Below are 57,671 nucleotides of genomic sequence, written 5' to 3'. Positions count from 1 at the left end.
ATCAGACGGATACGGAAGTCGCGCACGGGGTCGAGCGAAAACGGGCTATAGCGGTTCAGCAGACGCACCGTATCGCGCAACGCAGCAGCGAGTTCAACGCCTGTTGCTCCCGCGCCGATGATGTTGATCGATACCGGCGTGTCCGCCCCGGCGGTCTGCGCGCGGCGCGCATGGTTCGCCCGCAGACAGGCATCGAGCAGCCTGCGGCGAAACGCTTCCGCATGGGCGACCGATTCGAGCGGCAATGCGTGTTCGGCCGCGCCGGGCACGCCGAAATATTGCGTGACACTGCCCATTGCCAGGACCAGCGTGTCGAATGCAAGCTGCCGTGACGGCAGGATTTCGCGGCCGTCGGCGTCGTGGAGCGCATTCAGGGTGATGTGCCGGTTCGTACGATCGAGCGCGGCGAGTTCGCCCTGTTCGAATTCGAAACCATGCCGTTGCGCTTGCACCGCATATTGCAGTTGATGCGTGGCCGGATCGAGTTGGCCCGATGCGGCTTCATGCAGCAAGGGCTTCCAGAAATGCGTCGGCCAGCGATCCACCAGCACGACCTGCGCGAGACCGGCGCGTCCCAGCGTTTCCGACAGCCGCGTAGCGAGCCCAAGGCCGCCGACTCCGCCGCCGACGATCACGACGCGATGCGCCGCCGCTGGCGCCGCGTCGTGCAGCATGGGCTGCGCGGATTGCGTGGATTGCGCGCCAGGGGTTGTTTGCTGATCGATTGCGGCCATGATCCGTATCCTCCTGAAGTTGTCTGTGCTCAGCCGGTGAAGGGGTTTGCGGGCTATTCCCGGTATTCATCGGCCTCATCTGTCAGGGCCAGTATAGAATCGGCTGAAACCGCAGCACAATTTAATGTTTATACAGAACATATAGGTTTTCACTTATGTTAAAAGCCGCCACGTTCCGTCAATTGAAAGCCTTGCATACGGTCGCGAAGCTCGGCAGCGTGTCGCGCGCGGCCGAAGAACTGAAGCTCACGCAACCGGCGGTGTCACTCCAGGTGCGTCTGCTCGAAGAGGCGGCGGGGGCGCCGCTGTTGCAGCGGGTGGGCCGTGGCGTGCAGTTGACCGCTGCGGGCGAAATCCTCGCGCGTTATGCGCTGGAAATCCTCGATCTATGGAATGGTGCGGCGGATGATCTCGCCGCGTTGCACGGCGAGCAGGGCGGCACGCTGCGCATCGGTGCGATCACGACCGCCGAATATCTGATCCCGCCTTTTCTGGTGCGCTTCACCGAGTTGCGTCCGCAAGTGAAGGTGCAGTTCAAGGTCGGCAATCGCGCCGACATCATCCGCATGCTGGCCACGCACGAGATCGATCTTGCGGTGATGGGCAGCGCGCCGCGCGAATTGCGCACGGTGGCTACCGCCTTCGCGAAGCATCCCATGGCGTTCGTCGCCTCGCCCGCCCATGCGCTGATGAAGAAAAAGCGCCTGTCGCTGGACGATCTGCAAACGGCGAATCTGTTTGTGCGGGAGCGGGGGTCGGGCACGCGTTCAACCGTCGAGAATCTGTTTCGACTCGCCGGGCACAAGCTGCATATCGGCTCCGAACTCTCGAGCAACGAGGCGATCAAGCAACTGGTCGAGGCGGGTTTGGGCGTCGCGTTTCTGTCGCTGCATGCGTGCTCGCTGGAATTTCAGGCCGGCTTGCTGGCGTTGCTGCCCTTGCCCGCCAATCCGATCGAGCGCGACTGGTACGTGATGCATGTGTCCGACAAACGCCTGCCACATGTCGCCGGGCTGTTCCGCGATTTTCTGATCGAACACGGCATGTCCGGCGCGGTGCCGGTGCCGGTGCCGACTGTGGCCGCGGCGAAGCGGCGCCGCCAGGCGCGTGAGGCAGGTCCGGTCTAAGGCGCGGATTCTCGCTATTCGCTTCGACGTTTGTGCTCTGCCATGCCCGAAGGAAGTCCCCGAGCGGCCTTTAGTTGTATCCGCGAAGCCTTGTGGGACGGGCATTTCGGGTCACATCGCCCGCGATCGAAGTAAAGGTTGCGCGGCCGATATTTTTGCACGCGCTGATTGTCTTTACAGTGACGTCCAGACATCTGAGAAAAGTGGACGCCGCATCCCCGTGGTGAGCCATTGTGATTGACCTGGCCGTTACAGGAGTTGGAGACAATGAGCAGTAATAGCATCACCCAAGTCGAAACATTCGGTTTTGAACGCATTCCGGATCGCTCGCGTTATGCGCGGCCGATCGATCTGTTCCGCTTGCTGTTCGGCGGTTGCAATACTTTTTCGACGTCGGTGCTCGGCAGTTTCCCGGTGCTGCTCGGTTTGTCGTTCAAGGCGGGCGTTTATTCGATCGTGCTCGGCGTGGTGATCGGTTCGTGCATTCTTGCGCCGATGGGTCTGTTCGGTCCGCGCAACGGCACGAGCGATCCGGTTTCGTCGGGCGCGCACTTCGGTATTCATGGCCGGATCGTCGGCTCCTTTCTGGCGGTGTTGACCGCCGTCGCGTTCTTTTCGCTGGCGGTGTGGAGTTCGGGCGACGCGCTCGTGGGCGGCGCGAATCATCTGCTCGGCCTGCCGGTCAACTGGATGACGCTGAGCTTCGCATACGGTCTCTTTGCGGTACTGGTGCTGACCGTCTGCGTCTATGGCTTCCGCTTCATGTTGTGGGTCAACAAGATCGCCGTGTGGGCGGCGAGTTTGCTGTTCGTGGTCGGCATCGTGGCGTTCGCCGGGCCGTTCAATAGCGCGTACGCCGGCAAGGTGGCGCTCGGGTCGGTCGGTTTCTGGCCGGCGTTCGTAAGCGCCGTGCTGGTTGCGATGAGCAATCCGGTGTCGTTCGCCTGCACGCTCGGCGACTGGGCCCGCTATATTCCGCAGAACACACCGAAGAAACGCACGATCCTCGCGGTGATGCTCGCGCAACTGGCCACCTTCGTGCCTTTCTTCTTTGGTCTTGCCACCGCGACGATCATCGCCAGCAAGGCGCCGGATTTCATCGCCTCGAATAACTACGTGGGCGGTTTGTTGGCGATCTCGCCGAACTGGTTCTTTTTGCCGGTGTGCCTGATTGCGATCATCGGCGGGATGTCGACGGGAACCACGGCGCTGTACGGCACCGGGCTCGACATGTCGAGCATGTTTCCGAAGTTTCTGAACCGCGTGCGCGCCACGTTGCTGATCGGCAGCCTCGCAATCGGCTTCATCTTTCTCGGCCGCTTCGCGTTCAATCTGGTCGAAAGCGTGTCGACGTTCTCGGTGCTGATCAACGTCTGCAGCTGCCCGTGGATGGTGATCATGATCATCGGCTTCGTGACGCGGCGCGGCTTCTATCTGTCCGACGATCTGCAGGTGTTCAATCGCGGCGGCCGTGGCGGTCACTACTGGTTCACGCACGGTTGGAACTGGCGCGCGATGGGCGCGTGGATTCCGAGCGCGGTGGTCGGTCTGTGCTTCGTCAATTTGCCGGATCAGTTCGTCGGTCCGCTCGGGCAACTTGCCGGTGGTCTCGACATCAGCATGCCGGTTTCGTTGACGTTGGCCTGTGCGTTGTATATCGCGTTGCTGCAGTGCTTTCCTGAACCGGATGGCGTGTATGGGCCGCTTGGCCGCCGTTGGTTGCGCAGCGGTTTGCAGCGCAATGTGACCGTGCATCCGGTGGTTCCGGCGACTAAGCTTAAAACTGTCGGGTCGCAATTGAAGCCACAAATGAAGGTGCAATCGAAAGCGCAACCGGTATCGCAACCGCAGCAGGCCGCCGTGCAACGCGAACGCGAAGAAGCACTGGACACGCAGGATGCGGGCTGAACAGTGCGGTTCGATGCTGCCGGGTCAGGCGCGGTCAGGCACCACTGAGGCCGCACCAAACCAACAGTCACGCAGTAAATGCAATGGTATTCAAGTTGAGTAGGCAAACAAAATGAGCGAGTCAGTAAAGCGCGCGTTTGAAGGTGTAAAGCTGTTTCCGTTCTGGCTGGACAATCCGCGCGCACCGGCTGTCGAACGGGAATTGATCGGTCCGACTTCCGCGGATCTGGTGGTGGTGGGCGGTGGCTTTACCGGGTTGTGGGCCGCGATTCAGGCGAAAGAAGCAGACCCGTCGCTCGACGTCGTGCTGGTCGAAGCAGGGAAGGTGGCCTACGGTGCGTCGGGTCGTCCGGGCGGGATCATTTCCACGTCGGTGATGCATGGTCTGCCGAATGCGACGCGGGTCTTTCCGCAAGACCTCGACGTGCTGGAAAAGCTGGGCCAGGAGAATCTCGACGGCTTCAAGGAATCGTTGACACGCTACGGCATTGAAGCGGATGTCGAATGGAATGGCGAGATGACGGTGGCCGTCGATCCCGGGCACCTCGATCATCTGAAAGGCGATTACGAGCTGCACGTGGCGCACGGTCATGATGTCGTGCTGCTCGACAGCAAGGGCGCCCGCGAACAACTCGATTCGCCGTTGTTCGCAGGCGCGATGTGGTCGCGTAATCGCAGCGGCACGATTCACCCGGCAAAGCTCGCATGGGGCCTGAAAGCGGCTGCGCTGAAACTCGGCGTGCGTTTGCATGAACACTCGCCGATCACGCGTATGGAAGATCTCGGCGCGACGATGATCGTGCATACGCAGGCGGGCCGCATCGAAACGCGACGCGTGCTGCTCGGCACCGGCACGGCCGATGTTGGCGTGACCGACATCAAGCGCCGCGTGATGCAGGTGCGCGATCACATCATCGCGACCGCGCCTTTGAGCGACGAGCAGATGGCGCGCATCGGCTGGAACAATCGGCAGGGCATTTACGATACGCGTACGCAGCTCAATTATTTCCGTCTCACCAAAGACAACCGGATCATCTTCGGCGGCCGTGTGAGCTATCACTTTGGCGGCGATCCGAATCCGGCAGCGGATCGTGACGAGAGCACCTACTACAAGCTCGCCGAAGCGTTCTATCGTACCTTCCCGCAACTGGGGGACGTGCGCTTCACCCATGCATGGGGCGGCCCGATCGACTACTGCTCACGCGGCGCGGTGTTCGCGCGCCGCTATCACGGCGGCAAGAGCGTGTTCGTCGCGGGCTATACGGGCTTTGGCGTGGCGGGCAGCCGCTTCGGCGCGAAGATGGGCCTCGACATGCTGTGGAATCGCGATACGCTGATTACGTCGCTGGATATTTCGCGCAAAGGGCCGTCGTACATCCCGCCGGAGCCGCTGCGCTGGATTGCCGCGAAGATCACCTTCAACGCATTCGATGGCGCCGACGATCGCGGCGGCTGGCGGCGTCTGTGGATCAATTCGATCAAGGCGCTGGGTTTCCCGATGTAGTGGCGCAGGGTGTCGCGACGTTGTTGATGTGTCTGGCGGTTTTTTATTGATTGCCGCCAGAATAAAAAAACCGCACCTTAACGGGTGCGGTTCTTGATGAAGTAACGGTGTGATGCAGTATGAATCAACCGCAGTACACGATGCTGTACTTCTTGGTCGCCACCGGCATGTGCCACGTGCCCGAGAAGCCCTTGTGCAGGATGAAGGCGTCGCCGGCGGCATAGCGTTCGCTGCGGCCGTCGTCGCTGGTGATAACGACTTCGCCTTCGATCAGCACGCAGACTTCGTGGATCGGCAGGTCGGCCAGTTTCAGCGTGCCCGCGTCGCATTGCCATACGCCGGCGGACAACATGTTGGCCGCGTCGGAGAAGGCGTTGAGGGCGTGCGGTGCCTTGGCGCCGTCCAGAATGACGTCGGCAGGATCGTGCAGGGCAGGGTTCAGGCCGGAAGCGCCGGGGCCTTTAGCGTCGATGCGGGTGAAAGTGATGGTGCTCATGTGTCTCTCCTGGTTGATGTGATTCGATGACGAAATCGAAGCAGAACCGGAGTCTGAGCCAAAGCTGCGTAGCGATGAATTTCGATTTGAAGACATTCAGATTGAGCGGCGTCGATGTAAAGCCTTCGATACCGCTAGGGGCGCGATCTGCGGCCCGCCGTCTGACCTAACACAATTCATATAAAGGACTAAGCCATGCAACTGCAACATGCCAGGCAGTTTTATATCGACGGCCAATGGGTCGATCCGCAAAACCCGGCCGGCGCTGCCACGCTCGACGTGATCGATCCGTCCACGGCCACTGCGTTCGCGCAGATTTCGCTCGGCAGCGCGGCCGATGTCGACCGCGCGGTAGTGGCTGCGAAGCGTGCCTTTCCGGCCTACAGCGAGACGACGATCGCGCAGCGAATCGATCTGCTGCAAGCGATCCTCGACGTCTACCGCAAGCGCTACGACGACATGGTGCATGCGATCAGCCGTGAGATGGGGGCGCCGCTCCAATATGCGAACGACGCGCAGGCATGGACCGGCGTCGCGCATCTGGAGACGATGATCCGCACCCTCGACACGTTCGAATTCGAGTACGTGAAGAGCAGCATTCTGATCCGTAAGGAAGCGGTCGGCGTGTGCGGGCTGATTACGCCGTGGAACTGGCCCGCCTTGCAGATCGCCACCAAGGTCGTGCCCGCGCTCGCGGCCGGCTGCACGATGGTGCTCAAGCCCTCGGAACTGGCGCCGCTCTCCGGCATCATCTTTGCCGAGATCCTCGACGAAGCGGGTGTGCCGGCGGGCGTGTTCAACCTTGTGAACGGCGAAGGTGCGACGGTGGGTGAGGCGATGTCGCGTCATCCGGACATCGACATGATGTCGTTTACCGGTTCGACGCGTGCGGGCGTGCAGGTCGCAAAGGCCGCGGCGGATACGGTCAAACGCGTGCATCAGGAACTGGGCGGCAAATCGGCCAACCTGATTCTTGAAGATGCCGATCTGAAGCAGGCAGTGATGCGTGGTGCACGTGCGTGTTTCGACAACAGCGGCCAGTCGTGCGATGCGCCCACCCGCATGTTCGTGCCGCGCGCACGCCTGGAGGAGGCATTGACGTATGCGAAGGAGGCGGCTGAAGCACTGGTCGTCGGTCCCGCGGATGCCAAGGGCATCGATCTTGGGCCTGTCATCAGCGAGCAGCAGTTCGACAAGATCCAGCGGCTGATCGGTGTGGGCATCGAAGAGGGCGCGACGCTGGTGGCCGGCGGCCCGGGCCGCCCCGAAGGCTTGAAAGAGGGCTACTTCGTGCGCCCGACGGTATTCGGCAATGTCACACCGAACATGACGATCGCGCGCGAAGAGATTTTCGGACCGGTGCTGTCGATTCTCGGCTACGACTCCGAAGACGAGGCGATCGCGATGGCCAACGACAGTCTCTATGGCCTCGCGGGCTATGTGCAATCCGCGTCGATCGAGCATGCGCATGCTGTGGCGAAGCGCCTGCGCACCGGCACGATCTATCTGAACTACGCGGACTACAGTCCAGATGCGCCGTTCGGCGGCTTCAAGCAGTCCGGCAATGGCCGCGAGTATGGCGAGTTCGGTCTAGAGGACTTTCTGGAGATCAAGGGGGTGGTTGGCTACGCGAGTTGAGGCTGCGTGAAGGCCGGGCGGTGATGTGACTCGGTGATGTGCCTTAGCCGCGCACACAAAACGAAAGTCATGCGGGCGGTGAGGGACATCACCGCGCCGGCAGCTTTCCGATGGCCGTTCCGAACCTGCGAGTCCCTGTTGAGGGCGACTATAATCCTCACCGGAATTCGCCATCGGATCTTGAACCTGTGAAAACAACTATCGCTATTGCGCTTGCTGCGCTTGCCCTGAGTGGGTGTATGTCCGCCGAAAAGGAGGAGACGCAAGCGCGTGACTTCACCCGCTCGGAGAACCTGCTCGATGCCGCGCAGCGTAACGCTGCCATTGCGTGCGCGGATCAGACGCAGTGCGACAGAGCCTGGGCACTCACGAAGGACTACGTGGCGGCGCACTCTTCCACATCGATCGTTCGCGCGGACGCCGTAGCGATCGAGACCGACGTTCCGAGCCGCTCGGGCAAGGCGGTCTATTCGGCCACGCGCGTGGCCAAGGGCAGCGGGGCGACGATCACGCTGTATGCGCAATGCCGTGGCATGTATGGTCCCGATCGCGCGCAAGGCTCTGACTACGATGATTGCGTCAAGCAAATCGGTCCGACGCAAAACGGCTTCGTGCCGTTTTTGCGCCAGCATCTATCCAGCCAGTGACCAGTAACGGGGCCGACATTCAGGTCGACGTGTGACGCTTCATCATGCGTTCGAACGCGTCGACGATACGTTGCACGTAAGGATTTTTGTGGGCGAGCGCGCCGGTCTCGCGCTCGAAATGCGCCAGCATGGTCGCGTTCGCTTCGAAGACCAGCACCTGTCCTCCGGGCAGTACCGTAAAGTCGATTCCGCCGTAGTCAAGATCGAGCCGCCTGCCGATTGCCGCGATGGCACTCATCACTCGCTCGCCGAGCACGGCGTGCGGATTGTCGAGGAAGCGCCGCTCTTCCTCCAGCTTCCACGGATGGTGTTCCATGTCGGCAGAGTAGTAGTGCACCATCCAGTGCGGCGAAATCGCCAGATGGTATGGAAACGGCTCCCGGTCGACAAAAATGATCCGGTATTTGCGGTAGAAGCCGTCGGCGCTGCGATAGTCGCGAAACGCTGCCAGATAGGAAACCCCGACTTGTACCAGCTGCCACGCTTCGAGCGCTGCGCGGTTCTCGCATAGCGTCAGCCCATCACCACCGTGCGTAGCGGCGGGACGCGCCAGCACCGGAAAGTCGATGCCACCCTCCGTGAGCAAGGCGTCAAGCGCGGCGCGTGAAGCCGGAGCGGCATCGCTCTGCACGCACGGCGCCACCTGCACGTCCGGCAGCCCGTTGAGGAGGCTCGCGGTGCGGTGCCGTTGGGTCCGGGCGACAGCAGCGGGCGGATTGAGCACGGGCCGCGCGCAGCGCGAGACGAAGCGCGCGAGCCGCCCGGCGAGCGGGGCGGCGACATCCGCATCGCCAATCGCGTTGAACACGAGATCGTAGGCCGGTAACTGATGGTCTTCGTCGTCGGCGGCGTAGTCGATCGCGTACTTGATGCGGCAGCAGCTCGCGCCAGGCAGCAGTGCATCGAACGGCACATTGCCGGAAGTGTGCGCCGCGCAGAGGACCAGCACGCGGCGCGGCGCTGCGCCGCTTCCTTCGACAAAGACGCGCTGGATCCGATAGGCACGTTCCCGATACATGGCGGCTTCGCTCACGTGTCCAGTGCTCGCGAGGATGGCAGCCAGGTTCTGGCAGGCCACCGCGACATGCGGATCGAGCGTCAGGACGAGGCGATACCAGTACTCAGCGATCGCGTGATCGCCTTTCATGAAGTATCCGGTCGCGACATCGCAGAGATTCGAGGCGCTGGCGTCGCGTGCCGCAGCGGCGTAGGCGTCCAGCGTGTGGGCGGCGATCAGATGCGCAACGGCGCCCAGTTCGTCGCCGTCGCTGCGCCGGGCTTCAGCAAGGGCGCGGTGACTGGCCGGATCGGGCGAGGCGCTGTTGCCGTCGCTGTCGCCGGCGCGCTGCGCTGGCGCGCCCGGCACCTGTGTGTCGTAGTCGGCTTCGTTGTCGGGTTGAGTCTGCTTCATGGTCGGCACGGAGTGGGGGCAGGGCGGCGCGCCGCTGCGCACTCGAAGCATAGTGGGCGTGCATGCGATTCAGCTTACAGCCCCTATGTGTGTGCGACGAGCGACATGCGCAGGGGGGCGTGCGTCGTCGTTTGAAGGCGAGGCAGCGAGGTGGACCCGTGACCTCGTTCGGAGCGTTTGCTCACGCCACCGAGTCGCATCCCCCGTTAGTTTGTCGAGCCACGTCACTACAGCAGCAGTTCAATCGAATGAAACAGGCGGCGCAGCTCGGGGTCTTGCGAGCGCGCGCCTTCGTCGATCACTTCGCGCAAACAATCGAGAAAACACGTGGCCGCCGGACTTGTCGGCGCGCCGCGCCGCGAAGTTATGCTGACGATGGTTTCATCCACCGTTTCGCGCAAGGGCAGCGCCCACAGATTCTCCTTTGCGATGCTCACCTCGACGAGCGGCCACGGAAAAATGCTGAGCATGTCCGTCTGCGCGAGCAGGCCGAGCACGACCGCGAGCGAATGCGCGAGATGGATCGTGTGCGGCACGCTCATGCCGCGCTTGCGGAACAGGTTGTCCGAGATCGACTCGCGGCTTGCGGGATCCCAGTTCAATACCCATTCGGCGTCTTCCAGTTCGAGCAGCGTGCGGCAACCGGCCTTCGGATGATCGCGGCGCGCGACCACCGCCGAATGCGTCGAAAACAGCGGCACGTTGTGAAACTCCGATTGCGGCGACGCGGGCGGGGGACGGCCGATCGAAAAATCGAGGCTGCCGTCGCGCAAGCGCGGTTGCACGACCGCCAACAGACCCTCGAAGAATTCCAGTTGGACTTCCGGCATGCGCTGCCGGAACCGCTGCACCGTGGGCGGCAGAAAAGTCAGCGCCACCCACGGCGTGACGCCGATCGACAGTTTGCCGGCCGCCGCGCCGCGCATCGCCTCGATCTCCGCTTCCGCGCGTTGCAACTGGCCGAGTACCAACCGGGCATGTACGACCAGCGCGCGGCCGAACTCCGTGAACGCGACGCCGCTCGCGCCGCGCACCAGCAATGGCGCGTGCAGATCGGCCTCCAGTTCGCGCATGGCCTTGGTGACGGCGGCCGGTGAAAGGTCGAGCGAACGGGCAGCAGCCCGGATACTGCCGGTATCCGCAATGGCCGCTAAGGTGCTGAGTTGATGCAGTTTCATCTGGAGAACCCGTAGATGGGTGGCAACTGCTGGTTGCCGCCGCAACGATTCTACGCCTGCCGCTGGAAAATCGGCGTCGCTATGCTTGGCTCACGCTTTCATAGACGGAGACGACATCGTGAACACCATGGCCATCCCGGCGGGCATCGCCGAACTCGAAGACGAAATGATCGCGCTGCGCCATCGCATCCACGCGCAGCCCGAACTGGCTTACGAAGAATTCGCCACCGGCGACCTGGTCGCCGAGCGTTTGCAGGCGTGGGGCTACACCGTGCATCGCGGGCTGGGCCAAACCGGCGTTGTCGGGCAACTGAAAGTCGGCAACGGCACGCGCAAACTCGGCCTGCGCGCCGACATGGACGCATTGCCGATCCACGAAACGACCGGTCTGCCTTATGCGAGCACGGTGCCCGGCAAGATGCACGCTTGCGGCCATGACGGCCACACGGCGATGCTGCTGGCGGCCGCCAAGCACCTTGCGCAGGAAAAAAGTTTCGACGGCACGTTGAACCTGATTTTCCAGCCCGCCGAAGAAGGTCAGGCCGGCGCGAAAAAAATGCTCGAAGACGGCCTGTTCGACAAATTCCCGTGCGACGCGGTCTTCGCGATGCACAACATGCCGGGTTTTCCGACCGGCAAGTTCGGCTTCCTGCCGGGCTCGTTCATGGCTTCGTCGGATACGGTGATCATCACGGTGACCGGCCGCGGCGGTCATGGCGCGGTGCCGCATAAGGCGGTCGATCCCGTGGTGGTGTGTGCGCAGATCGTGCTTGCGTTGCAGTCGATCGTGTCGCGCAACATCGCGCCGCTCGATATGGCGATCATCACGGTCGGCGCGATTCACGCCGGTGATGCGCCGAATGTGATTCCTGAGACCGCGGAGATGCGCTTGTCCGTGCGTGCGCTGAGGCCCGAGGTTCGCGACCTTTTGCAGGAACGCATCACGGCGGTCGCGTGCGGGCAGGCGGCCGTGTTCGGCGCGCGGGCGCATGTGGATTATCAGCGCCGCTATCCGGTGCTCGTCAACGATGCGGAAATGACCGGTCTCGCACGGCAAGTCGCGCTCGACTGGCTGGGTGAAGACGGTTTGATCGCCGACATGCAACCGTTGACCGGCAGTGAAGACTTCGCGTTCCTGCTGGAGCGTTGCCCGGGCAGCTACCTGATCATCGGCAATGGCGACGGCGAGGGCGGTTGCATGGTCCACAACCCGGGCTACGACTTCAACGACGACTGCCTCGCTACTGGCGCGGCTTATTGGGTGCGGCTCGCGCAGACCTTCCTCGTCTGAGGCACGTTGCATCGGGTTGGACTGAAGCCGCGCAAGGCTCCGAAGGTCGCGAAGGCCGGCGGGGCCATCAAGGCCGTGTTGGGGCCAGTCAGACTGTCCATTACTTCTAGGCGCACAAGGCCGCAGAGCCGCGCATCGGCAGGAAGGACACCATGGAGACACAGATGGACTATTCCGCTACACCGCAACCCGATGGCACCGACACGCTGAATCTCGCTGACGCGTCGACCATGCAGCCCGCAAAACGCACGAGCCACGCCAAAGCGATCGCTGCGATCACGCTCGGCAACGGTCTCGAGTTTTTCGATTTCACGATTTATAGCTTCTTCGCGACGATCATCGGCAAGCTGTATTTCCCGGTGGAAGGGCAGCTTGCGCAACTGATGCTGGCGGTCGGCACCTTCGGCGTGGGCTTCATCATGCGGCCGGTGGGCGGGATTGTTCTCGGCGCGTATGCCGATCGCGCCGGACGCAAGGCCGCGATGAGTCTCACGCTGTGGTTGATGACGCTCGGCTCGGCGATCATCGCGTTCGCGCCGACTTACGCGGCGATCGGCATTGCCGCGCCATTACTGGTGATCCTTGCGCGCTTGATTCAGGGGTTCGCGCTGGGCGGCGAGATCGGTGCATCGACATCGTTGCTGCTTGAATATGGCAGCGACAAGACGCGTGGATTTTACGGAAGCTGGCAGTTCGTGAGTCAGGGGTTGAATACGGTATGTGGTTCGCTGCTGGGTGTTGCGCTGGCGGCGGCGCTGTCCACTGCCGCGCTCGAGAGCTGGGGCTGGCGTGTGCCGTTTGTGATTGGCATGGCGATGGGGCCGATTGGTATTTACATCCGGCGGCATCTGGACGAAACGTTGCCGGGTGTGGAAGACGGCACGGTTTCGGTGGCGCAGGCGCCTGCCGCGCAGCCGGTTCGCAAGCTGTTTCGCGAGCATTCGCGCGTGATAACGACCGGTGTGTTGACGACCATTGGCGGCACGGCGGCGAACTACATCGTGCTGTTTTATCTGTCTACCTACGCGATTCGGATTTTGCATTTGCCGATGTCGTCGGCGCTGTGGGCCGCGTGGACCGCGGCGATCGTGACGGTGATTTGCTCGCCGTTTGCGGGGGCGTTGTCCGATCGTGTAGGGCGTAAACGTGTTTTGTGGATTTCGCGGGTGTTGCTGATTGTTGCCGTGTATCCGGCTTTCATGATTATTAATGCTTCGCCAACGGTACCTGTCTTGTTGTCGGTGGTTGCTATGCTTGCGGTGTTTGTCGCTTTTACGGCCGTGCCTAATATCGTCATGCTGCCTGAGATGTTTCCGCGCGAGATTCGCGCTACCGGGATGTCGATTGTTTATTGTTTAGGGGTTTCTATTTTTGGTGGGTTTGCACAGTTTTTTGCTACCTGGTTGATTCAGATTTCTGGGAGTAATCTGGCTCCTGCCTGGTATTTGATCGGGTGTGGGGTTGTGTCGTTGTTGCCGTTGCCGTTTATGCGGGAGACGGCTGGGAAGGCTATTGATTAAGGTTGGGTTTTGCCTTTGGCGGCGGCATTGGTGGTTTGTTTGGGTTGTTTGCCTGCGCGGCGCTTGTTGTCTGGATGCTGACGGCGTTGGGCTTTTCTTGATTTGTTTGCCTGCGTGGCGCTTTTTTTCTGTGCTTTTATGGCGGTGCCTTTCCTTGAATTGTTAGTGGTCTATTAGCGTTCGCCCCTGTGCGGGGCAGGCACTTACTTTCTTTGCCGCCGCAAAGAAAGTAAGCAAAGAAAGCGGCTCAAGCCAATCCTGCTAAGCGGGTCCCCTGGCTTGGAAGGGGTAGTGGAGCATCTGGAATCCGTGTTCTCGCGCATTCGGCCTGAGTGACAAGGGCGTCATACTTCCGGCGACGCTGCGCGCGCCGAAGCGTGCTTCATAAAACCGCCCGCTGCGTTTTGGCGCTCGCGTTCTGTCACGGAACCGTGGCGCGCGGTCGCGTCAACTGTAGACAGCAGCACTTGACTCGACAGACAGTGTCAGTTCATTTCGTCATTCCCGACTTGATAGCAGCCTTTCCGGGGCGAGGGAAAAGGTCAAGCCCGTAGCCGCGAAGTGGTGCGCCAGAGGCGCAGGCATGAGGTTCGACTCGCCCCGGAGAATCATTCCCATAGGCGGGAGTGGACGATATCTCCGCTGACATTGGCTGACCGGTCGAGTACCAGTTAATACACATCAACTCTGCCATTGCGACTGCCATTGCGACTGCGATTGCGATTGCGACTGCGACTGCGACTGCGACTGCGACTGCGACTGCGACACACCGACATTTCATTCAAGGTGTGGGTTCCCCATGAAGTACGGAGTCGCCTCGCCGAGGCGAAGCCGATGGCCCCACAGCTCTGAACCGAAGCCCTTGGTTTCCCAGGCGGACCCGTCCGCGACGCACGCAGTGCGGAGTGGGAGCTGATGATTCCTTTGTCACTAGCGCCAGAGGGTGCGAGGGCCCGGATTCCACGGAGCCACTACCCTCTGCAGGCAACGGTGCCCACTTAGCATTCGCGGTTCGAGCCGCTTTCTTTGCTTACTTTCTTTGCGGCGGCAAAGAAAGTAAGTGCCTGCCCCGCACAGGGGCGAACGCTAATAGACCACTAACAAATCAAGGAAAGGCCAACACCGCAAGCGCACAGAAAAAAAGCGCCACACAGGCAAACAGATCAAGAAAAGGCCAACGCTCCAGGCACACAGAAAAAAAGCGCCTCACAGGCAAACAGATCAAGAAAAGCCCAACACCCCAGGCACCCAGACAAACAACCGCCGCGAAGGCAAACAAACCAGGCACCCCACCAAATGCCGCCGCCAAAGGCAAAAAACCTCAGCTCATCTAACAGCCGACTTCCCATCCCCCACAGCCGCAGCCGCCTCATCCGCAGCCGCATCCCGTGTCTCGGGCATCGCCGCCCACACCAGCAGCACAGCAAGCGCCCCCGCGGCGGCAAGCCCAAAGAAGCTCACAGCATTGCCAAAATGATCCGCCACAAACCCAGCAGCAGTCGTGCTCAAAGTAGCCCCAATCCCGGCCGCCAACCCGAACAACCCAATACAAAGGTTATACCGCCCCTTGCCGCCGGCGACATCGGCGGCAATCAACGGCAGCATCACGCCGAACACGGCCGCGCTCAGGCCGTCCAGCATCTGCACCGGCACCAGCAAATAAGGGCTGCTGATCCCGGCAAACAACAACGCCCGTATCGGCAACGCGGAAAAACCAAGCAGCAAAATCGGCCTGCGTCCCCACCGCTCGGCGGAGCGCCCAACCCATGGCGACATCATCGCGACAATCGCCTGCGGCACGATGATGCACGCGGCAATCACGAGCTGCACGTTGTCGCCCATACCGGCCGTCACTTCGCCAGCGGCGAGATTCAGCATTGCCGCATTCGACAAGTGGAACAACACGATACAAGCCGCGAACAGCAGCATCCGCTTATCGCGCAACAACTCGCGCAAACTCTCGCGCCGTTCGATCTGTTTCGGTGTCGGCCCGGCTTTCGGCAGCTCGATCGTGTCGGTACGCTGAATCATCGTCAGCGCAAACAGCGCGGGCACGGCCAGCGCCGCAGTCAGCCAGAACACCGCGCGGGGCGAATAGTATTCGCCGAATACGCCCATCAGCCCGGCCGCGACGGCGCTGCCGATCGATGCCCAGCGCGCATTGCGTCCCAGCCGGTCGCCCAGATTCGCGCGCCCCACCAGGGCGAACGAGATCGCGGCCAACGCCGGCGTCAGCATGCAACTGGCAAAGCCGTGGAACACCTCCGCGGCAATCACCGGCAGCACCGTCGGGCTCGCGGCCAGCAGCACCGCGCTGAAGATGATCGCGAAGATCGCCCATGCGGCAGCGCCTTTTTTGTTGCGCAACGCGTCGACGGCAGCGCCGCCAGGCACCTGACTCACCATCGCACTAATGGTGCCGACGGACAGCGCCATGCCGATCTCGCCCTGGGTCCACTTGTGCGAGGCGAGGTACGACGCAATGAACGGCCCGAAACCCGTCTGCACGTTGGCGACGAAAAAATTCAACCAATCGAGTGCGCGCAGACTGCGCGCGGTAACCAAAGTGCGGCCTGTCATCGGGCCGCCCGTGCGTTGGAACCCGCAGTGACAGTGGCCGGCGCGGCAGAAGCCGCGGCGGCGGGAGCAGGCGCCGGAGCGGGGGCCGGAGACACTGCGCGGATCGGCTTGTCGCTGGCGTACGGCGGCGTCGCATTGATCTGCGCGTCGCTCAAATCGATCAGCGGATGCAGTTCCTTGTCTTTGATGACGAAACGCAGCGCCGACCAGTTGGCGGCAATCGAGCGCCGCTCGGTGCTGACCATGCCGTTGACGTCGAGCACAACCGCCTGCGGTTGCGCGTTGGCGTCGATCAGCACGTCGATCACGCGGCCGACCTTGGCGCCGTTCGAACGCTCGACGTCCGTGTCGATCAGCGGCAATTGCATGGCAGCGGATTTCGCCGCGGGCGTCGGCACGGCCGCCGCGTTGAGCGTGATCGGCGCGGTCTTCGCGGCCGGCGTGAAGCGGAACGCGCTCCACGGGAAATTGACCTTGCGGTCGCCGACGCCGAGGAAGCCCTGCAGATTGACCACCATCTCGCGCGGCTTGCCGCTCGCATCCGCGATCATATCGACCGCGCGGCCCACCACCTTGCCGTCGGGTTTCTGCACTTCGGTATCGAGCAGGGCGTGCGCCTCGCTGCGTTCGATCGTGCGCAGCACGATCAGCGGCGGGGGCGCGGGCGGCGGCGGCACGGGCGTGGCGACCGGCGGCGGCGGTTCGACCTTGCGCGGCTTGACGACCGGTTTTTTAGGCTTCTTCGGCTGTTCGGGCTCGGCCGCTTCAGTCTCGACGGGCTCCGGCGCGGAGGCGGCCACCGGGGCGCTCGCGGGCTCGACGGGCATCACCGTGGCATCGACAATCGGCGCCTGCTGCGGGCCCCACAGCAGGCTGCAACCGGACAGCGCAAACAGCGCGAACACAGCAAGAATCAGAAGACGCCAGGCAGGACGCGAAAAACCGCCGCTCATCAAGAAGGACTCCATGGGCCAGTGCGGACGGGCGCTGTGGACCGCCGCAGTTAAGTCACGCTTTAAGTCAGGTAAGGGCCAGAGTGTAACCCGCGGCGCCGGGGCGGCCCGGTTTTGCAGGCTTTCTGATAGGTGTCTGCGACGCACGGTTCATGCCGCATTGCGCGCTTTGGCGGCGATGAATGCCCGTTTTTGCGCGCCGAACCCCTCAAAACCCTTTCACAACTTAATGACAAACCGTAGGTGTAAACGCGCGGACCGTCTCTATGGTTTGCCGTCCTTTAAACGATATAAGCGTCGCGACATGTCGGGCATGCCATCCATGCGATGGGAGATATATTTGTGTTGCCCTACATTTCGAGACAGCAAAAGAAGGACGGAAGGCGGGTTGTCCCGACGCATCGCAAGCCGACGTTCAAACCTTGCCACACCACATTAGATCAACGCAACGAGACGAACCTGATGGCGGCCGGAAACCGGGCCGTTTCAGCACGCTGATAAAGGAGGCACTCATCATGATGGAACCCCACGCCCAACCGATTTCTGAAGTCGGCGCCGAATCATTCGACGGAAAGGGCTTTCTCGACCGCTATTTCGAAATCTCTTCACGCGGCAGTTCGCAGCGTACGGAAATCGTTGCGGGCATCACGACCTTCCTCGCGATGGTCTATTCCGTGTTCGTCGTGCCGGGCATGTTCGGCAAAGCGGGCTTCGATACCAGCGCGGTGTTCGTCGCCGTGTGCCTGACCACCGCCTTCGGCTCGCTGCTGATGGGCGTCTGGGCGCGTCTGCCGATCGCGATCGGTTGCGCGATTTCGCTGACCGCTTTCACCGCGTTCGGTCTCGTGCTCGGCAAAGGTCTGCATCCGAACGTCGCGCTCGGCGCGGTGTTCCTGATGGGCGTAGTCTTCACCGGCATCTCGGTGACGGGCGTGCGTTCGTGGATTCTGCGCAATCTGCCGACCGGCATCGCGCACGGCACGGGTATCGGCATCGGCCTGTTCCTGCTGCTGATCGCTGCGAATGACGTGGGTCTGGTCGTCAAGAATCCGGGCGCCGGTCTGCCGGTCGCGCTCGGCAATATCACGGCGTTGCCGGCGATCATGTCGGTGGCAGGTCTGGCGGCGATCTTCGGTTTAGTACGCCGTCGCGTACCGGGTTCGATCCTGATCGTGATCGTCGCGATCTCGGGGATTGCTCTCATGATCGATCCGGCGGTGGCATTCCACGGCGTGTTCGCGGTGCCCTCGCTGAGCGCGCCGGGCCATGCTTCGCTGATCGGCGCGATGGACATCAAAGGCGCGCTGTCGATGGCAGTCCTGCCTAGCGTGCTGGCCCTCGTGATGACGGCTGTGTTCGACGCAACCGGCACGATTCGCGCCGTTGCCGGACAAGCCGGTCAACTCGACGAAAACGGCCGCATCATCAACGGCGGCCGTGCGTTGACAGCCGATTCGCTGAGCTCGATTTTCTCGGGTCTGCTCGGTGGTGCACCGGCGGCTGCCTACATCGAATCGACGGTCGGCGTTGCAGCCGGCGCGAAGACGGGGATGGCTGCGGCGGTGGTCGGTCTGCTGTTCCTGGTGGTGATGTTCTTCTCGCCGTTGGCCAGTCTCGTGCCTTCGTATGCAACGGCCCCGGCGCTGATGTACGTGGGTCTGCTGATGCTCTCGAACGTGAGCAAGCTGCACATGGACGACATGGTCGACGCGATGTCGGGCCTGATGTGCGCCGTGTTCATCGTGCTGACCGCCAATATCGTGACGGGCATCATGCTCGGCTTCGCGACGCTGGTGATCGGCCGTGTGGTGAGCGGCGAGTACCGCAAGCTGAACGTGGGCACGGTTGTCATCGCTGTTGTGCTGGTCGGCTTCTATCTCGGCGGTTGGGCGATCTGATTCTGCCGCATTGCGTTTTGCGCGATTTGCTGTAACGCGAGAGTGGGGCGGGTTTTCCCTGCCGCTTTGCTCGAACGTGTAGTCGGTTGTTCTCCACCTTGACGCGGCGTATTGCAGGGTTCGATCTGCGATGCGCCGCGTATCTTTTTTTGCAGCGTCCTCTTCTCCGCTTCATCCACCTCTTCTTTCACCTCTCCCTGCGCGCTTTGAGAAAAGTACGTACCTGTCCTTGACATCCCCTCACGTGTTTCTATATTTAACCTCATGGTTAAGTTTAATGAAGTGCTACTCGATCGCACCTTCGCCGCGCTGTCCGATCCGACGCGGCGTGCGTTGCTCGTGCGTTTGTCCGAACTGAACGATCTGTCGGTCAGTGAGCTCGCCGAGCCGTTTGCGATGTCGTTGCCCGCGGTGATGAAACACCTCGACGTGTTGTCCGAGGCCGGTCTCATCACACGCAGTAAAACCGGCCGCACGGTGGCGTGCCGCCTGTCCGCCGGACCGATGGAGGAAGCCATGGAGTGGCTCACCCGCTATCAGCGCTTCTGGTCCGAATCACTCGATCGTCTTGCTGCTTTCGTTGAAGAGGAGCCGCGATGTCCGCCAAACGCAGCTTTACCCTCCAGCGCCGAATCAACGCCGCGCCCGCGAAAACCTTCCGTGCGCGGACGGTAACGGCAGCTTGCTGACTTTCACGCCTGTCACGAATCTGCACGACACAGAGAAGGAGACGCACATGGACCCGCAACACCGTATCGGCACCCGGGAAGAATGGCTGGCCGCCAGCAAGGCGCTATTAGTCGAAGAGAAAGCGTACACACGCGCCGGCGATGAACTCGCCCGCAAACGCCGCGCACTGCCGTGGGTGAAGGTCGACAAGACCTATGTATTCGACACGCCGCAAGGCCGCAAGACACTCGCCGATCTGTTCGGCGGCCGTAGCCAATTGATTGTCTATCACTTCATGCTGGGCCCGGATTGGGAAGAGGGCTGTTTCGGCTGCTCATTCGTGTCGGATCATATGGACGGCATCCTGACGCATCTTGAACATCACGACGTATCGTACGTGGCGGTCTCGCGTGGGCCGCTCGCGAAGATCGAGGCTTTCAAGAAGCGGATGGGCTGGAAGTTTCCGTGGGTATCGTCGAATGAGAGTGACTTCAATTTCGACTATCACGTGTCGTTCACGCCGGAGGAGGTCGCCAGCAAGAAGGCGTTCTACAACTTCACCGAGCAGGATGTCGGCATCGACGAGCTATCCGGTCACAGCGTGTTTTACAAGGACGAAGCAGGCGACGTCTATCACACGTATTCCACCTACGGACGCGGCGGCGAGCAGTTCCTCAGCGCGTACGCGCATCTCGACGTTACGCCGAAAGGCCGCGAGGAGAAGAAGAATATGGGCGAGTGGCTCAAGTATCACGATCGCTACGAAGAGAAGGCGAGCGGTTGCGCCGCGTGCGGTTCGTGATGGCGAAGTGCGTGGCAGAAGTGCTCGTTCGCAGGAAAGAGCAGGACGTCATGCCCCTTTGCGCCCTGCTTCATAAAACAGCGCGAACAACTCCGATTGCGAGTTGACGTTGAGCTTCGTATAAATGTGCTTCTTGTGTGCGCGCACTGTCTCGAACGAGATCGCCAGTTTCTCCGCGATGGCGCGCGTTGAAAATCCGCTCAGGGTCAGCATCGCCACCTCGACTTCGCGCGCGGTGAGTGGCGAGCGGCCGCTCACCGACGACACCTGCTCGAAGCGCGTGGCATAGGTGGGTGTGTCCGCCGGCGGGCCTGCTTTTGTCACTGCTTCTGCCGCTGCTCCCGTTGATGTTTGCGTCACCGCCTCGCTCGAGGCCGGCTCCGGCGCGTCGAATGCCTCATATGGCAAACGCTGCCGCAGCAGCGCGATCACCCATGGTGCGCAGAGCGCGAGCACCGCCAGGTCGCGCTCGCCATAGCGATGCGTTGCGCCCAGCGAGAACGCCAGCGTATGCCGCGCGTCGATCATGTAGTTGAAATGCACCTCATCGCCGACGATATTTTTCCTGAAGTACCGCTGGTAGTAGTCGGTCATCGAGAAGTTGTCGGGCGCGACATCTGCAAGCGTGACAAAGCCCGATGCAGGCTTCTCGGTCGCGGCGATATAAAACGGGTCCAGTTGATAAAGCGCGGCGAGATAGTCCTGGAACATCACATCCACTGTGCCGTCCGGTGTGGGCGATTCGGCGCAGACGAGCGGCGCGACGCCAGGTGTGAAGCGCAGGGCCACCCAGTTGTCGAACACGACGTAACGTTCCAGCGCGCGCGTGAGGCGAGTCCAGAATTGCGCGCTGTCGAGTGCTTCGATAACCGCGCCGATCTCGCGATGAAAGGCCAGATCGCGCCATTCGAGTTCCATGCGTGCTCCGTTGAGGGTAACCCAGTTGGGTAATTACGAACAAAAATATGTCTGGTAATAATAGGCCCAACCTGAAACGCGGGCGGCCCGGCAACAGCCGCTATTTAACGCGAAGCAGACCGGCAAGGACAGCAACCATTTGCATGGGACTAGAGTAAGTGATTTGCATGGGACTAGAGTAAGTGCTAAAGCGCCAACTCTAGTCGACAGCTAAAGCGCCAACTCCGATCGACATCTGGTCAACAGGAGACAGAATGCTTCAACTCGAACTGGCACAGATCCCGATCGTGGATGGCGCGGCGGGCGTGGGCGGTATAAACGTGCAACGCGTGCTGCAAACCATCGGTCAACGCGCGGCCGGAACCGAACTGATCGTGTTTCCGGAGACCACGCTGTCGGGCTTTCCGACGCGGGACACCATTGGCGACTTGGCCGAACCGATCGACGGGCCGTCGCTTAGCGCAGTCCGCAATGCGGCGCGCGAAGCACGCGTAGCGGTGGCGGTGGGGCTTGCCGAGCGTGACGGTAACCGCTTTTTCAACACCACGGTGCTGGTCGACGAACGTGGCGAGATCGCGCTGCGCTATCGCAAGACGCACCTGTGGGCGTCGGACGTCGGTGTATTCGAACCGGGCGACCGCTACGAAGTGTGCAGTTTCAAGGGCCTGACCGTAGGCCTCCTGATCTGCTACGACATCGAATTTCCGGAAACGGCGCGTGCGGTCGCCTCGCTCGGCGCCGATCTGCTGATCGTGACGAACGGCAATATGGAGCCGTTCGGGCCAGTGCATCGTCGCGCGATCGTGGCGCGCGCCATGGAGAATCAGATGTTCGCAGCGCTCGTGAATCGCATCGGTTCGGGTGACGACAACCTCACGTTCCCCGGCGAATCGGCGCTGATCGATCCATCCGGCGACGTGGTGTGCGACGCTGGTCACGAAGAAACGGTCCTGCGCGCCACACTCGATCCGGCACGTCTCGAAGGCGCGCGCGAACACTATCGTTATCTGCATGACGCGCGCATTGCGCTCGACCTCGCGACGGTGGACGGCGAGCACGGGCAACGTGCGCGTGTGATCCGCTCGCGTTAAGTTGCAAGCGCACATAAGCGCATAGACCCACCGACGCACCTACGTACACCACGTCAGGCAAAGAATCATCGGCGCGACATCCGCGCATCCAGCAAGACTGATCGACAAACCTCGACCGGGGCGCGTTCAACGCCGCCCCCGGCGACGCTCGCCCATTCGCAAGAGGAGACACCGCATGACCCCAACATCACCCACCGAGCGCGCTGACGCATCTGCCTCGCCCCAAAGCGCGCATCTGAAGCGTACGCTCGGCCTGCCTTCAGTCTTGCTGTTCGGCCTCGCCTATATGGCGCCGCTGATCGTCTACGGCACCTACGGTGTGCTGGCGAGCGCCAGCAACGATACCGCGGCGCTCGCGTATCTGATTGCCCTGATCGCGATCGTATTCACGGCGCTCAGTTACGGTAAGCTCGCGCGGCTTTTCCCGGTGGCGGGTTCAGCTTATACATACACGCGCAAAACCTTCAATCCGCATCTGGGCTTCATGATCGGCTGGGCCACCTTGCTCGATTATTTTTTCCTGCCGATGGTGATCTGGCTGATCGGTGCGGCGTATCTCAGCGCCGCGTTTCCGCACATTCCGAGCTGGATCTGGATCGTCGCGTTCATCGTGTTGACGAGTGCCCTGAACATTCTCGGCATTGAACTCGCGAACCGTTTCAACATCGTGCTGATGGTCGTGCAACTCGCGATCGTCGCGTTGTTCGTCGTGCTGTGCTGCCACTATGTGACCGCGGCGGCCGGCCCCGGCGGTCTGATTTCGGCTGAGCCGTTCTTCAAGCCGCATGTGCCGTTCTCGGCGACGATGGCGGGCGCCGCAATTGCCGCCTATTCGTATCTCGGCTTCGACGCGGTATCGACGTTGACCGAAGAAACCATCGCCCCGGAAAAGACCATGCCGCGCGCAATCGTGCTGATCGCGCTGATCGGCGGCGCGATCTTCGTGATCGCCGCGTACACGGTGCAACTCGCGCACCCAGGTGCGGTGTTCAAGGACCCGGATTCGGCTGCCTTCGAAGTCGCGCGCAAAGTAGGCGGCGATATCTTCGTGACGGTGTTTCTGGCCGGCCTGATTCTCGCGCAGTTCGCCTCGGGCATCTCGGCGCAGGCGAGCGTGGGGCGTCTTCTGTATGCAATGGGGCGTGATGAAGTATTGCCCAAGCGCATCTTCGGTTTCGTGCATCCGAAGTTCAAAACGCCGGCGCTGAACATCGCGATCGCGGGCGCAATCGGTCTGGTCGCGTTGAAGCTCGATGTGGCGACGTCGACCTCGTTCATTAACTTCGGCGCCTTTCTCGCGTTCACCGCGGTCAATCTTTGTGTGATCCGCCAGTTTTTCAGCGCGAAGGGTAGTGCGAATGCGATGGGCGTGATCGGCGGCCTGCTGTTTCCCCTGGCCGGTGCGATTGCGGATATCTGGCTGCTGGTGAGCCTCGAGAAAACCGCACTGGTGCTCGGCGCGGTGTGGTTTGTGCTGGGGTTGTGCTACCTCGGCTGGATCACGCGCTGTTTCCGCCAGGCACCGCCGGAAGTCGCGGTTTAATGCGATTTTCACGTTCAGGTGCGGCCTTATGTCATCCGCATTTCAGTGGATCTTGACGCGGACAATACGCCGGGTTGACTCAATATGATGGTTCGCGAAATTGCGCGAGTGCGACGCCACATATTCCCGCCGTTAAGACTGATGCGAGGTTTGCCATGCCGATACAAGAGGCCATCAACCATGGACTGATTAAAAAGCATAGGGATGGCGCCAGCTCTGGGAGCAGCGTGTCGCATCTGGCGAGCCCAGACCACGACTTGCTGCCGGGGGCGCCCGGGTATTCATTTCATATGGCATTTGACGCGACGGATGCAAATAATGATGAGGATTATTTCAAAGGCTTTCATAAGATTGAAGCGATAAACCGCCCAGTAATTGAAAGGCATGGTCGCGAAGCAACGCGAGAAGTCATGGTATTGCGGCCGGAGCATCCGCATCATGAGCGCACATTATTTGGTTCAGCATTCCCGGTTGAATCGTTGCAACATGTCGCAGACGAGAGCAGTGATGACGACGAGTTCATCGATGCTGCGCAGGAGCTCGATCTGCCTGTGGTCCGTTACGAGGCCTTGAGCGACTGCCTGGTCGCGCTCGCTTGCAGAATTCAACGAGAGACCGTCGCGAGGCTAATGTCGGGCTTGTTCGCCGAACAGCGGGCATTGCAGCAGCAATACCATCTGGTGAAAAAGTTATCTGCCGAGTTATCCGCAGTTTACGAGGACACAAGTCGAAGTCTGCTGCAACGCTTCACCGACATGGCGACGATTATTTCCCGCTACGAAGGCTGGGTGCCGGAAAACATCAAGTCGTTGCAGCAGTGTTTGAAGTTGACGTCCAAAGTAGATGCATTGATTGAAACGGCCCGCAGGCAGCGTGGCGAAACAAACCTGAGAGGCGCGATCGCCGAGATACGGGGAATACTGAATAGTGACGCAGTGCAATCCGCTTTGTCGAGAGAGCGGAGCGAGCAGTTTCTGACGATCCTCGATCGGAGTGCGCAGACATTCGAGCTTCTAGCGAAGCTGAATAGCCTTGAGGAAGGAGCCGGATTTGACGACTATCTGGAATTGGTCACGTCCGATCAGTTGATCAATGAACTGGCGCCAGAGTGTCTAACTTCGCTGGTCAGCCTCGCCGTGGATGTGAAAAAGAGAGTCGATGTGCTCTACGCCGACGTGGTCAATCCATGTGCTGATTTCCCCACCAGTGGGACGCACACGGAGAAGCTGGGCTGGCTGATGCAGATTTTGGAGGTCGACGAAGTTCGCCAGGCGTTGTCTTCTTTTCTGGGACCCCAGCAGTTGGCTTTGTTAGCCACTCCGCAGGCTTTGGTCAAGTTGGTCGGCGATTATCCTGGCGAATCCAGCGCACTAGAAAAATTGCGCTGGATAGCGAGTCTGGAAAGTTCACCCAGTGCAAGGAAGATTACCGAAGGCACACTGCTCCGGCCTGTTGTGGAGGGCATGAGCCGCGCTGTGGGCGGCAGCGATAAAGTATTGCCGATAGTCGACTTCTTAACCGGAATCACTGCACCGGACATCGGTCGATTCGAACAGGCGAGGATGCTCGCGTCAGCTTTGCTTGGCCCGGGCCAGATGAGGAACATGGTCTCTCTTCTGGGACCGTTCTCGCCGGCGGCGAGGGTGGGTTCGGGCGTGTACGACTGGTATATGAATATCCCCGCGGGCATGACGTGGGGGGAGACGGCGCGATATTTTGTCGGCGAGGCGGCGCACTACGTCAAAGATCAACCCGCGTTGATCAAATCGCTAACTGGCGTAGATATCACTTATGCCTTAACCGTCGCCGAAATGATAAGAAAACTGCCGGCAATAAAGAGGGAGTGGAACTGGGAGGAAGCGGCCGTGTGGTTAGTGCGGGAGGCAATCAGGAATCCTGATGCTCGCTGGTACTTCGATCGTTTCCTGGAAGTGTGTCTAGCCTGGCAGTTCTATCAGATCCTGACACGGCAAGATGCCATTGAGGACCCAGAGGCGTTGCAAGGGGTGATCAAGATCCTCCGATGCTATCTCCCCGACGGTGGCGAAGTCGTGATTGACACGCTTCAGACTGTATGGCCGCTGTTGCCGGGACTGATCGCGCTGAAAGAGGAGCTTGGCACGCTGCCCGTCACCGACTCGTGGATCACATGGTTGAACTGCGTCGTCGAGCATTCCAGGCAGAGCACCCGTCCCGTGGTTAGAGACCTGGCGGGCAGGATAGAGGCGTTGGCTTGTCGGTTCGGTACTGACGCAATGCTCGGCATAGTTGGACGCTTATCGAATGTCATGGCGAATGTGTTGGGGACGTTCCCCGCATCAGAAGGGACAGCCATGCCGCTATCCAACGAACAGTCTCGGCCAGGCAGCGACCTAACCGGTGGTGCGCTTGATGCTGCCACTGCCCGGCGTAACGAGGTGGCCTTGGCGCTCGCCCGGTATCTCGCCCATCCCTTCGTGTCATTGCAAGACACCATCCGTGATTACGCTGACGCGCTCGCTGTCTTCGCGTTCAGGAAAATGCCGCAAAACAGCGAAGAATTAGGGGTGGTCTTTGCGTGTCTGGCGGTTCTGGAAGCACCCGACAGTGGCGCAGACATGTCGGAGGGGGCAATGGGGTCATCAGCAAGCGCTATGCGGCCGGATGAAGTTGCCGTCGCAGCGCCATTCGGCGCGTCGTTGCTCCCTGATACGCCCGCCGTCATTTGGGGCGATGAGCAGGCAAAGCGCGAAAGAATACTGGCAGGGATATCGCTGGGAGCGTACTGGCTGGCTACAACATGGGCGGCCTATAAAGTGCTGTCGCCGAGGTTCCGCGGTGTGAAAAATGAAGCAACCGACACCGCGGTGCTTGCCGATTTGGCCGAAGTAAAAACCGATCAAAACGTCGACGGGAAAGTCAGTTCGGAAAACGGAGAGGGCATAGCAAGGGAGTCGCAGAAGCTGGTCGGCAATCCGGGCGGCAATCACGAGCCTCCGGCGGCGCCAGGCGTTTGCCATTTCCTGAAAAAATATCGTGGCGAGCTGGCGGTTGGCGCGGCGGTGATGATGGGAGCCGGTCTAACCAGTTACTTTGTTGGAAAGTATTTTTTGTGCGACGACCTGGCTGCCGCCGTTGACAGGGTCGTGGACAAAGTCGAGTTCGACGATGTCACGTCAATTCCGGAGTTTCGCGAATTATTTTCAGCACGTGCCCACCGCTCAAGAAGTGTGCTTTCTGCTGGAGCAGCGGAGAGTTCAGAGGGAAAAATAAAAAAATACTTTTCGGCTCTGGGCGAAAAGCTCGGGAACGAGGGCTCACTAAAAACATTTTTTGAAATTCTGAAGGTCCGTCTACTTCCGAAAATTTTAAGTAAGCGGGGCGTGACTGACAGCCTGGATGACGATTTTGCTCTGCTGGCAGAACTCGACCTGATGTTGATAAAAATGCAGAGATATATTGTTTCGGTCGTTCTCGCCTTCGATAATTTCACCGATTTTAAAACGCTCCTGATGCTCAATCAGTTGCGAAATTTGATCTTGCAAATCTTGCTGGATAAATACCCGGACAAGACCATGAGCTATTATGCAGCAATGGTCAGTCAGAAAGATTTCAAGGAGCTGAATGAGTTCTGGAAAATAAGGATGCCGGCGAGCTATCTGCGGTATCTCTTGCATGACGAGGGGCTGTCGAATGAGGACATCGATTTTTATTACAACCTCCTGAAGACAATTCTTGAAGCAGCCATGCTTTCCGACAGCGTATCGACGCGCGAAGGCGCCGTTGGCTTCATTGGCGAAGACGGAGTCCTCAAGTTGATCGTCGAGGGTGTGGACGCGACCTTGAAATATTACGACGGAAAGCTTCTATGGGAGGAGTCGCGAGACCCGGGGGAGGAGAGCAGTAACAAAAAGTCAATTGATGAAGAGTTGATGGAAAAGATTGTAAAAATAGCGGGATATCTGGAAAAAGCGTCAAAAATTCTCTCGAAACAGGGTGTGCGGGAGTTCATGTATCCGGGCGGAGAAAAGGCCTGTGAAGACTCGATTTTTATAAAAGGACGAATCAGGGAAATTGCCGGGCCGGGTAATGAGCTAGACCAGATAATACCTGTAGTCTTCACGTGTGAGGGGGAGATGAGAGTTGGGCTGTTCAATGTCGAACAAATAGTCATGGGTCTTCACCTTAGGCACGAAAATTATAAAAATAAAAACGCCGAGATCAAATGGTCAGCCGCTTTCGATTCTGATATGAGAGGAAAAATTCTGGCAATTTCTGATGAAATAAGTGAGGCGAGAAAGATTGCCGCTAACGCCGAGTTGATACGTGTTCACCAGAAAACCTTGAAGGGCGTGCAGATCGGCGGTATTGTCAAATATGTCGACAATGCGATCCGGCACGAGGCAGCGAAACTCGGAATAACGGGGGATTTTAATATCGATACCCGGGTTGTTGTATCGACAACCGATATAAAACCTGCTCCGTTTTCTCAGATTGCCCCTTCGAAACAAATTTTCACGGTGAACAAGGAATGTCGCCTTGGAGAAATTGCGCTGAGAAAACTTGAGTCGACGAAAGACATGAAAGTGTCCGATGCGCGCCTGAAACCACTAGTGGAAAGTCTGCTGGCCCGGGATTTTCAGTCTGACTATCAGCGCGAAGTAAGTCTGCTGAGGGAGATGAAGCAGATAAAAAGAGCATTTGATGCAGTCATGCTCTCCAAGATAAAACCGCTTCTCGATCAGCCGGGGCGGCTGCATTGGATCAAGTATTCCGGTTACGAACTGGCCGGCTTGCTGATGTATAAAAGCGAGAATAACCGGATTAATATTCTGTCCCTGCTCGACGATTCCCTGAAAGAGTTCCTTTCTTTAAAGGATGTTGAGGGAAAATTCAGACAGGACAAGGAAGTGGCGCATTGGATGCTAGGGCATAGCGTCGACACCGCGGCTGCCTGGGCTTACGATAATTTTGGCCGTTATCCGACTGGAGCTGTGATTCCGATCAGTTTCGATGAAGACGCCAGATTTTCTAGCATGCTGACTTATCACCAGATCGATCCGTCGTCATTTTCTTTTTATCAGGATTTTCTGACCCGACTATATCGGGAAGCTGATTTGCTTGCCAAATCAAGGAGTGAGATTGACTGGCAGACCGCGATGGACTGGCTGGAGCTATTTGCGATCGCCGCGGCAATTTTTTCGCTTCCTTTGGGCCCACTGGCTGGCTTTGTGATTGGTCTCGTAACGGAGGCTGGGCCGGCAATCGGAAGGGCGATTACAGAAGACGATCCGGAAGAGCGGGATTCGTATTTATGGGATGCGGCGATAAGCCTCATGTCTGAAGCCGCGTTGACCGGCGCCCCAAATCTGTTGGGCGGGATCACAAAGAAAATCAGAACATCGCCGAGTTACCGGAAATTCCTGTCATGGCTGGCAAGCAAGGATTCCGCAAATCCCGCTCGTGCATTTGGAAGTAGGGTGCGGGGCGAATTGGGATCATTGTCGTCCCTCGAATGGAATAGAAAACTCGATCATGAAGTTCGGGTCAGGGTGAATGCAAAAATAGAAGAATCCATGTCGCGTGTCGACGGCGTGCTAGGCGATGTCCGTTTTCGTGGAAAGAGTTCGCTGGAGACGGCGCTGGAGTTGGACAGCATGCAGAAATCCGGAAAGCTTTTGCCGGCCTTGACCAGCGGCCGAAGCGTTTCAATGAAATTCAGATCCATCAATCAGTGGGATCGTTTGCACCCGGACTCGCGAATCGGTCATCTCGTCACGGTCATTGAATTGGACAACGTGAAATTCGTTGTCGATCCTACGCCAATGTCGGCGGGATCGATTACCGGCGCCGGAAATAGGGTGATGCTCGAGCAGGAGTGGTTCCGCCGCAACCAGGCAGGCGCTAAATCGAAATTAGTAAAATATAAAGATTTCTCCAGTCTGGAAAAGGCGAGAAAATACAATGACCCGACATTCTCATTCGACGTTGATAAAACGGAAAGCGGTACGGTTGTCCTGAGCTCCCCTGCCTGGTATGAACCGGATTTGGGGAATTACGGGGGATTGAATGCCGACTGGCGGGCCAATGTCAGTCTTGAAGGCATCACGCCAGATTCAGCGGGCATCTATCGGATCCAGCAGGCCAGTACCTCAGCTTCGCCGTCCACTGTCGAGTGCTACATCCGCAATCAGGACGGCGGGGTTTTTCGGGTGAAATGGGATGACGACGCACGTACCTGGCGCTTGATCAACCCGAGCAATACGTCAGGGTATGCACCTCCTGTCAGGCGCAGCGGTAACGGCGCGTGGGTGAGGCATCTCGATCTGGCGGGCAAAGGCGGCGCGCCCGTGCTTGTGCGGCAGACGCCATTGGTCGGCCCGTCGCTCAGCCAGATGACGCAGTTCATGAAGAACGGCCGGCGCAGCGCGGTTGAACAACTGGGTGAGGCGCAGGCTGCATTGAAAAACGGCGCGGACAGCGAGATGGTTGCCACGGTCGCGGAGTGTCTGTGGGGCAGGCAATGGTTGGACGAATTTGCACGTCCGCAGCTCATTGAGAAGTTGGCAAATAACCTGGAAATCATCCGGAGGCGCCTCAGGAAGTTCGATCCGGCCGCGCATGTGAGTTATTACAACGCCAAGGTCACAGGCGGAACCGGGGGGCCGTCGGCCAATACCGGCATGACAGTCGCGGAGCTCGATCAGCTGAAGTACGAGGACGTCGTCCAGAATAAAGAAGTCGGCACCTACGTGAACGCCTACGAAACGGGGGTGAATTTCATCCAAAGTAGGGATGACTTGGGGAAGGCGTATATGGGAAGGGTCATCGTTCATGAAATGACCCATGCCCCCGGGAAAACCGGGGAATTGAGCACGTTTGACAACGCCTACCTTGGAATTTTGCGGCCTGACAGGAAACACGATCTGACCGCGCTGGCCAGACTTCCTGCGGATCCGGGCGCGGCGGCTAACAATGCAGACTCATACGCGACCTTCGTCCAGTACGTCACGCAGTTCAAGCGCAACCCTGAGAAGTTCACTGAATTTAAGGCCGCCTTTGAAAAATGGAAGGCGGACAGGGTGCAAAACGCGGAGGCGGAGCTTTTATTTGATTTCAATGTTCCGCAGACACCTGGGACGGGCCGCGTCATCCAGCGTGGTCTGCAGGATATGGTTTTGAACGCGGCCTGGAGACGGGCGGACGATCAGGGAAAGATCAATCTGCTGATTCAACGTGCGGCCAAACTTCCGGAGTTTACCGAGCTGGCTTATCTGGTCGGCGATGACGTACTCGAACGGTCGGTCAGTAAGAGCCTGCGGTTCGATTTCGACGGGGTGAAGAAGACCCGTTTTTCGTGGGGTGCGACTCATGACGTGGATCTGGAAAAACTTCGCATTCGAATTGCCAACGATCTGAGCAGGTACAAGGAGGCGCAAGCACACCTGAAGTCATTGCAAAGGAATCCACTCGAGCTGACCCGGCACCTGGAGCAAGGGACTCCTCCCGAAGAGGCGGCCGCCGAATGGATTCTGGGTGCCAACCGTTCTGACAGGCGTGCCGTCGACGCTATGCTTCTGACGCTGCAAAAATTCAAATCGGCCGATCTATTCGACAAATCTGTGATTGAGTCGATTCATCGCGATGTCTATCGGCCGGCTGCGGGAGAAGTGCCTCGACGGTTCAGAACGGCGGATGACCCGGAGTTCATGAGCCTCGAGGTCGCCGAGGAGTTTTTCGCCAGACGTCTCGACGATATCAGCGCTGTTCCCGAAGGCGGCGATCTGCTATTTGCCGCCGTCGCCCGTGGCCGTCCCTACGCCGATGGCAATATACGTACGGCGAGAACGCTATACGCATTGAATGAATTGCGCTCGAATCCCACTGCATTCAAACGCCTGACGGCCGAGGACGAGGACCTGCTGAGCGGATTGGCAACCCGTGCGCCCACAAAGCCGGCCGGCGGTGCGCCGGTCGTTGCACCCGCGGGCGGCGGTCCATTGCCGGCGCTTCCGCCGTCCGGGCCTCGCCCAGCAACGCCGAATCCGTCGACTATCCGTGTCGAAGTCGAGGTTGTCGGCGCGCTGCGATCCTCCGCTCAACGCGAATACAAGATTCTGGATGTAGGTGCAGATGTAGAGGTGGGCATTGCTGAAATAGGCAAAAAATCGAGGCACATGACTGTCTGGCGGGCGGGCGAGAAACCGCTTGATAACCCACCAGACGACATCGTCGTGAGCGCTGGCGAACTGGACACGTCAAAGCTTGGGACATCTGACTCCAATGTGATGACGCTGCTTTTTTATGGACCTGGAACCTATCGTATTGCCGATCGGCATCTGGCTTTTCTGATGAGAAGCACCGACCGGTTCGATACTGAAGACGACGATTCGGGAGTCGTCGCCGGATTCAAATCCAGTGAGTTTCAGCTCTTGCCGAGCGGCACGTGGACGCGTCCCGTTGGGGCATCAAACGAGCCTATCCTTGACTATGCCCGCGGGCCGGGAAAAAACACGCCGACCGATACCGCACTCAGCAAAGTGTCCGAATACACCTCGACTCGTTACGATTATGACGACCTCAAAATCCAGAAAATGGCGCTCATTCCCGGCCGTGCGGGGACTGGGGTGCAAGGAGCCGACATACTGAGTTTTAACGGTGATGCGTCGACCGGCACCCGCATGTCGATTGACGATATACGTCGTCAGATTGCCGACGTCGGGCCCGAGTACAAACGTGTCCATCTATGCGTGTGCCGGCCGCTCGGCGACGCGGCAACATTGACAATGGATCTGTCGATGCGGGACTCCTCGGTTGCAGATCAGTTGCGGCTCAGCGAAGCCGAATCCGGCGGGACGGTTACGCCAGGTCGCGAAGCGAAATCCGGAACACGCGTGCCCATTACTCACCTGGTTACGCTGATTACTTTGGACAATGCGCGCGGAACGGTCGAAGAGACGGTGCAGGGCATCATTGCGAAAGGCACCGGCGAGTATGTCGAAATCGATCCCGTTGCGGGGGACAAGTTGTCTCTACCCGGCTATGAGGTGAAGGAGTGGAGTGCGTCGACGCCTTGGGGAGAGCTCAGCCAGGAGGTGATCAACGCAGCAAAGTGAACTCGTGAACCGTTGGCCTGACTCGATGACGCCGTTCAAAGCGCCATGTCGAAAGCGGGCTTGAGGAACAGTTCGATCGCCATCACGATGAGGCCCATTGCGGCCGCTGACAGCGTCAACGTGCCGTATTCGTCGTAGCGTGAATCGTACAGGCACGCCACGACGAAGAGAATCGCCAGCAGGTTGGTCAGCCAGTCGAAATTCAGCGCCAAAGTCATCGATTAAATCCGGGCTCACGCGCGACTCGTGTCGTCGAATCGCGCTATTACATGAGCCGAATTCTAGCGAGTTGAGCTTACGGATTCGCAACGACTGTGCTTACACAAATTACGCCCCGGAGGAAGTCCCCTTGGGGGGCGCCCCGGAGGAAGTCCTCTTGGGGGGCGCCTCGGAGGAAGTCCTCTTGGGGGACGCCCAGAGGACGTCCCTTTAGGAAGTCGCCTCGGAGGACATCATGTCGTGTTCGATCCAGTCGATCACGGAGGTGCGTTTGGGCTGCCAGCCGAGCAGTTTGCGTGCGCGCTCACCGCGCACGCGGCTGTTCGAACCGAGCCCGTACGAAGCCATTTCGTAGCCCCATTCCTTTTGCGCTGCTTCGAGCGGCCAGTCTTGCGGCTCGCCCAGTTTCATCACGCGGGCGATCGCGGCGCTCATGTCACGAAACGACGCTTCACCGCTTTCGACGAAATAGAAGGTGCCCGCCGGCGTCTGCTCCAGCGCGAGGCGATAGAGCTCGGCGACGTCGTCGATATGCACGTTCGACCAGATATTGCCGCCGCTGCCCACATGCCGCACCACGCCGCTCTTTTGCGCCTGACGCACGAGCCGCGGCAACTGCACGCTTGCGCTGCCCGGCACGGCGCCGTGGCCGTAGATCAGCGTGTTGCACAGCACTGCCGAGCGGATGTTCTGCTGCGCCGCATCGAGCACGAGTTGATCGATGGCGACGCGTGCCGCTTTGTCCGCGGTCGGCTTGGGCAGGGCGTCTTCATGATAGATGCGTGCCTCGCCCGCTTCGCCGCCCGACGCATCGCCCACGATGCTCGAGCCGCTCGTATGCAGAAACGGCTTGCCGGAACCGGCGAGGCCCTCGATCAGCGCTTTCACTGCACCTTCATGGTCGCTGCTCGCGGCGTTGATGACCGCGTCGGCGGCTTTTGCTTCGGCGATCAGCAGTTCGCGGTCGTCGAGCGTGCCGATCACGGGCTCGATACCGAGGCGTTGCAACCCAGCGCAGTGCTCAGGCTTGCGGATCAAACCGCGCACCTGATGACCGGCGCGCACGAGGTGCGCCGCGATCGAACCGCCGATAAAGCCGCTTGCGCCAGTAATGAAAATCTTCAAGACGTTCTCCCTAGGGTGGAAACATCGGAAACACGATGACATGCACGCAGTATCCGCCGTCTTGATTCTCGCAAAAAGCGTGTTAGTCTCAAATCAATCTTGATTTGAAATCAACAATGAAGACTTCCACCGACGAGTTGCTGGTGTTCGTCACGGTGATTGACAGCGGTTCGATCACTGCGGCGGCGGAGAAATTGGGGCAGACCGTCTCCGGCGTTAGCCGCGCGCTCACGCGCCTGGAAAAGAAGCTCGACACCGCGCTGGTGCGCCGCACGACGCGCCGTCTGCAACTGACCGAAGAGGGCGAGGCGTTTCTGCGGCGGGCGCGGGCGATTCTCGCCGCCATGGAAGAAGCCGAGGAATCCGTCACGCGCGGGCGCGAGCGGCCCTCGGGGCGCTTGCGGGTCGATGCGGCGTCGCCGTTCATGCTTCATTGCGTGGCGCCCCATATGAAGGCGTTTTCGGCGCTGTATCCGGAGATTCGTCTGGAGCTGACCAGCAACGAGCGGATCGTCGATCTGCTCGAACAGAAGGTGGACATCGCGATCCGCATTGGCGCGTTGCAGGATTCGACCTTGCATGCGCGCGCCCTGGGCAGTAGCAAACTGAGGGTGCTTGCCAGTCCGGCGTATCTGGCCGAATACGGCGAGCCCAGGTCGGTGGAAGCGTTGCGCGAACATCGCCTGATCGGCTTCACTGCGCCGGAGCATCTGAATCGCTGGCCATTGCGAAGCGGTGGGAAGGACAAGTCAGAGCCGCTGAAGATCGAGCCGGCGATCACCGCATCGAGCGGCGAGACGCTGCGCCAGTTGGCGCTGTCGGGATGGGGCATCGCCTGTCTCGCCGACTTCATGACCGCGGCCGACGTACGCGAAGAGCGGCTGGTGCCGATTCTCGGCAACGTGTTGGTGGATGAGCGGCAGCCGGTGAGCGCGGTGTATTACCAGAGCGCGTCGCTGGCGGGGCGCGTGCAGTGTTTCCTAGGCTTCATTGCGGCTCGGGTGACGCTTTAGCGAATCCTTCGCCAGTCATACGGTTAAAAAAGCCTGCGGCTCGTATTGAACTGACCCCGCAAAGTTGGACACCCGTCCAACGATTTGGGGTGCGGTTCAGTATGCGTACGTGGGCTTTTTTGCGCCTGCAGTGGGCTCTCCTATAACTCTGTAAGAGCTGCATCGGTGCGTCGGCTGGCCCAACTGCGCCGACCGGCGCGCTGGATTTTTTTGTCCGCTTGCTGCAGTCCATTTTGAACGTGTATATACAAGTTGTTTGTCGCGACGAACGAATGTGGTGCCGCGTACGCGGACGCCCGAAACCCCGGTTCACGCGATATGTATGCCACGCAAGCGTCCAGCCCTAATGGAAACCCCTAGGCCCGAAGCTGCAAAAACAAGTTGTATATACAAGGCGAGAACGCTAGACTTCTCTCGAATTGTATAGACAAGACAGGACAACACCATGATGATTCTGAAGCCCGGCTACCTGACCCTCCCGCAACTGCGCCAGATCGCACGCGAACACGTCGCGCTGCAACTCGATCCCGCCAGCCACGCCGCCATCGACGCCTGCGCCAAAGCCGTCGCCGATATCGCCGCGAAAGGCGAACCGGCGTATGGCATCAACACGGGTTTCGGGCGCCTCGCCAGCACGCACATCCCGCACGATCAGCTCGAACTGCTGCAACGCAATCTGGTGCTGTCGCACGCGGTCGGCGTGGGTGAGCCGATGTCGCGTCCGGTCGTGCGCCTGCTGATCGCGCTGAAGCTGTCGAGCCTTGGCCGCGGCCACTCGGGCATCCGCCGCGAAGTAATGGAAGCGCTGATCACGCTGTACAACGCCGACGTGCTGCCGGTGATCCCGGTCAAGGGTTCGGTTGGCGCATCGGGCGACCTCGCGCCGCTCGCGCATATGTCGGCAGCCTTGATCGGCGTCGGCGAGGTGTTCGCCAAGGGCGAGCGCATGCCGGCTACCGAAGGCCTCGCGCTGGCCGGCCTGAAGCCGCTCACGTTGCAAGCGAAAGAAGGTCTGGCACTGCTGAACGGCACGCAAGCCTCGACCGCGCTCGCGCTCTACAACATGTTCGCCATCGAAGACCTGTACCGCACCGCACTGGTGGCGGGTGCGTTGTCGGTGGACGCAGCAGCGGGTTCGGTCAAGCCTTTCGACGCGCGCATTCACGAACTGCGCGGCCATCAAGGTCAGACCGAAGCGGCAACGGCTTACCGTTCGCTGCTGCAAGGTTCGGGCATCAATGTTTCGCATGCCGATTGCGACAAGGTGCAGGACCCGTACAGCCTGCGCTGCCAGCCGCAAGTCATGGGCGCGTGTCTGGACCAGATGCGTCACGCAGCCGACGTGCTGTTGATCGAAGCAAACGCTGTTTCCGACAATCCGCTGATTTTCCCGGACACGGGCGAAGTGCTGTCGGGTGGCAATTTCCACGCTGAGCCGGTTGCATTCGCTGCTGACAACCTCGCGCTCGCCGTCGCTGAAATCGGCGCCTTGGCCGAACGTCGCATCGCGCTGCTGATCGACGCGACGCTGTCGGGTCTGCCGCCATTCCTCGTGCGCGACGGCGGTGTGAATTCGGGCTTCATGATCGCTCACGTGACCGCTGCGGCGCTCGCTTCCGAGAACAAGACGCTCGCGCATCCGGCTTCGGTTGATTCGCTGCCGACGTCCGCGAACCAGGAAGATCACGTTTCGATGGCGACGTTCGCTGCGCGCAAGCTCGGCGACATCGCCGAAAACGTCGCGAACATCCTGTCGATCGAGTTGCTCGCCGCTGCGCAAGGCGTCGATCTGCGCGCGCCGCACAAGACCAGCCCGAGCCTGCAGAAAGTGATGGACGCGGTGCGCCAGGACGTCGCGCATTACGAACTCGATCACTACTTCGCACCGGATATCGCGGCAGTCACGCGTCTCGTGCAAAACGGCACGATCGCGAAGCTGAGCCCGTTCTCGTTCGCCTCCGAACAGTAAGCAGTTAGCCAGGCAGAGCAAGCTAAATGAACGCACCGGCCTACCAGGGCATCAAGGACTTCATCCTCGGCCGCATCCATGCGGGCGAATGGGCTGAAGGCGACCAGGTGCCCTCCGAAAACGAGCTCGCGCGCGAATTCAACGTCGCGCGCATGACGGTCAACCGCGCGTTGCGCGAGTTGACCTCGGAGCAGGTCCTCACGCGTGTGCAGGGCTCGGGCACGTTCGTGGCCCGGCCCAAGTACGAATCGACGCTGGTGGCGATCCGCAGCATCTCCGACGAAATCGTCGCGCGCGGTCATCGCCATCAGGCGAACGTGCTGCACATCGGCGCGAGCATCGCCGACGAAGCGCTCGCCGAAGAAATGCAGGTGAGCGCGGGCAGTCCGGTGTTTCATTCACGCGTGCTGCATTTCGAAAACGACGAACCGGTCCAGCTCGAAGAGCGCTGGGTCAATCCGGTGGTCGCGCCTGAGTACGCGTTGCAGGACTTCACGAACACCACGCCGAATCAGTATCTGGTGCGCGTCGCGCCGCTGCAGCGCGTCGAGTACCGCATCGAAGCGTTGGCTGCAGATGCGGATACACGCGAGCTGCTGACGATGGATGAACTCGAACCGTGCCTCGTGCTGCATCGGCGCACGTGGTCGCAAAGCCAGGTCGCTTCGATCGCCAATCTCTGGCATCCCGGCAGCCGCTATCGCTTCACCGGACATTTCTGATTTCGCCGTATTTTCCGACTCATTTTCCCGAACATTTTCAAGCATTCCGAGGGCCACCATGAACAACCCGAAACACATCGACCCGCGTCTGGACCCGACCCGCACGATCCGCGCACCGCGCGGCGCGGAAAAGACCTGCAAGACCTGGATTGCGGAAGCCGCGTACCGGATGATCCAGAACAATCTGGACCCGGAAGTCGCCGAGCATCCGCATGCACTGGTCGTGTACGGCGGCATTGGCCGTGCCGCGCGTAACTGGGATTGCTTCGATCAGATCCTGACTTCGCTGAAGGACCTGAACGAAGACGAGACGCTGCTGATTCAATCGGGCAAGCCGGTCGGCGTGTTTCGCACGCATGCGGACGCCCCGCGCGTGCTGCTGGCGAATTCGAACCTGGTGCCGCATTGGGCGACGTGGGAACACTTCCACGAACTCGATCGCAAGGGCCTGATGATGTACGGCCAGATGACGGCTGGCAGCTGGATCTACATCGGCAGCCAGGGCATCGTGCAGGGTACCTACGAAACGTTCTTCTCGGTGGCGAACCAGCATTTCAACGGCGATCCTTCGGGCCGCTGGATTCTGACGGGTGGCCTGGGCGGCATGGGCGGCGCGCAACCGCTGGCGGCAACCATGGCCGGCTTCTCGATGATCGCAGTGGAATGCGACGAGACGCGTATCGACTTCCGTCTGAAGACGCGTTACGTCGACAAGAAAGCAGCGACGCTCGACGAAGCGCTCGCCATGCTTGAAGAAGCGAAGAAAGAAGGCAAGCCGGTGTCGATCGGCCTGCTCGGCAACGCAGCGGATGTGTTCGCTGAATGCGTGACGCGTGGCATCACGCCAGATTGCGTGACGGACCAGACCAGCGCGCACGATCCGATTCACGGCTACCTGCCGCAAGGCTGGAATGTTGAAGACTGGCGCGAGCGTCAAAAAACCGTGCCGGACAGTATCGTGCTGCCTGCCAAGCAGTCGATGGCCAAGCAGGTTCAGGCAATGCTCACACTGCAGGACCGTGGCGCCGCGACGCTCGACTATGGCAACAATATTCGTCAGATGGCGCTGGAAATGGGCGTGGAAAACGCGTTCGATTTCCCGGGCTTCGTGCCGGCGTACATCCGCCCGCTGTTCTGCGAAGGCAAGGGTCCGTTCCGCTGGGTCGCGCTGTCGGGCGATCCGGAGGACATCTACAAGACCGATGCGAAGGTCAAGGAACTGATCCCTGACGATCCGCATCTGCACAACTGGCTCGACATGGCGCGCGAACGCATTGCGTTCCAGGGTCTGCCGGCCCGGATTTGCTGGGTCGGCGTGAAGGATCGTTACCGTCTGGGCCAGGCGTTCAACGAAATGGTCAGGAACGGTGAGCTGAAGGCGCCGATCGTGATCGGCCGCGACCACCTCGACACGGGTTCGGTGGCAAGCCCGAATCGCGAAACCGAATCGATGAAAGACGGCTCGGACGCAGTCAGCGACTGGCCGCTGCTCAACGCACTGCTGAACACGGCGGGCGGCGCGTCGTGGGTCTCGCTGCATCATGGCGGCGGGGTCGGCATGGGCTTCAGCCAGCACTCGGGCGTTGTGATCGTCGCTGACGGCACGGACGCAGCGAAGGAGCGTCTCGGCCGTGTGCTGTTCAACGATCCGGCGACCGGCGTGATGCGTCACGCGGATGCAGGCTATGAACTCGCGCAGGAAACGGCGCGCGAGGCAGGCCTGAATCTGCCGATGCTGGGCCGTTGATCGTGTCGGTTGTCGGGAATAGGGCAACCACGACGCTCATTCGCGGCGCCGACCTTGTGGCGGCGCCGTGGAAGAACGGCGGCGGCGTCACGCGCGAAGTCGGGGCGTTTCCCGCAGGCGCTGGACTCGATGCATTCGTTTGGCGCGTAAGCATCGCCGACGTGGCGCAAGCGGGGCCGTTCTCGCGTTTCGCGGGTATCGACCGCACGTTGGTATTGTTGTCGGGCGCGGGCATGTTGCTCGACGAAACAGACGACACTGGCGTTCACGCCGTGAAGACGCATGCGTTGACGCAGCGACTCGACGTCGCCCAGTTTGCGGGCGAAGCGCAAATCGACGCACGCCTCGTCGACGGCGCCACGCGCGATTTCAACCTGATGGTCCGCCGTGGCGCGGCGGTGGGTGAAACAGAGGTGTGGCGCGGCGATACGCAACGCGCTTTGTCCGCGGATGTGGTGCTGTTGTTCTGCGCAAGCGGTTCGGTTTCGGTCACGCTCGGTGGCGAAGCCCAATCGCAAGCACTTGAGGCCGACGACACACTGCGCATCGACACGCCGAGCGCGCTGTCATGCACGGTCAAGGGCGCGGGCGCATTGCTCGCGATCAGCATCCGCTATACGTGATAACCGCAACGATGACGACGATTCGCGCGCGCGCTTAAATCCTGCCAAACGCCTGCTAAGGGCCTGGCAAAGCGCGCCGCGAACCACCACAGACACGCAACGAGCTGCAAGAGCACGCGATGAAGCAAACCGTCTGGCATCACCTGAAACTCTACCCCCAGGGCGATCCCGAACACACGCTGCCCGATGCCGCGATTGCCGTTGAAAACGGCAAGATCGCATGGCTCGGCGCAGCTTCAGAATTACCCGCTCAATACGCCGCGTGGCCGCGTGAAGATCTCCACGGCGCGTGGGTGACGCCGGGTCTCGTCGATTGTCATACGCATCTGGTGTACGGCGGCCAGCGCGCGGATGAATTCGCGCAGCGCCTCGCCGGCGTCAGTTATGAAGAAATCGCGCGGCAGGGCGGCGGCATCGTTTCGACGGTGCGCGCCACGCGTGCCGCCGACGAAGACTCGCTGTTCCGTCAATCGGCCGCGCGCCTCGAACCGCTCCTCACCGAAGGTGTCACGGCGGTCGAAATCAAATCCGGCTACGGCCTCGATCTCGCCAGCGAGCGCAAGATGCTGCGCGTCGCGCGCCAGTTGGGCGAGCGCTATCCGGTATCGGTCTATACGACGTTTCTCGGTGCGCACGCATTGCCGCCTGAATTCGCGGGAAGGGCCGATGCGTATATCGACGAAGTCTGCAACACGATGCTGCCCGCGCTTGCCGACGAAGGCCTGGTCGACGCCGTCGACGTATTTTGCGAGCGCATCGGTTTTTCGCTGGAACAGAGCGAGCGTGTGTTCCAGGCTGCGGAGCGCTACAAACTGCCGGTGAAGATGCACGCCGAGCAGTTGTCGAATGGCGGCGGCACGGCATTGGCCGCGCGTCACCATGCACTCTCCGCGGATCACCTTGAATTCCTCGACGAAGCCGGTGTTGCCGCGATGAAAGCGTCCGGCACCGTCGCCGTGCTGCTGCCCGGCGCGTACTACTTCATCCGCGAGACGCAATTGCCGCCTTTGGACTTGCTGCGGCGCTACCAGGTGCCGATCGCGATTTCCACTGATAGCAATCCCGGCACATCGCCCACCACCTCGCTGCTGTTGATGATGAACATGGCGACCACACTGTTCCGCATGACCGTGCCCGAAGTGCTGCAAGGCGTGACCTCGCATGCGGCGCGTGCGCTCGGCAAGGCGGACCAACATGGCTCGCTGGAAGCAGGGCGCGCGGCGGATTTCGCGGTGTGGTCGGTGGATTCGCTTGCCGAGCTGGCTTACTGGATTGGGCGTCCGTTGTGCGCGCGAGTCGTGCGTGCGGGCGAAACTGTTTATACGCGGCGTGATTTGAGCTAGGGCCTGAGAGATGATGCAATCAAAACAATCACTATTCGCCGATCACGCCTATCTACCCGACGGCTGGCGCCGCAATGTGCTGCTGGAATGGGACGCAAACGGTACGCTGACATCGGTTACGCCCGATACGGCGGCTGTGCCTGACGGTGTCCAAAAAGCCGCCGGCCCGGTGTTGCCAGGCATGCCGAATCTTCACTCGCACGCGTTTCAACGTGCGATGGCCGGCTTGACCGAGTATCGTGCGAACGCGACGGATAACTTCTGGAGCTGGCGCGATCTGATGTACCGCTTCGCCGCGCGGATCACGCCGGAAGGGCTCGCCGCTGTCGCACAGTGGCTGTACATCGAGATGTTGAAGGCGGGCTATACGTCGGTCTGCGAATTCCATTACGTGCACCACACGCCGGATGGCAGCCGCTATGCGAACCAGGCGGAACTGGCGCAGCGTGTCGTGGATGCGGCGTCGGCGAGCGGCATCGGCATGACGATGCTGCCCGTGCTGTACCAGTACAGCGGTTTCGGTTCGCGCGCCCCGCGTGAAGATCAGCAGCGCTTCATCAATACGCCGGAGAGTCTGCTCGATCTGCTCGGCACGTTGCGCGCGGCGCGTCCCGAGAGCGCTGCGTTGCGTTATGGCGTCGCGCCGCATTCATTGCGTGCGGTATCGGCCGATTCGTTGCGTGCGTTGCTGAACGGCGTCGATAGAAGCGCGCCGGTTCACATCCACATCGCCGAGCAAACCGCCGAAGTCGACGCCTGCCTCGAAACCGAAGGCGCGCGGCCGGTGCAGTGGCTGCTCGATCGCTTCGACGTCGATAGCCGCTGGTGCCTCGTGCACGCCACGCATGTCGATGCGAACGAAACGCTTGCGCTCGCGAAAAGTGGGGCGGTCGCCGGTTTGTGTCTGACCACCGAAGCCAATCTCGGCGACGGCATTTTCCCGGCACACGAATATCTCGACGCGCAAGGGCGTATCGGCGTCGGTTCGGATAGCCATATCGGGGTCGACTGGCGGGCGGAATTGCGTTTGCTCGAATACGGCCAGCGCCTCACGCGCCGGCAGCGCAATGTGCTCGCGTCGTCGCAGGCTACGCACGTGGCCGACCGTTTGTTTGACGCCGCGCTTGACGGCGGCGCGCATGCTACGGGGCGTGCGGTCGGCGCATTGCAGGCAGGCCGCCGTGCCGACTGGCTGGTGCTCGATCCGGATCATTCGAGCATCGCCGAGCACGCGCCGAACGCGTGGCTCTCGGGCGTTGTATTCTGCGAGCATGGCGAGTCACCGATTCGCGACGTCTACGCGGGCGGCGACAAGGTCGTCGACAACCGCCGCCATCGCGATGAGGAAGGCGCTTACGCACGCTATCGCGGGGCGCTCGCCGATTTGCTCAAGTGAGTTGCTGAAGTAAGCTGCTCGAGTGACTTGCCAGAGTGAAATGCTCGCTTGAATTGCTGAAGCCACTGAGCTTTCGACTTTTATCGATTTCATCGATTCCGGACTGACATGACTGCTTCGTCTACTGCAACTACTCCGCCGGTTTTATCGCTGCATCAGGGAAGCCTGCCGTTGCTGATTTCGATCCCGCATCTGGGCACGCAAATCCCCGCCGATATCGCCGCGACGATGACGCCGGTCGCGCAGCGCACCGACGACTGCGACTGGCACCTTGACCGTCTCTACGCGTTTGCGAGGCGCATGGGCGCGTCGATCCTGGCGCCGACCTACGCGCGTTATGTAATCGACCTGAACCGTCCGCCCGACGGCGCGAATCTGTATCCGGGGCAGGACACCACCGGTTTGCTGCCGGTCGATACCTTCGACAAGGAACCCTTGTATCTGGAAGGCCATCTGCCGACCGACGCCGAAGTCGCGCGCCGGCGCGATGCCTACTGGAAGCCCTATCACGATGCGCTGGCGGGCGAGCTCGCCGCGCTGAAGGCGAAGCACGGCAAGGTGCTGCTGTGGGAAGCGCATTCGATTCGCTCGCACGTGCCGCGTTTTTTCGAAGGACGTCTGCCGGATTTCAATTTCGGCACGTCGAACGGCGCCAGCGCGGTGGCCGGATTGGGCGAGGAATTGGCTGCTGTGGTCGAGCGGCATGGCGGTTATTCCGCCGTCTCCAATGGGCGCTTCAAGGGCGGGTATATCACGCGGCAGTACGGGCAGCCGTCGCAGGGTGTGCACGCGGTGCAGCTCGAGTTGTCGCAGATTACGTATATGGAAGAGCAGATGCCGTATGCGTATGACGAAAGGCTGGCGGTGAAGGTCGAGCCTTTGCTGGAAGAACTGGTGGCGACCGCGTTGGAGCGCGTCAAGGCGGGTTGACTGACTGGTCACGCGCGTCGAACCGGTCGGCGCCGCACTCGTTGCATTTCATCTAATCTTCCCTATGGCGTTCGTGGCGCTTCGCATTGCGCGAGGCCGCTGCGACGCTCTCTCACAGCGCAAAGGTGTAACAGCATGTGTCCGTGATTGCATGCTGCCGGTTTCGCGCAGAACTTATAGGGCGTTGAAGAACATGCCGGTACGCGCGCCCTGGCGGTCATAAAAAAGCCCCGCGTAAAGCGGGGCTCTTGGATACCACCTTCAGTTCACCCTCGCGGGCGAGACCTAGCCGTTAGTGGCAGCGGTTTTCCCAGTGATGGTGGACGCGCACTTTGTGGCATTCCTTGTGATGATGCTCGTAGGCTTGGGCGGGAGCGATCGCGCTCAGGGCGACTACGGCTGCTGCGAGGGCAAGAATGACTTTCTTCATTACAAAATCCTTAATCGACGTGATGGTGCTAAGGCTACAGCACGATGCGTGCCGCAACGGTGCGAAAGGATGCCACAGATCGCGCGCTCAGCACAGGAACACTGACCGAATGCATGGGTCAACTCAAAACGACGGGCTTCGTGGCGTTTTATCCCCGGGTGCCGGTACAGCGTAGCGTGTAATTTCGACACATCTGCAGCCGCCATATGTTCGCCCCGGGATTGCGCGCCACGCCGTGAAACAGCTACCCTTTCAAAACGATGACGCGGGCGAACGTGTCGTCCATACATCGGGCAAAAAGATGGAAGACCCAGCGATGGAAGATTCCGACGAATTGCTGCTCCCGGTCTGGCGAGCGAACCTGGTGCTGCTGACCCGCGAGGTCGGCGCGGCGACGCGTCTCGCGCGCATGATGACCTTTTCCGCCAGCTACCTGAAATTGATGTTGTCCGGCCAGCGCGAATTCAGCGAGGAGTTCGTGCGCGGTATCGAGGCGGTGACGGGCTTGCCGACTGGCTGGATGAACGTGTCGCATACCGAGCAGGACATACCGGCCAACGCGCGCGAGGCAATCGACAATGAACAGCCGCTAGCGCGGTTTCGTGGCACGGCGCATCCGGTGCGCAAGAAGTCGGTGCTGCGGCCGCCAGAGCCGATTTTCGGCCAGGCGGGCCCGGCCAAGCGCGTGGAAGAAGAGACGCTCGACGCCGAAGCGCATCGGCGTCAGGCGCACTTCCGCAAAGTGCGCGATCTGGCGATGCAGGACGTGCGGCGCTTCGAGCGGCACTTGAGTCATGCGCCGGTGGAGCTTGCGTCGATGCGATCCAAAGTGGAGGACGTGATCGCCGCCGCCGATCTCGACGACCCGATTCAGGCCGATCTGGTCGGCCGGCTCGAGCAGATCGAAAAGCATCGGCATTTACTGCTTAGGCACGTGGAGCGGTTGCAGGCTTTGCTCGGGCAAATCGGGGGAGGGGATTGATGCCGGCGTTGTCGCCGCTGATTGCGCGGGCCTGTGCCGTCGCCCTCGATGCTGGCGACGCGGTGTGGGACCAACTTGCTGTCGAACTGGCCGTCTCGCCGCTCAAGGCGGCGGACGCCTTGACGCGTGCGGAACCGCGCGCAAGCGCCGCGGCCTGATCGCGCATGACCCCGTGCGCTGCGTTCATGAAGATGGCCGTCGCGTTGGCGCTGGTTGCGTGCGCAACCGCCGCGCAGGCTGAGGGGAGTGCCGCGAGCGCTCCGGGCGCCTCCAGCACCTCCAACGTTTCCAGTGGCTCCAACGGCTCCAATGCCTCCAGCACCTCCAGCACCTCCAACGACGACCTTTCACCCTCGACAATGGAGCGTGACGTCCATCTCTTCGTGATCCAGAAAGACGGCTCCGTCGAAGAACACGACGACACGATCCTGCGGGCCAACACGACCAGCGGCGTCGACGATATCGCGCAACGCTATGTGTGGTTCAACAAGGACATCGAGCAGGTGCAATTGCTGGTCGCGGAAACAATCGACCCGAACGGCGTCGCGCATCCGGTCGGCCCCGAGGCGATCCGCGATGTACAGGAACCCCGCTCGGCGGGCGCGCCGAGTTTCGAAGACGGGGTATTGCGCACAGTAATTTTTCCGGGCGTCGAACCCGGTTCGCGCGTGCATCTGGCGTTTCGCAAAACCCGCACGAAGCCGCTGCAGGTGGGCACGTTCGCCTACCTGGTCGAACCGACGCGCGACCCCGTCGAGATGCAGCGTTTGATCTTCGACCTGCCCACTGACGTGCCGCTCTATGCCGATGCGCGCGGCTACGTCGCGCTGCCACCGGTCACGGCAAATGGCCGCACCCGCTATGAGTTCAACTACCGGCACGGACCGTATGCGCCGCTCGAAGCAGGCGCGGTGGGCTATACGAACTGGGGCGACCGGCTGATGGTGTCGACGGTGCCGGACTTCGCGAGTTTCGCCGCGCGTTACCGCGGCCCGGCTGCCGACGCGACGATGAGCGACCCGGCGATCGTCCAGCTCGCGCAGAGTCTGACCGGAGAGGCCAGCGACCCGCGCGCGAAAGCGCGGATACTGTACGACTGGATGCGTTTGAATATTCGCTACGTCGCGCTGTTTCTCGGCGAGACGGCGGCGATCCCGCATAAGGCGATCGACATTCTGCACAACCGCTATGGCGACTGCAAGGATCACGTCGCGTTGTACAGCGCGCTATTGGCGGCGGTCGGCATCCGCAGCGAGGCCGTGCTGCTCAATCTTGGGCCGTACTACAGCTTGCCTTCTGTGCCGGGGTATGGAGAAAGCGCGATCAATCATGCAATCGTCTGGATTCCTGATCTATCGTTATTTGCCGACACCACGGCAGGCGGCATGGGTTTTGGTTATCTGCCGCCGAGCGTGATGGACCGGCCCGTTTTGCTGGTCGACGAAGGCATGCTGGCGCGCACGCCGGCCACCCAGTTGCGCGAGCGCACGGCGCGCCTGCAGATCGACGTCGATGAGAGCGGGGCGGCGAACTACGCTTATCGCGTGGAAGATGCCGGCTATACCGCGGAGCTCGAACGCAATATGTTTCGACGCGCAACGCGGCAGCGTACGCAGCAGATCGCCGCGAATCGTCTGTTGCTGACCGGCTTGCATGGCACGGCGCACTTGCTTACCGGCGACGTGGCCGCTACAGACGGAGCGTTTTCCACGTCGATGCAGGGAATGGTCGAGCACTTTGTCTGGACCGACGGCACGACAGCCGTGGCGGCCCTGACGAGCTTGTCGGGCGGAATGGCGGGGCAGGTGCAGGCGTGGCTTGCGGAGCCTGCCAGGACGCAGCCGTGGGCTTGCATCGGCGGGGAATTCGACGAGACGCTGGAAATGACGCTGCCGAGGTTCGCCCGCGTGACAGATGTGCCGCCGGATGCCACGGTGAAGGATCGTTTCTTCGAGTTTTCTTCTCACTACGTGTTCGATCCTGCCGCGCGGGTCTTGCAGGTCAGGCGACATCTTCGAGCCGCGTTTGGGCATCAGATGTGCTCTGCCGATGAATTTGCGGGCGTGAAGGATGATCTTGTCCGGATCGAGCGGGATCTCGATGCCGAGGTGGTGGTCAAGACGATGAAGTAGAGGGTGTTAGCGCTCTGCAGCGCCTCGCGTCAGTCAGTGTGTGCGCCTGCTGCGATGCCTTTCCACCGCAACAGGCGCACACACTTATGCCGGCGCCAGAGGCAACAGGACCTTAACTGCCGCTCTTGGTGACAACTGGAACCCAATTCCCGCTCTTCACCTGGTAGAGCGTCGAAGCCCCGCTTTTCAGTGCGCCGGTGTTGTCAAAAGAAATCTTCCCGGTGACGCCGTCAAAATCAATCGTCTTGAGAACAGGTCGATAAACCGCCGGTGAGGTGGATTTAGCCTGCTGCATCGCCCTGATCGCGGCCCATGCCCCGTCATATCCAAACGGCGCGTACGACAGGATATCCACCCCGAAGCGCTTCTTGAACTTCGCGGAAAAATCCTTGCCGCCCGGCAACTGGGCCAACGGTCTGCCATATTCCCAGGCCATCACGCCTTCGGCCGGGTCGCCCGCGAGCTTGATGAAGTCCTGGTCCATCACGCCGCCACCACCCACCAGCTGCGCAGTCATCCCCAATTGTTTCATCCGCTTCGCGAAGCCCGCCGCCTGTGTATCCAGGCCGCCGAAGAAAATCAGATCCGCATTGGTCGCCTTGATCTTGGTGATCTGCGTGCTGAAGTCCACCGCGTGATTGTCGGTGTATTCGCGCGTCACGATGTTGCCGCCATGCGCCTTCACCGCCTTCTCGAACTCGTCGGCCTCGCCCTGGCCGAACGCGGTGCGGTCGTCGATGATCGCAATGCGTTTGGCCTTCGTCACCTCGACGGCGTAGACGCCCGCGTTGCCGGCGTTCTGAGCGTCGGTGGAAATCACCATGAAGGTGTTCGCAAAGCCTCGCCCGGTAATGATCGGATTGGTCGCGGCCGGATCGATCACCGGAATGCCGGCCTGCTCGTACACCTGCGAGGCAGGAATCGTCGTGCCCGAATTGAAGTGGCCCACGACCGCCGATACGCCCGCGTCGACCAGCTTCTGCGCGGCCTGCACGCCGACGCGCGGGTCGGCCTGATCGTCCTCGGAGACGATCTCGAATTGCGCGACCTTGTCGCCGATCTTGATCTTCTGCGCGTTGGCTTCTTCGATTGCAAGCCGGACACCGTTTTCCAGATCCTTCCCGTAGCCGGCGTTGGCGCCCGTCAGCGGCGCGGCGAAGCCGATCTTCACCGGCAGGTCGTCGGCGAAACTGGCGAGCGGCGCGATCGCGAAGGTAGCGCCAACAAACAGAGCAAGCGGTTTCAGCGTGTTGCGAAGACTCATGGTCTCTCTCTCCATCGACAGTTTCAGGTGTGAAAGCGGCAAGGCGGTAACGCTGGATCGACGCGCAAGCATGGGTTTGGCTTCCCATGGCGCGCGGCATCAAGGGTACGGATGATCGGTCGCCATTAACAATGCTGGAATACGCCCATAGAAAGTCCCCTTGGGGACCCCCGTAGGAAGTCCCCCGGCCCGAGGGAAGTCCCCTTGGGGGATTGGGGACGCGCAATGGCGTTCACATGCCGGTCATCTGGCGCGAATATAGAAAGCCAATTTGCCATCGTCTTGGCAGTTCGCGGCGCTTTGAATGAGCATTTCGGCATAGGGCGCGCAGCGCCTGGGCTGGCGGCCTGTCAGCGGCGGCGCGCGGGTGCGGATTGCGGCATATGCTTAAGAAAGCGGAATGGCAGATACGCCGTTGAAAAAGCCTTGCGATGCGACTCAGGGAAGCGGATCAGGAAGCCGGCGCGAGCGCGCCGGCGTTACTGCAGTTGCGCATCCGCGAAATACGGCCTGCGCGAATACGCTGATAAAAACGACCACTCAGCCGGACAAAAAAGCGGGCTAATGCAGCGCCCTCAGTGCTCGCCTTGCTGGCGCAGCAACTCTTCACGCAGACGCAGCAGCGGCGCCTTGGTTTCTTCGTCGGCCCAGGTGTCGAGGTCGTCGATCGCGCGCTGGCAGCCGTCGAGCACCAGGTCGAGGTCCACCGGCACGCCGTTGTTCAACGCGAATTCGATCGTCTCGGCGAACTGTTGGCACTCGTCCTCGCCGTACGAAATATCGAGGTTGTCGGCGATCACTTCGGCGATGTTGCTGCGTGCCTTGTCGTCGGGCGTCACCATGTCGACAATGCCGCGTGCCACCGCCGGCGAATAGTAAAGCGCGATGTCGAGCCACTGTGCGGGGTCGAAGTCGGCCTGGTCGAACTGGTTCTCGAAGTACTCGATTGCTTCCTGCTCGTGCGCTTCGTCCGCGTCGACGCTCATGCACAACTGCTCAAAAAATTCTTCCCGCTCGCTGCGGATGTAACCGTCCATCGATGCCTCGTTTGCTGAATGCCGGATGCTGAATGCCGGATGCCGGATGCCGGATGCCGGATGCCCGGACGCCGGACGCCCGACGCCCGGACGCCTGAAAAATGCGGTGCGGGCGGGGGAATGCCTCGCCCACGCGGCACGCATTATAGGACGCCCGGCTGACAAGCGCGGGTCACGTGGCCCGCGGGCAGATTGTGCTGTGCGGTCGGCGTACCCAAAGCAGCGCGTCTTCAGGCAGGCCGTGACGAGATCGCGCCGTGTAACCGCAGTTCTCTCTGCCGATCTACGCCGTCTCCGCCACCCAGGCGTCGAACCATTCCCGCGGCTGCGCGATTTCGTTCTGTGCGGCCACCAGTTCCAGTTCATAGCGCCCAGCCTGCCAAGTCGCTTTCACCACCGCGTTCACGGCGGCCAGCGTGTGCTCGAAGGCCGCGCGGATCGAATCGCCCAGCAGCGTGCGCGCGATAAACACCGCGCTCGTCAGATCGCCGACGCCCACCGGCTGCCGCGCGAACGGGTAGAGCGGACGCTGCCCCATCCAGGCCTCGCGCTCGGTGACGACCAGCATGTTGAAACGGTCGGCGGGGCTGTTGCGATCGAGCAGATGTTTGACCAGCATGAGCTTCGGCCCGCGGGCAATGACCTCGCGGCAGGCGGTCACGGCTTCCTCGAGCGTGTCGATTTCGCGGCCTACCAGCCGTTGCAACTCGGAATGGTTCGGCGCCATCGCGTCAGCGACCGTCGGCATGGTGCGGACAAGAAATTCCTGGATGCCCGGTTCGACCTTGCAGCCGCTCGCGGCGCCCATCACCGGATCGCAGAAGTACCACGCGCGCGGATTGGCGGCTTTCACGGCCTTGACGATCTCCAGCACCGATTGCGCTTGCTCGGGCGTGCCCAGATAGCCGGACAGCACGGCATCGCAGCGCGGCAGCATGCCGATCGCGCCGATCCCTTCGACGAGCTCTTCCATCTGCGAGGCCTCGATCGCCCCGCCGGTCCAATGGCCGTACTGCGTGTGGTTCGAGAACTGCACGGTATTGAGCGGCCAGACATTGACGCCGAGCCGGCGCATCGGAAACACGGCCGCGCTGTTACCGGCGTGTCCGAAGACGACATGTGACTGGATGCTCAGAACGTTTTTCGTCATGGTGTGGCCCGCGCAAGGGGTTATGCGCGATCAATGAGAACGGACGGATGGCCGCGATAACGAACCGGCCTTGGCCGGGCGCCTGATGCGGCGTGACTGTTTTCAGATAGTGCAAGAAAAATGCGCGATCTGCATAGTCAGGAAACAATACATGAGTTTGTCGCCCGCGAGTTGATCCGTCCCCGCGTTGTTGCGTCGAACCATCAAACGGGTGGGGATCAGGCGAGTTCGCGATACAGCGCCAGATAGCGCTCGGCCGAGGCGCCCCAGCCGAAATCCTGACGCATCGCGCGGCGTTGCGTGGCTTTCCACTCGGTGCGGCGTTCATGGAGCGCGAACGCGCGGCGGATCGCCGCGGCAAGGCCCTTCGGCTCGAATCGTTCGAACACGAAGCCGGTGGCGAGATCGTCGGCGAGATTTTCGAGCGACGCGTCGACCACCGTGTCCGCCAGGCCGCCGACGCAATGCACGAGCGGCAGCGACCCATAAGCCAGTGCATACAGTTGCGTCAGCCCGCAGGGTTCGAAGCGCGACGGCACCGCGATCACGTCGCTGCCCGCGACGATCGTGTGCGCGAGTGTTTCGTCGAAACCCAGTTCGACCGCCACGGATTCCGGATGCATGTGCGCGACGCGTTTCAAACCGTTCTCAAGCGCCGGGTCGCCGGTGCCGAACACCACCAGCTGGCCGCCGCGTTTGACAATTTCGGGGACCGTCTCGAGAAGCAGGTCGAGGCCTTTCTGTTCGGTCAGCCGGCTCACCACGCCGAATAGCAGTGCGTCGCTTTTCTGCGCGAGGCTGAAGCGCTTCTGCAACGCCTCCTTGCACGCCAGTTTGCCGGCCAGACGGGAGGCTGTGTAGTGATCTTCGAGCAGCGCGTCGGTGGCGGGATTCCACACCGCGTAATCGACACCGTTCAGAATGCCGCTCAGATCGTGCGAGCGATGGCGCAGCAATCCATCGAGGCCGCCGCCCTGGGCGAGTGTCTGGATTTCGCGGGCGTAGGTCGGGCTGACGGTGGTGATGCGGTCGCTGTAGTAGAGGCCTGCCTTGAGGAACGACAACTGCCCATAGAATTCGACGCCGTGCACGCTGAAGAAGTCATCCGGCAACCCCAACTGGCTGAACTGATGCGCCGGAAAGACACCCTGATACGCGAGGTTGTGCACCGTGAAGACGCTGCGCGCGAACGAGCGGCCGTGCTGCCGTTCAGCCGCCTTCAGATAGGCGGGCGCGAGTCCGGCATGCCAATCGTGTGCGTGGACGATCTGCGGCGCCCACGCCGGGTCGAGGTGCTGTGCCAGTTGGGCGGCGACCCAGCCGAGCAGGGCGAAGCGTTGCGCATTGTCGCCGTACGGTACGTGTTCGTCGTTGAGATAGGGATTGCCGGGCCGGTCGTACAGTGTGCCGGCGCGGATCACGTAGACGATCAGACCGTTCGACGGCAGCGTGCCCTGTTCGAGCGTGACGCCCGGCGAGTCGAAACGGCGGCCCAACTGCGCTACCGGCCGCAAGTCGGTCAAGCCGGCGACCACCGCCGGAAAGCCGGGCAGCAGCGCCCGCACATCGGCGCCGCGCTCGATCAGCGCGGGCGGCAACGCGCCCGCGACGTCGGCGAGACCGCCCGTTTTGAGGAGGGGATACAGTTCGCTTGCGACGTGCAGGGCGCGAATCGTCATAGGCTCGGTCTCGTTCCTGTTAATACGGGGTGTGCGCAAGGTCTACTTGCGCGGCAGGACGGGCGGCGGCTTCGCCAGCCCGTTCGTTTTGCCGTCCCGGCGAGGATCACGTCCCCTTCTGCCGCAGTGCTTCGGGCGTGACCAGCACGACGCCGTCGTCGGTGCGATAGAAGCGTTCGGCGTCGGCCACCGGATCTTCGCCGATCACCGTGCCGTCCGGAATGGTACAGCCGCGGTCTATCACCACTTTCTGCAGCCGGCAGCTCGCGCCGATGGTGACCTGCGGCAACAAGACTGCCTCATTGATATTACAGAACGAACTCACTTTCACGTTCGACGACAGCACCGAGCGCGAAATTTGCGACCCCGAGATCACGCAGCCGCCGCACACGATCAGATTGTTGCCGGAACCTTGCAGGCCCTTCATGTCGCGCACGAACTTGGCGGGCGGCAACTGCTCCTGATACGTCCAGATCGGCCAGTTGCGATCGTACAGGTCGAGCGTCGGGATGGTGGAGGCGAGGTCGAGGTTGGCTGCCCAGTAGGCGTCGATCGTGCCGACGTCGCGCCAGTATGGCTCTACGTTCGGGTCCGACGACACGCACGACATGCTGAAAGGATGAGCGATCGCGGTGCCTTGCGTGACGACCCGCGGCAGGATGTCTTTGCCGAAATCGTGATCGGTGTCGACGCTCGAGATGTTCTCTTCGAGCAGCGAATACAGGTAATCGGCGCTGAACACGTAGATGCCCATGCTGGCGAGCGCCGAATCAGGACGGCCCGGCATAGCGGGCGGATCGGCGGGTTTCTCGACGAAGCCAGTCACGCGGCGGTTTTCATCCACATGCATCACGCCGAAGGCCACGGCTTCCATGCGCGGCACCTCGATACAGCCGACCGTGCAATCCGCGCCGCTTTCCGCGTGATCCGCGATCATGCGCGTGTAGTCCATCTTGTAGATATGGTCGCCCGCCAGCACCACCACGTATTTCGGCCGGATCGAGCGGATGATGTCGAGATTCTGGAACACGGCGTCCGCTGTGCCGCGGTACCAGTGGGCGCCCTCCACACGCTGCTGCGCCGGCCACAGATCGATGAATTCGCCGAATTCGCCGCGCAGGAAGCCCCAGCCGCGCTGCAGGTGGCGCAAGAGCGAGTGCGCCTTGTATTGCGTGACCACCGCGATGCGGCGGATACCGGAGTTCAGACAATTGGAGAGCGCGAAGTCGATGATCCGGTATTTGCCGCCGAAGTGCACCGCCGGTTTGACGCGCTTGTTGGTGAGCGGCCCGAGCCGCGTGCCCCGTCCGCCCGCGAGGACGATGGCGAGGGTGGTGCGTTGCAGATCGTTCAGCCGTGCCGGAGTTTCCATGTCTGTCTCCTTTGTCGACCGGAATTAGCGCTTTGGCGCTTACTCCGGTCCCATGCAAGTTATTGCGGTCGGCCAGAGTGGGCGCTTTAGCTGTCGACCGGCGTTAGCGCATTAGCGCTTACTTCGGCCTCATGCAAAGCACTGACTCCGGTCCCATGCAAGATAGTTGCTGATTAGTATGCCCCGGATGGTCTTGTGCACTCGCTCCGCACGATTGATTCGTGCTGCCAGGCGGCTTTCGTCTTCGCGGGCCCGTCTGCTAGTTCTAGCACCGATTTGCCGCGGGCGAATAGTGTGAATTGTGCGGATGCAACTCGCGCGGCCGCCTTGCGAACGATCAACCCTTGCACCGTACTCATCCGTGCGCCACAACACATAGGGCGTAAGGCGAACCGTCGCAATATGCGTGCCACACCGGTCGACGCCGCCTTGAGCCTGCGCGCGCGGCAGCAGAGTCCGGCGGCGCGTCGTAGAATCGTCCGCTCTGAAAGGGGTGTGGGCGTTGGTTTGTCAGCGCGCGCGGCCCGCATGCTTCCCGCCGATTTCTCTTTGCAAGAAAACGATCGATGAATTTCCGCCGCCAGTCTTTGTTCGCCATCTTGAGCGCCTGCGTGCTAGCCGTTGCGCCCGGTGCTTTCGCCGTCACGCCGGTTAGCGCCGCCGTTGCGGGTAGTCCGGTGAGTCCGGCTAGTTCGGATCGTTCCGATCGTTCCATTATCCAGCCCGGTCCGGCGGCTGCCGGCGCCGCGCCGGTTGCAGCCGTCGACAATAGCGGTCCGGCGTACGGCCCCGAGTTGCAGGGCTTCAACTATCCGGCGCCGGTCGGGCAATACGACTTCACCTCGCAGGGCGTGGCGCTGCATATGGCGTACATGGATATCAAGCCGGAACACGCGAACGGTCGCACGGCCGTGTTGCTGCACGGCAAGAACTTTTGTGCGGCGACGTGGGAGGCGACCATTCATCGTCTGAGCGACGCCGGCTATCGGGTGATCGCGCCGGACCAGATCGGCTTTTGCAAATCGAGCAAGCCGGAGCACTATCAGTACAGTTTTCAGCAACTGGCGCGCAATACGCATGCGTTGCTCGCGTCGCTCGGCGTGACTGATGCGACTGTAATCGGCCATTCGACCGGCGGCATGCTCGCGATACGCTATGCGCTGATGTATCCGCATGAGACCCAGCAACTGGTGCTGGTCGATCCGATTGGCCTCGAGGACTGGAAGGCGAAGGGTGTCCCCTCCTTATCGGTCGACCAATGGTACGAGCGTGAGTTGAAGACGACTGCGGACGGCATTCGCCGCTACGAACAGGCGACCTATTACGCCGGCCAGTGGCGCGCGGACTATGAGCCGTGGGTACAGATGCTGGCGGGGATGTACCGCGGCCCCGGCAAACAGATCGTGGCGTGGAATTCCGCGTTGCTGTACGACATGATTTACACGCAGCCGGTGGTGTATGAGTTGGGCCACCTGAGCATGCCGACGCTGCTGCTGATCGGCCAGAAGGACACGACCGCGACTGGCAAGGACGCGGCGCCGCCCGAGGTGCGCGCGAAGATCGGCCATTACCCCGAACTGGGCAAGGCCGCCGCGAAGGCGATTCCGCACGCGACGCTCGTCGAATTCGCCGAATTGGGGCACGCGCCGCAGATGCAGGATCCGCAGGCGTTTCATAAGGCGCTGCTCGATGGCTTGGCGGCGGTGCCGTCTAATCGGTGAGGTTCAGCGCGCCGTTTGAGTTTTGGCCGAACTCCAAGCCAAGGCGTGGGCTTGAGTTGAAGCGTTTTGACCGAAGTCAGAACCAGGGTATGAGTTTGATTTGAAGCCCGGAATTTAGTTTGAACTCGCACGGCCTGACCGGGCGCGGTGAGGATTGCGGCGGGACAATCTGATGTTCGTGTACTAAGGGTAGCCAGCCGATCGGCGAAAAAAATAAGGGCGGCCCTTACTAATACAGGCCACGCTTTTCTGTTACTTGCCGGCGTCGCTACTTGCTGGCGCCCAACGCTTCGCGTACTTGCGCGCCGATTTCGAACGACCGCAGCCGCGCATTGTGATCGTAGATCTGCGCGGTCAGCATCAATTCATCCGCGCCGGTCTGATCGATGACAGACAGCAGTCCTTCGCGTACCACATCGCGATCGCCGATGACGGAGCACGCGAGCGAATGCGCGACGCCTTTTAACTCCATCTCCGACGCTTCGAGGCGCTCGACTGGCGGCTGCAGCTGACCGGGCGTGCCGCGCCGCAGATTGATGAACTGCTGCTGCAGCGAAGTGAACAGACGGCGCGCTTCGTCGTTGGTATCGGCGGCGAAAAGGTTGACGCCGACCATTGCGTAGGGCTTATCGAGCGTTGCCGACGGACGGAATTGTTCGCGATAGACCTTGAGCGCGGTGAACATATGATCGGGCGCAAAGTGCGACGCGAACGCGAACGGCAGACCGAGTGCCGCGGCCAGTTGCGCGCTGTATAGCGACGAGCCGAGCAGCCACAGCGGCACACGCAGACCTGCTCCGGGGACGGCGCGAATGCGCTGGCCTGGCACGGGGTCGGCGAAATAGCGTTGCAACTCGACGACGTCGTCGGGGAAGGACTCCGCACTATTTTGCAGATCGCGGCGCAGCGCGCGGGCGGTGCTTTGATCGGTGCCGGGTGCGCGGCCGAGGCCCAGGTCGATGCGGTCCGGATAGAGTGAGGCGAGGGTGCCGAACTGTTCCGCGATGACGAGCGGTGCGTGGTTCGGCAGCATGACCCCGCCGGAGCCGACGCGGATTGTCCTGGTGCCACCGGCGACGTGGCCGATCACCACCGCGGTGGCCGCGCTGGCGATGCCGGTCATGTTGTGGTGCTCCGCTAACCAGAAGCGGCGGTAGTGCCAGTTTTCCGCGTGCTGGGCGAGGTCGAGTGTGTTTCTGAACGCGTCCGCGGGGGTGGCACCTGCGGTGACCGGCGATAGGTCTAGGACCGAGAAGGGGATCATTTTCTGTTCATTTGCTGTTTCGGGCGCTTTCGCGCGGTGGGGCATTGTGGCAAAGGTTTTGTTTTTCTGCCGGTGGCTCGGCGATGTCCACGTTCGTGGAAGGGGGTTTGGTTGGTTGTTTGCCTGTGCGGTGTTTGTTTTTCTGTATGCCTGGGGTGTTGGGCTTTTCTTGATTTTTTCGCCTGCGCGGCGCTTTCTGTCTGTTTGCTTATGGCTTTGGCCTTTCCTTGAATTGTTAGTGGTCTATTAGTGTTCGCCCCTGTGCGGGGCAGGCACTTACTTTCTTTGCCGCCGCGTAACTATTCAGCAGCCGGAAGCGGCGAAACGACGAATCCGGCGAAGCCCAAAGCCAGCGCATCGATCAGCGAACGGTTCTGTTTGCGCAGACTGGCAAGGTAGGAGCGGATCGTGCAGAACGCTTCCATGCCTGATACCGCACGGAAACACCCTGAGATTTTCTGTTTGAGCTTGGGCATGCGGATATCGCGTTCGGCCTGGTTGTTGTCGAACGGTACCCGGTGATCGGCAATGAAGCGCCACACCTGGCTCG

At 61.0% G+C, this 57,671-nt stretch carries 42 protein-coding genes (1 of these 42 running past the window's edge); 25 read left to right on the top strand and 17 right to left on the bottom strand.

Features of this window, described 5'->3' with window-relative positions:
* A protein-coding gene (locus tag HHL24_RS32600; protein ID WP_206003119.1) for an NAD(P)/FAD-dependent oxidoreductase crosses the window boundary here: on the bottom strand, positions 1-674 show its 5' portion. It extends 670 nt beyond the left edge of the window; 674 of the gene's 1,344 nt are visible here — the first part of the coding sequence; it begins with the start codon at positions 672-674; its stop codon lies off the left edge, out of view.
* A 215-nt stretch (positions 675-889) separates the two neighbouring features.
* Here HHL24_RS32600 and HHL24_RS32595 point away from each other — a divergent pair, with 215 nt between their 5' ends.
* The 3 genes from HHL24_RS32595 (at position 890) to HHL24_RS32585 (ending at position 5,273) form a co-directional block, all read left to right on the top strand.
* Positions 890-1,861, top strand: coding sequence for a LysR family transcriptional regulator (locus HHL24_RS32595; RefSeq protein WP_169489419.1), 972 nt, complete (start codon positions 890-892; stop codon positions 1,859-1,861).
* A gap of 267 nt (positions 1,862-2,128) precedes the next feature.
* A complete protein-coding gene (locus tag HHL24_RS32590; RefSeq protein WP_169489418.1) occupies positions 2,129-3,769 on the top strand; it encodes a purine-cytosine permease family protein in 1,641 nt (546 codons plus the stop codon).
* 112 nt (positions 3,770-3,881) lie between these two features.
* Complete coding sequence (locus HHL24_RS32585; protein WP_169489417.1) at positions 3,882-5,273, top strand: NAD(P)/FAD-dependent oxidoreductase; 1,392 nt, start codon at positions 3,882-3,884, stop codon at positions 5,271-5,273.
* 124 nt (positions 5,274-5,397) lie between these two features.
* Here the strand turns inward: HHL24_RS32585 and HHL24_RS32580 are convergent, their stop codons facing one another.
* Complete coding sequence (locus HHL24_RS32580) at positions 5,398-5,769, bottom strand: cupin domain-containing protein (protein WP_169489416.1); 372 nt, start codon at positions 5,767-5,769, stop codon at positions 5,398-5,400.
* A gap of 201 nt (positions 5,770-5,970) precedes the next feature.
* On the opposite strand from HHL24_RS32580, the gene HHL24_RS32575 reads away from it, so the two are divergent.
* Both HHL24_RS32575 and HHL24_RS32570 read left to right on the top strand, forming a co-directional pair.
* Entirely contained in the window at positions 5,971-7,407 is a 1,437-nt protein-coding gene (locus HHL24_RS32575) for an aldehyde dehydrogenase family protein (protein ID WP_169489451.1), read from the top strand.
* Between the two features lie 239 nt (positions 7,408-7,646).
* Entirely contained in the window at positions 7,647-8,054 is a 408-nt protein-coding gene (locus HHL24_RS32570) for a hypothetical protein (protein WP_206003115.1), read from the top strand.
* A gap of 19 nt (positions 8,055-8,073) precedes the next feature.
* Here HHL24_RS32570 and HHL24_RS32565 read toward each other — a convergent pair whose 3' ends face one another.
* Complete coding sequence (locus tag HHL24_RS32565; RefSeq protein WP_169489414.1) at positions 8,074-9,465, bottom strand: hypothetical protein; 1,392 nt, start codon at positions 9,463-9,465, stop codon at positions 8,074-8,076.
* 227 nt (positions 9,466-9,692) lie between these two features.
* On the bottom strand, positions 9,693-10,643 hold the full coding sequence (locus tag HHL24_RS32560) for a LysR family transcriptional regulator (protein ID WP_169489413.1): 951 nt from the start codon (positions 10,641-10,643) through the stop codon (positions 9,693-9,695).
* Between the two features lie 118 nt (positions 10,644-10,761).
* On the opposite strand from HHL24_RS32560, the gene HHL24_RS32555 reads away from it, so the two are divergent.
* A complete protein-coding gene (locus HHL24_RS32555; RefSeq protein ID WP_169489412.1) occupies positions 10,762-11,934 on the top strand; it encodes a M20 aminoacylase family protein in 1,173 nt (390 codons plus the stop codon).
* A gap of 164 nt (positions 11,935-12,098) precedes the next feature.
* Positions 12,099-13,454 carry an MFS transporter gene (locus HHL24_RS32550; protein ID WP_169489411.1) on the top strand — a complete coding sequence of 452 codons (1,356 nt, stop codon included), beginning with the start codon at positions 12,099-12,101 and terminating at the stop codon, positions 13,452-13,454.
* Positions 13,455-14,780: 1,326 nt separating this feature from the next.
* On the opposite strand, the gene HHL24_RS32545 is transcribed toward HHL24_RS32550, so the two are convergent.
* Both HHL24_RS32545 and HHL24_RS32540 read right to left on the bottom strand, forming a co-directional pair.
* Positions 14,781-16,034 (bottom strand): MFS transporter, encoded by a 1,254-nt coding sequence (locus HHL24_RS32545; RefSeq protein ID WP_169489410.1) that lies wholly within the window; start codon positions 16,032-16,034, stop codon positions 14,781-14,783.
* Positions 16,031-16,987, bottom strand: coding sequence for a PRC-barrel domain-containing protein (locus HHL24_RS32540; protein ID WP_169489409.1), 957 nt, complete (start codon positions 16,985-16,987; stop codon positions 16,031-16,033). The genes HHL24_RS32545 and HHL24_RS32540 overlap by 4 nt, the downstream gene beginning before the upstream one ends.
* A 515-nt stretch (positions 16,988-17,502) precedes the next feature.
* Between HHL24_RS32540 and HHL24_RS32535 the strand changes: the two genes are divergently transcribed.
* The 3 genes from HHL24_RS32535 to HHL24_RS32525 all read left to right on the top strand — a co-directional run bounded on the left by HHL24_RS32535 (position 17,503) and on the right by HHL24_RS32525 (position 20,356).
* A complete protein-coding gene (locus HHL24_RS32535) occupies positions 17,503-18,885 on the top strand; it encodes an NCS2 family permease (RefSeq protein ID WP_169489408.1) in 1,383 nt (460 codons plus the stop codon).
* Between the two features lie 264 nt (positions 18,886-19,149).
* Complete coding sequence (locus HHL24_RS32530) at positions 19,150-19,560, top strand: ArsR/SmtB family transcription factor (RefSeq protein WP_169489407.1); 411 nt, start codon at positions 19,150-19,152, stop codon at positions 19,558-19,560.
* Between the two features lie 61 nt (positions 19,561-19,621).
* Positions 19,622-20,356 (top strand): DUF899 domain-containing protein, encoded by a 735-nt coding sequence (locus tag HHL24_RS32525; protein WP_169489406.1) that lies wholly within the window; start codon positions 19,622-19,624, stop codon positions 20,354-20,356.
* A gap of 48 nt (positions 20,357-20,404) precedes the next feature.
* On the opposite strand, the gene HHL24_RS32520 is transcribed toward HHL24_RS32525, so the two are convergent.
* Entirely contained in the window at positions 20,405-21,274 is an 870-nt protein-coding gene (locus HHL24_RS32520; protein WP_169489405.1) for a helix-turn-helix transcriptional regulator, read from the bottom strand.
* A gap of 254 nt (positions 21,275-21,528) precedes the next feature.
* Between HHL24_RS32520 and HHL24_RS32515 the strand changes: the two genes are divergently transcribed.
* From HHL24_RS32515 to HHL24_RS32505, 3 genes are all read left to right on the top strand, one after another.
* Positions 21,529-22,365, top strand: coding sequence for a carbon-nitrogen hydrolase family protein (locus tag HHL24_RS32515; protein ID WP_169489404.1), 837 nt, complete (start codon positions 21,529-21,531; stop codon positions 22,363-22,365).
* A 175-nt stretch (positions 22,366-22,540) separates the two neighbouring features.
* A complete protein-coding gene (locus tag HHL24_RS32510; RefSeq protein WP_169489403.1) occupies positions 22,541-23,908 on the top strand; it encodes an APC family permease in 1,368 nt (455 codons plus the stop codon).
* Between the two features lie 155 nt (positions 23,909-24,063).
* The gene (locus HHL24_RS32505; RefSeq protein WP_169489402.1) at positions 24,064-33,003 is read left to right on the top strand and encodes a DUF6543 domain-containing protein; all 8,940 of its coding nucleotides are present in this window, start codon (positions 24,064-24,066) and stop codon (positions 33,001-33,003) included.
* Positions 33,004-33,038: 35 nt separating this feature from the next.
* On the opposite strand, the gene HHL24_RS32500 is transcribed toward HHL24_RS32505, so the two are convergent.
* Both HHL24_RS32500 and HHL24_RS32495 read right to left on the bottom strand, forming a co-directional pair.
* Positions 33,039-33,221 (bottom strand): hypothetical protein, encoded by a 183-nt coding sequence (locus HHL24_RS32500; RefSeq protein ID WP_169489401.1) that lies wholly within the window; start codon positions 33,219-33,221, stop codon positions 33,039-33,041.
* A 211-nt stretch (positions 33,222-33,432) separates the two neighbouring features.
* The gene (locus tag HHL24_RS32495; RefSeq protein ID WP_169489400.1) at positions 33,433-34,347 is read right to left on the bottom strand and encodes an NAD-dependent epimerase/dehydratase family protein; all 915 of its coding nucleotides are present in this window, start codon (positions 34,345-34,347) and stop codon (positions 33,433-33,435) included.
* A 116-nt stretch (positions 34,348-34,463) separates the two neighbouring features.
* On the opposite strand from HHL24_RS32495, the gene HHL24_RS32490 reads away from it, so the two are divergent.
* The 8 genes from HHL24_RS32490 (at position 34,464) to hutG (ending at position 44,090) form a co-directional block, all read left to right on the top strand.
* Positions 34,464-35,360 carry a LysR family transcriptional regulator gene (locus HHL24_RS32490; protein ID WP_169489399.1) on the top strand — a complete coding sequence of 299 codons (897 nt, stop codon included), beginning with the start codon at positions 34,464-34,466 and terminating at the stop codon, positions 35,358-35,360.
* A 445-nt stretch (positions 35,361-35,805) separates the two neighbouring features.
* The gene (gene hutH, locus HHL24_RS32485; protein ID WP_206003114.1) at positions 35,806-37,329 is read left to right on the top strand and encodes a histidine ammonia-lyase; all 1,524 of its coding nucleotides are present in this window, start codon (positions 35,806-35,808) and stop codon (positions 37,327-37,329) included.
* Positions 37,330-37,355: 26 nt separating this feature from the next.
* Positions 37,356-38,051, top strand: a complete 696-nt coding sequence (gene hutC / locus HHL24_RS32480) for a histidine utilization repressor (RefSeq protein ID WP_169489398.1) — start codon at positions 37,356-37,358, stop codon at positions 38,049-38,051.
* A 58-nt stretch (positions 38,052-38,109) separates the two neighbouring features.
* Complete coding sequence (gene hutU / locus HHL24_RS32475) at positions 38,110-39,798, top strand: urocanate hydratase (protein WP_169489397.1); 1,689 nt, start codon at positions 38,110-38,112, stop codon at positions 39,796-39,798.
* A 2-nt stretch (positions 39,799-39,800) separates the two neighbouring features.
* A complete protein-coding gene (locus HHL24_RS32470) occupies positions 39,801-40,421 on the top strand; it encodes a HutD/Ves family protein (protein WP_169489396.1) in 621 nt (206 codons plus the stop codon).
* Positions 40,422-40,540: 119 nt separating this feature from the next.
* A complete protein-coding gene (gene hutI, locus HHL24_RS32465; RefSeq protein WP_169489395.1) occupies positions 40,541-41,764 on the top strand; it encodes an imidazolonepropionase in 1,224 nt (407 codons plus the stop codon).
* 10 nt (positions 41,765-41,774) lie between these two features.
* Entirely contained in the window at positions 41,775-43,160 is a 1,386-nt protein-coding gene (locus tag HHL24_RS32460) for a formimidoylglutamate deiminase (protein ID WP_169489394.1), read from the top strand.
* Between the two features lie 108 nt (positions 43,161-43,268).
* A complete protein-coding gene (gene hutG / locus HHL24_RS32455; protein ID WP_169489393.1) occupies positions 43,269-44,090 on the top strand; it encodes an N-formylglutamate deformylase in 822 nt (273 codons plus the stop codon).
* Between the two features lie 292 nt (positions 44,091-44,382).
* Here the strand turns inward: hutG and HHL24_RS32450 are convergent, their stop codons facing one another.
* Positions 44,383-44,520, bottom strand: coding sequence for a hypothetical protein (locus HHL24_RS32450; protein WP_169489392.1), 138 nt, complete (start codon positions 44,518-44,520; stop codon positions 44,383-44,385).
* A gap of 316 nt (positions 44,521-44,836) precedes the next feature.
* On the opposite strand from HHL24_RS32450, the gene HHL24_RS32445 reads away from it, so the two are divergent.
* The 3 genes from HHL24_RS32445 to HHL24_RS32435 are packed head-to-tail and all read left to right on the top strand — an operon-like array spanning position 44,837 to position 47,634.
* Complete coding sequence (locus tag HHL24_RS32445; RefSeq protein WP_169489391.1) at positions 44,837-45,502, top strand: hypothetical protein; 666 nt, start codon at positions 44,837-44,839, stop codon at positions 45,500-45,502.
* Positions 45,502-45,660, top strand: a complete 159-nt coding sequence (locus HHL24_RS32440; RefSeq protein WP_169489390.1) for a hypothetical protein — start codon at positions 45,502-45,504, stop codon at positions 45,658-45,660. The genes HHL24_RS32445 and HHL24_RS32440 overlap by 1 nt, the downstream gene beginning before the upstream one ends.
* Positions 45,661-45,666: 6 nt before the next feature.
* Positions 45,667-47,634, top strand: coding sequence for a DUF3857 domain-containing transglutaminase family protein (locus tag HHL24_RS32435; RefSeq protein WP_230417650.1), 1,968 nt, complete (start codon positions 45,667-45,669; stop codon positions 47,632-47,634).
* A 112-nt stretch (positions 47,635-47,746) separates the two neighbouring features.
* On the opposite strand, the gene HHL24_RS32430 is transcribed toward HHL24_RS32435, so the two are convergent.
* The 5 genes from HHL24_RS32430 to glgC all read right to left on the bottom strand — a co-directional run bounded on the left by HHL24_RS32430 (position 47,747) and on the right by glgC (position 54,136).
* Positions 47,747-48,898: a branched-chain amino acid ABC transporter substrate-binding protein gene (locus HHL24_RS32430; RefSeq protein WP_169489389.1), complete on the bottom strand. Its 1,152-nt coding sequence runs from the start codon at positions 48,896-48,898 to the stop codon at positions 47,747-47,749.
* Positions 48,899-49,473: 575 nt separating this feature from the next.
* Positions 49,474-49,935, bottom strand: coding sequence for a hypothetical protein (locus HHL24_RS32425; protein ID WP_169489388.1), 462 nt, complete (start codon positions 49,933-49,935; stop codon positions 49,474-49,476).
* 283 nt (positions 49,936-50,218) lie between these two features.
* The gene (pdxY, locus tag HHL24_RS32420; RefSeq protein WP_169489387.1) at positions 50,219-51,085 is read right to left on the bottom strand and encodes a pyridoxal kinase PdxY; all 867 of its coding nucleotides are present in this window, start codon (positions 51,083-51,085) and stop codon (positions 50,219-50,221) included.
* Between the two features lie 218 nt (positions 51,086-51,303).
* Positions 51,304-52,764 (bottom strand): glycogen synthase GlgA, encoded by a 1,461-nt coding sequence (gene glgA / locus HHL24_RS32415; protein WP_169489386.1) that lies wholly within the window; start codon positions 52,762-52,764, stop codon positions 51,304-51,306.
* A 106-nt stretch (positions 52,765-52,870) separates the two neighbouring features.
* Positions 52,871-54,136 carry a glucose-1-phosphate adenylyltransferase gene (gene glgC, locus HHL24_RS32410; protein WP_169489385.1) on the bottom strand — a complete coding sequence of 422 codons (1,266 nt, stop codon included), beginning with the start codon at positions 54,134-54,136 and terminating at the stop codon, positions 52,871-52,873.
* A gap of 566 nt (positions 54,137-54,702) precedes the next feature.
* Between glgC and HHL24_RS32405 the strand changes: the two genes are divergently transcribed.
* Complete coding sequence (locus tag HHL24_RS32405; protein ID WP_169489384.1) at positions 54,703-55,857, top strand: alpha/beta fold hydrolase; 1,155 nt, start codon at positions 54,703-54,705, stop codon at positions 55,855-55,857.
* A 268-nt stretch (positions 55,858-56,125) separates the two neighbouring features.
* On the opposite strand, the gene HHL24_RS32400 is transcribed toward HHL24_RS32405, so the two are convergent.
* Together HHL24_RS32400 and HHL24_RS32395 are read right to left on the bottom strand one after the other, a co-directional pair.
* Positions 56,126-57,121, bottom strand: a complete 996-nt coding sequence (locus HHL24_RS32400) for an LLM class flavin-dependent oxidoreductase (protein ID WP_169489383.1) — start codon at positions 57,119-57,121, stop codon at positions 56,126-56,128.
* A gap of 299 nt (positions 57,122-57,420) precedes the next feature.
* A partial coding sequence (locus HHL24_RS32395) for an IS66 family transposase (protein ID WP_169489382.1) occupies positions 57,421-57,671 on the bottom strand: 251 nt, incomplete at its 5' end.

Origin of the sequence: Paraburkholderia polaris, from assembly GCF_012927345.1 — a bacterium.
In the GTDB taxonomy this organism is placed as follows: Bacteria; Pseudomonadota; Gammaproteobacteria; order Burkholderiales; family Burkholderiaceae; genus Paraburkholderia; species Paraburkholderia polaris.
This window is presented reverse-complemented; position numbering and strand designations above follow the sequence as displayed.

Coding starts and splice junctions, on each gene's coding strand:
- HHL24_RS32435 (WP_230417650.1), top strand. CDS start 45,667: ATGACCCCGTGCGCTGCGTTCATGAAGATGGCCGTCGCGTTGGCGCTG.
- HHL24_RS32530 (WP_169489407.1), top strand. CDS start 19,150: ATGGTTAAGTTTAATGAAGTGCTACTCGATCGCACCTTCGCCGCGCTG.
- HHL24_RS32510 (WP_169489403.1), top strand. CDS start 22,541: ATGACCCCAACATCACCCACCGAGCGCGCTGACGCATCTGCCTCGCCC.
- HHL24_RS32440 (WP_169489390.1), top strand. CDS start 45,502: ATGCCGGCGTTGTCGCCGCTGATTGCGCGGGCCTGTGCCGTCGCCCTC.
- HHL24_RS32560 (WP_169489413.1), bottom strand. CDS start 10,643: ATGAAACTGCATCAACTCAGCACCTTAGCGGCCATTGCGGATACCGGC.
- HHL24_RS32500 (WP_169489401.1), bottom strand. CDS start 33,221: ATGACTTTGGCGCTGAATTTCGACTGGCTGACCAACCTGCTGGCGATT.
- hutG (WP_169489393.1), top strand. CDS start 43,269: ATGACTGCTTCGTCTACTGCAACTACTCCGCCGGTTTTATCGCTGCAT.
- HHL24_RS32565 (WP_169489414.1), bottom strand. CDS start 9,465: ATGAAGCAGACTCAACCCGACAACGAAGCCGACTACGACACACAGGTG.
- HHL24_RS32545 (WP_169489410.1), bottom strand. CDS start 16,034: ATGACAGGCCGCACTTTGGTTACCGCGCGCAGTCTGCGCGCACTCGAT.
- hutC (WP_169489398.1), top strand. CDS start 37,356: ATGAACGCACCGGCCTACCAGGGCATCAAGGACTTCATCCTCGGCCGC.
- HHL24_RS32550 (WP_169489411.1), top strand. CDS start 12,099: ATGGACTATTCCGCTACACCGCAACCCGATGGCACCGACACGCTGAAT.
- HHL24_RS32525 (WP_169489406.1), top strand. CDS start 19,622: ATGGACCCGCAACACCGTATCGGCACCCGGGAAGAATGGCTGGCCGCC.
- HHL24_RS32570 (WP_206003115.1), top strand. CDS start 7,647: ATGTCCGCCGAAAAGGAGGAGACGCAAGCGCGTGACTTCACCCGCTCG.
- HHL24_RS32425 (WP_169489388.1), bottom strand. CDS start 49,935: ATGGACGGTTACATCCGCAGCGAGCGGGAAGAATTTTTTGAGCAGTTG.
- HHL24_RS32590 (WP_169489418.1), top strand. CDS start 2,129: ATGAGCAGTAATAGCATCACCCAAGTCGAAACATTCGGTTTTGAACGC.
- hutI (WP_169489395.1), top strand. CDS start 40,541: ATGAAGCAAACCGTCTGGCATCACCTGAAACTCTACCCCCAGGGCGAT.
- HHL24_RS32515 (WP_169489404.1), top strand. CDS start 21,529: ATGCTTCAACTCGAACTGGCACAGATCCCGATCGTGGATGGCGCGGCG.
- glgC (WP_169489385.1), bottom strand. CDS start 54,136: ATGGAAACTCCGGCACGGCTGAACGATCTGCAACGCACCACCCTCGCC.
- hutH (WP_206003114.1), top strand. CDS start 35,806: ATGATGATTCTGAAGCCCGGCTACCTGACCCTCCCGCAACTGCGCCAG.
- HHL24_RS32520 (WP_169489405.1), bottom strand. CDS start 21,274: ATGGAACTCGAATGGCGCGATCTGGCCTTTCATCGCGAGATCGGCGCG.
- HHL24_RS32445 (WP_169489391.1), top strand. CDS start 44,837: ATGGAAGATTCCGACGAATTGCTGCTCCCGGTCTGGCGAGCGAACCTG.
- HHL24_RS32490 (WP_169489399.1), top strand. CDS start 34,464: ATGAAGACTTCCACCGACGAGTTGCTGGTGTTCGTCACGGTGATTGAC.
- HHL24_RS32405 (WP_169489384.1), top strand. CDS start 54,703: ATGAATTTCCGCCGCCAGTCTTTGTTCGCCATCTTGAGCGCCTGCGTG.
- HHL24_RS32585 (WP_169489417.1), top strand. CDS start 3,882: ATGAGCGAGTCAGTAAAGCGCGCGTTTGAAGGTGTAAAGCTGTTTCCG.
- HHL24_RS32450 (WP_169489392.1), bottom strand. CDS start 44,520: ATGAAGAAAGTCATTCTTGCCCTCGCAGCAGCCGTAGTCGCCCTGAGC.
- HHL24_RS32400 (WP_169489383.1), bottom strand. CDS start 57,121: ATGATCCCCTTCTCGGTCCTAGACCTATCGCCGGTCACCGCAGGTGCC.
- HHL24_RS32430 (WP_169489389.1), bottom strand. CDS start 48,898: ATGAGTCTTCGCAACACGCTGAAACCGCTTGCTCTGTTTGTTGGCGCT.
- pdxY (WP_169489387.1), bottom strand. CDS start 51,085: ATGACGAAAAACGTTCTGAGCATCCAGTCACATGTCGTCTTCGGACAC.
- HHL24_RS32460 (WP_169489394.1), top strand. CDS start 41,775: ATGATGCAATCAAAACAATCACTATTCGCCGATCACGCCTATCTACCC.
- glgA (WP_169489386.1), bottom strand. CDS start 52,764: ATGACGATTCGCGCCCTGCACGTCGCAAGCGAACTGTATCCCCTCCTC.
- HHL24_RS32535 (WP_169489408.1), top strand. CDS start 17,503: ATGATGGAACCCCACGCCCAACCGATTTCTGAAGTCGGCGCCGAATCA.
- HHL24_RS32540 (WP_169489409.1), bottom strand. CDS start 16,987: ATGAGCGGCGGTTTTTCGCGTCCTGCCTGGCGTCTTCTGATTCTTGCT.
- hutU (WP_169489397.1), top strand. CDS start 38,110: ATGAACAACCCGAAACACATCGACCCGCGTCTGGACCCGACCCGCACG.
- HHL24_RS32580 (WP_169489416.1), bottom strand. CDS start 5,769: ATGAGCACCATCACTTTCACCCGCATCGACGCTAAAGGCCCCGGCGCT.
- HHL24_RS32595 (WP_169489419.1), top strand. CDS start 890: ATGTTAAAAGCCGCCACGTTCCGTCAATTGAAAGCCTTGCATACGGTC.
- HHL24_RS32505 (WP_169489402.1), top strand. CDS start 24,064: ATGCCGATACAAGAGGCCATCAACCATGGACTGATTAAAAAGCATAGG.